Here is a 57671-nt window from a genome sequence, read left to right on the forward strand (position 1 = left end):
GCCTTTATTTTTTGCCTCTTTGACTAAGTCGATATCACTACCTTCTTCTATTTTTAATAGTTCTTTTAATTTTATTTTTCGTCTCTCAATGGCTCCTAATGTAATTGGAATATATTGAGGAATGTCACTTAGCTTAGTTCCTTTAGAAATATGGAATAAAATTTCTTTGTCAAATTGATCGATTTCTATACTATCTTCCTCGGATTGGGCTAACATTTTTAAAACCGACTGACTATAATATATTTCATTTTTTATAACTTTATCAAACGCAAAAAGTAACTCATCAAATGTTAAATCATTTTTTATAACCAATCCATTAGGATTTATAGTTTTGATAATAGTTTTTATTTTTAATAATTCTGTATACATGGTAAGCAAAATAATTTTGCAACCGGGCATGTATTCAGAAATCAATCTTGCCAAATCCTCACCGTTATAAATACCTTTTTCTTCATAAGAAGGCATACTAATATCTAAAAAAGCAATATCAAAAGCTATAGTATCGGGATTTGTAATGATATTATATGCCGATTCACAATCTTTTGCCTGACTAATTAAAAATTCAAATTCTTGAGGATTATACCTTGTAATCGCATTTTTGTAACCCTCAATAATAAAAGGGTGATCATCAACGATTAATATATTATTCTTAATTGTTGTCTTTACATCTGAGGCAATTGTCATTTCTATGTGAGTATTTGTTTGTTTTCAAATGGAACTGCAATCGTAATAATTGTTCCATTTCCTTTTTTTGATTTTATGTCAACCGTTCCATTACATTCTATGGTGCGAGATTGAATACTTTGCAAACCAATGCCCTTTTTTGATTTATTTACATCAAATCCATTACCATCATCACTTATGGTTAAAAATAAATCTTCCTCAATTTTTTTAAGCTCTACTTTAATAGTATCCGCTTCAGCATACTTATTAATGTTTTGAAGTGACTCTTGAATGATTCTGTATAAATTTATTTTAATCGAATTGCTAAGCAACTCCCATTTTATGGTTCTGTCAATACTTGTAAATAATTTAGGCTTGAATGTCTTTTTCTGTTCTTCAAGTAAATTATCTAAAATAGCAACGAAGTTATTAATTAATTCTGATTTTTCTCTATTTAAATCATGGGAAATTTCACGAATATCCTGCTCAATACTTTTCAACTCTTTTAAGTAATTGTTTCTTTTTTCAACAGCAGTTCCGTCGTGAATTTTATTTAAACTATCTAAGTTCATTCGAACACCAAACATTCTCCCCAAAACGCCATCGTGTAATTCCTGAGCCACTCTTTTTTTCTCTTTAATTCTAATCCCCTCGATGGTATTCTGTTGCGAAATCATTAAATTATAGATTTCCTCATTTGCTTTTTGCTGCTGTTGTTTGAACAGTAATTCTCTATTTTTTGCTTTTTGCGTTTTAATTACAAAAATAAACAACCCCAAAATTGCTAATCCACTGAATATATAAACTAAATTCCTGTTTTGAACCTCAAGATTAGTGTTCTCATCTTTTATTTTATCAGTTTCATACTCGATTCGTGAGAATTTCTCCCCCATACTCCGTTCTGCCTTTTGCAGACTGTCGTTGATATGAATATATTCTTTAGAATAAACTGATGCTTTTTCGGGTTCTATTACGGCTAATTGCTTAAGAGAAGCCAAGACATTCTTTAAGTTTTTGGAACTTTGAGCCGTTGCAAATGCTTCTCTGGAATACTGTATCGCTTTTACAGTGTCCTTTTTAGACGCAAAATATTCCGATAAATGGATTTTATTTGTAATAATTCCAGCTGTCAATTGTAAACTATCCCTCAGCTTCAGTGATTGATAAAAAAGCTCGGGCAACCCCTCAAGTTCTTTAAGTTTGAATTTGGAATACGCTAAATTATCCAAAATCATACCATATAACGAAGGCTTATCGACTAATAAGTTTTTCTGCTCTAATCCTTGACGAAAATAAGATATTGCCTGTCTATGTTTCTCCATGTTTTGATAAACAAACCCAAGATTGTTCAATGAAGTGGCTTTCGACTGGAATACGGATGGGATCACTGTTTCATCTATATTAGCTAAAGCCTTATTATGAAATTCTAAAGCTCGCTCATACTCCTCTCGCTCATTGTAAACAACCCCTAAAAGATTATAGGAATCGTATAGGATATCATTTGCTTTTTCTTCTTTTACGGCCCGAAGGGCACTGAACACGGTTATTTCGCTACCTGAAAAATCACCTTCACCATATTGCAACATTCCTTTATTCAATCGTGTTCTTGCCAAATTGTAATTATCATGATCATACATTTTCTCGGCCTTCGAATAGTACATAAAGGCGCTATCCGAAACCGCTTGGGCAGCGTAATAATCCCCTAAATAAGTGTAAGCTTTGGCCATGTTTACACTATCCTTACTTCTTTCTGAGTTTCCCAAAACAAGATGCACTGTTTCCTTATATCCTTTCCAATCACTCATGTTATAATACCGATTGGCTACCCTAAACAAGTTTACTTTATTCATAGAATCATTGGGCTGATTAATGATAATAGCAAACGCTTTTTGGTTGTATTCTTGTTTTTTTTGGAGTGGTAGGCTGTTGTCTTTTGCCAAGGATAGATAAGAAGTGATACTATCTTCAGGAGAACCAATAGTAGCTATTGCTTTGTCTTTCTTGACACAACCAAAAAAAACCAACAGCAGTAGTAGAAATATGTAGTATGTTTTTTTCAATGATCTCTTTTGAATTTCATCAAAAATAGTAAAATAAAACTATTGCCATAAAAAAAGGCTGTCAAATATTTGACAGCCTACTATTTAATTCAAAATAATTGGATTAGTCTACTTTTTTATTCCCTCCTACTGATTGATTTCCCGTCAGGTCCACCTTTTGATTTCCTCCTACTGATTGATTTCCTGTCAAGTCCACCTTTTGATTTCCTCCTACCGATTGATTTCCTGTCAAGTCCACTTTTTGATTTCCACCTACTGATTGATTCCCTGTTAATTCTACAACTGCATTGTTTTCAACTTTAGTATTGTTTCTAGTCTCAGGTGTAGTAAAAGAGGTTAATATCATTACTAAAGAGAATAATCCGATTGTTAAGATTGCTTTTTTCATAATTTGGGTTTTTTATGTTGTTGTTTTGTTTTATCTTATTTTTGAACCCCTTTTCATGGAATTCTTTTGTAAAACTACAGAGACAACTTTAAAAATTCCTACAAAAAAAGGCGTTTATGGTAGAATACAGCCGTTTGATAGTGAATGACCATCAAATTAAAGTGAATGACTGTTTTTTAAATTTCGAGGTAATTCCCATTAGAAAAATCAGAAATAATAAGGTCGATATTTACCTTATATGATTTGGAGAAAGGAAGTTTAACAGTGCTATTTTTAATATAACATACTGAACTTCCACTATGAATCCTAGAAATATAATTACGATTGACTATGTAACTGTTATGAATTCTAATAAAAGGAAATGATAAGGCACCTTCAAAATGCTTCAATGTTTTGAAAGCCGTTATCATCTCACCATTATTGAGGTATATATCCGTAGAATTATTATCGGCTTGAAAATAGCAAATGTCTTTGGCAGCAATATATCTGTAATCTCCATAGGATTTGATACACAGAATAAGAGAGTGATCTTGATTTGGTATTTCTTGTCTGAGAAAAACTGTTGGTTCTGAATCAGCAACTAATGATTGTTCTATAAAAACTTCTTTTGGAACAATTGATTTATTTAATTTTAAAACTGATTTTAAAACTTCGATTCGTGTCAGTGGTTTTATTAAATAATCGAAAACCTCCTGTTTTATAGCATCAAAAGCCAAATCTTTTCTGGCCGTTGTAATGATAATTTTAGGAACCACTTTTAAATACCTATGCAACTCATTAATTAAAGCCAACGATAAATTACTAGCCTTATTGATCGGGTCAATTTCCAGAAAAACGATTTGAGGCGTATGCTCTAAAAGGAGATTTAAACCATCTTCATAATTATTAGCCGATGCAACAAAATCAAGTTCTGAAAAACTATCAGCCATGGCTTTTGTTTTCAAAACACTTTCTTGATCGTCGTCAATAATAATGTACGAATAATTCATCAATGATTTTTCCTGGAATTGTTAGGCAATACATTATACTTCCAAAGCAAAATATACTTCAACTTATTAAGTAACAATGGTAGTTTTGGGAAACTAATTAAATAAAAAAACCCATTTAACATTCTAAAAATAAGCATTTAGCCTTTTTTTCATACATGTTGTTAATATGTTTTCCGCAAATGTTGACATGTTAAGATGAAGTGCAAATAAATCCGACGAAGAGCTGAAATTTATATTCTAAAAGAAACTAATACCTCCGTTTATTCTAATTAATTGCACACCAAAAAATCACTTCAGAGTATCCTAAAAACAAAAAGCTTTCCTAGTCGGAAAGCTTTTCATGAATAAAAAATTTTAATTACATTTTCATCAACCAATTTTTCATTGAAACTTCATTCTCGATAATTGATTTTAAATCCGCTATCGCAACACGATCTTGTTTCATCGTATCTCTGTGACGAATCGTTACGGTTTGGTCCTCTATAGTTTGATGATCTACTGTAATACAAAAAGGGGTTCCTAATGCATCTTGCCTTCTATAACGTCTTCCTACAGCATCTTTTTCATCATAAGCCACGTTGAAATCCCATTTCAAATCTTCAATGATTTTATGTGCAATTTCCGGCAATCCGTCTTTTTTAACCAACGGTAAAACGGCCGCTTTTGTTGGTGCCAGAACTGATGGCAATTTTAGAACAGTTCTTGTGGATCCATCTTCTAAAGTTTCTTCATTTAATGAAGTAGCAAAAACAGCCAAAAACATCCTGTCTAATCCTACTGAAGTTTCCACTACGTAAGGCACATAGTTTTGATTCAATTCAGCATCAAAATACTGTAATTTTCTGCCAGAAAATTGTTCGTGTGCTTTCAAGTCAAAATCAGTACGGGAGTGAATTCCTTCCAATTCTTTGAATCCAAAAGGAAAATTAAATTCAATATCAGCCGCTGCATTGGCATAATGCGCTAATTTTTCGTGATCGTGAAAACGGTAATTTTCTCTTCCTAAACCAAGTGATAAATGCCATTTTAAACGCGCTTCTTTCCAGAATTCATAATGCTTCATTTCTTCGCCTGGACGCACAAAAAATTGCATTTCCATTTGTTCGAACTCCCGCATACGGAAAATAAATTGCCTTGCAACAATTTCATTTCTAAACGCTTTTCCGGTTTGTGCGATTCCAAAAGGAACTTTCATTCGTCCTGATTTTTGTACATTCAGGAAATTCACAAAAATACCTTGAGCCGTTTCCGGACGTAGGTATAAATCCATTGCTGTATCCGCCGATGCTCCAAGTTTTGTGCCAAACATCAAATTAAATTGACGCACTTCGGTCCAATTTCTAGAACCTGATTCCGGACAAGCAATTTCTAATTCTTCAATTAATGCTTTTACATCCTCAAGGTCTTCGTTACCAAGCGAACGGGCCATTCGTTCCAGAATTTCTCTTTCTTTGGCTTTGTACTCCATCACACGGGCATTTGTAGTTACAAATTCCTGTTCATTAAAAGCATCACCAAAACGAGCACGTGCTTTTTCGATTTCTTTGATTGCTTTTTGATTTAGCTTTTCGGCATAATCTTCAATCAAAACATCGGCTCTATATCTTCTTTTTGAATCTTTGTTGTCAATCAATGGATCATTAAAGGCATCTACGTGGCCAGATGCTTTCCAAGTGGTTGGGTGCATCAATATGGACGCGTCAAGACCTACAATGTTATCGTTCATTTGAACCATTGCTTTCCACCAATATTCGCGTATGTTCTTTTTTAATTCTACTCCGTTTTGTGCATAATCATAGACTGCACTTAAACCATCGTATATTTCGCTTGACGGAAAAATAAATCCATATTCTTTTGCGTGCGAAATTACATTCTTAAATAAATCTTCTTGTTTTGCCATAATACTGCAAAAATATAAAAAGTGAACTTAAAAAAAAGAAAATTGTTAAAGATTGAAGCATTCATTTGCCTATTTTTATAAACAAATCCCTGATTACATGTTTGAAAGCATTATTAATCTATTTTTTCCAAAAGTCTGTTCCGGTTGCAACTCTTTTTTATTGTCCAATGAAAATGTGATTTGTACGGTTTGCAGACACGATATTCCACTGACGAATCATCATTTGAATCCAGAAAATGATGCTTTCAAAAAATTTTATGGCCGAATTCCTGTACTTCATACTTCGGCATTATTTTATTTTCATAAAAAGGGAATTGTCCAAGAGCTCATCCATAATTTAAAATACAAAGGGCATGAGGAAATTGGGAAAATTCTTGGCGAATGGTACGCCGAAGATTTGAAAAACATCGAATTATTACACTCCGCAGATGAAATTATTCCGGTTCCATTACACCGAAGAAAATTAAAAGAAAGAGGATACAATCAGGTAACTACTTTTGGAAAAGCACTTTCATCAAGTTTAAATTTAAATTACAATGAGTCACTGTTGATTCGGAATGTGTATTCCAAAACGCAATCCAAGAAAAACTTATTAGGAAGAACGGAAGGAATCGAAATTATTTTTGATGTTTCCTTTACTGAAAAAGATCATAACAAACATTTCCTTTTAATAGATGATGTAATCACAACCGGAGCTACATTAGAAGCCTGTTCAAGAGCTTTATTGAAAATTCCCGGTGCAAAAATCAGTATTGTTTGTATGGCAATGGCGCAATCGTAATTTGAAAATTTTGGTTCTGATTTTGTGATTGCGAGGGACGAAGCAATCACATAACAAGAACAAGCCCTAACAGGATTGATTCATTCCTCGCATTCACAAATTGATGTATTTTATTCCAGTAAAAAGAACCATTAAATGGTCTCATTTTCTATTTAAAATAAAAACAGAATGTAAAACACATTGTTTTTTAGCCCTGATTGAAGTGAAAATCCTTTTTATGCGCCTTTTTGGCGGATAAAAAGATTGCAGCGGAAAGCAGGAAATAGCTGCTGAAAACAAGTTCGTTACAACCCCAAAGAGCACACTATCAATTAATTTAATGAAATTATAACGAAATAGAATTTCCGTTTCCAAAGTTAAATGTTTAAATTTGAATAAAAATATTTATAAATCATTAAACAATCATATTATGGCTTTTGAATTACCACAATTACCTTATGCGTATGACGCATTAGAACCTTATATTGATGCGCGTACAATGGAAATTCACCATTCTAAACATCACAATGCGTACACAACCAATCTTAATGCAGCTATTGCTGGAACGGATATGGAAGGTAAGACTATTGAAAATATTTTAATTAATCTTGACCTTAAAAACGCTGCTGTTCGTAATAATGGTGGTGGGTTTTACAATCATAACTTGTTCTGGACTGTAATGACACCAAACGGTGGCGGACTTCCAACTGGAGATTTACTAGTTGCAATTGAAGCTGCTTTTGGAACTTTTGAAGAATTCAAAGCAAGTTTCAGTAAAGCAGGAGCAACTCAATTTGGTTCAGGATGGGCTTGGCTTTGTGTGCATCAAGGTGGTAAAGTAGACGTTTGCGGTACGCCTAATCAAGACAATCCTTTAATGCCAGGCGTAGGTTGTGGTGGAACTCCAATTTTAGCAATGGATGTTTGGGAACATGCTTACTATTTGCATTACCAAAACAGAAGACCAGATTATATTGAAGCTTTTTTCAATGTAATTAACTGGACTGAAGTAGCGAGAAGATATGCTTTAGAGAAATAAAAAGAGAGACCAGAAGACAGAATCAAGATTTCAAAAATGAATGCTGTCTTCGTTCTTGCTTCTTAAAATAAAAAGCGCCGATTTCTAAATTTAGGAATCGGCGCTTTTTATTTCTCTTGTTTTTTGACTTCATTCCAATAAAAAAGGTGGAATCTCTTCCACCTTTTTTGCCCCAAATCTACCATAAATTTAACCTACTAATGTTATGGTGAGTCAAAATTATACTAGTTCTTCGTTGCTGCCAAATAAATTAGATGAATAACTTAGAAAACCGATTAAAAACCAATCAGTTCCAATTATTAATAGGCTCTTGCGTCTTTCCCTTCATAAAAATTCATGAATGCACGATTTACCACTCGGTTGCCTCCTGGAGTAGGATAATCGCCTGTAAAGTACCAATCTCCTAAATTCTTTGGACAAGCAATATGCAAATCTTCTACTGTTTGAAAAATAATTTTTACTTCAGCTTTTATCTCCGGAGAGCTCAGCATTTGTGCAATTTTATCTGAAACTTCTTGTGGTTGAAAAGGCGCATATATTGCTGTTACATAATTTACAACATCACTGTCCTTGAAGGCTTCCTGTGCTTTACATTTTACATACACTTCGTCAACAATATGGTATAAGTTTCTTTCTTTAAGCAGTTCTAAAGCTGCTTTAAAAGCCACTAAACCTTCCAGTTTAGCCATATCAATTCCGTAACAATCCGGATAGCGTATCTGTGGCGCTGATGAAACAACAACTATTCTCTTTGGATTCAGACGATCCATCATTTTGATAATACTCATTTTCAAAGTTGTACCTCGAACAATACTATCATCAATAATAACTAAATTATCCGTTGGCTTGATAACACCATACGTTACATCATATACGTGAGCTACTAAATCGTCGCGACTGCTGTCCTCTGTAATAAAGGTTCTCAGTTTCGCATCTTTTATAGCTACTTTCTCCGTGCGTATTTTTACCGAAAGCAATTCTTGTAAAGAATCCTTGGTTAAGGTATTTCTATTTTCAAGAATGTAATTGTTCTTTCTTTGATTTAGGAAATCTTGTGCTGCTTCCACTAATCCGTAGAAGGATGTTTCAGCAGTATTAGGAATATAAGAAAAAACAGTATTATCCGTATCTTCCTCAATAGCTTCCAAAACAGCAGGCAAAATCAATTTTCCTAATGTTTTTCTTTCCTGATATATTTCGGCATCGCTTCCTCTGGAGAAATAAATTCGTTCAAAAGAACATGCTTTTTTAACGGTTGGAGGAAGAATCTCTTCCATTGAAATAGTTCCGTTTTTCTTAATTATTAATGCATTTCCTGGATCTATTTCTTGTACTTTTTCGAAAGGTACATTGAAAACGGTTTGTATAACCGGTCTTTCTGAAGCAACAACAACTACTTCATCATCTTGATAAAAATAAGCGGGACGTATCCCGGCAGGATCTCTAAAAACAAATGAATCACCGTGTCCTAAAAGTCCAGCCATAGCATATCCCCCATCTAAATTTTTAGAAGAACGTCTCAAAATTTTAGCAATATCCAAGCGTTCTGCAATTACAGGAGAAGCTTCTCTTTTAGACAAACCTTCTTCCTTGCAATCTTGATACAATTGCATCACTTCTTTGTCCAGAAAATGTCCGATTTTTTCCATAACCGTAACCGTATCCGCCATTTCTTTTGGATGCTGACCCAGTTCTACTAAATTTTGAAAAAGTTCTTTTACATTGGTCATATTGAAATTTCCGGCCAATATCAGATTTCGATGCATCCAATTGCTCTGACGCAAAAACGGATGAACGCTTTCGATACTATTTTTTCCAAAAGTTCCATAGCGCACATGGCCCAAAAACAACTCTCCTAAGTACGGAATATTCTCTTTTTGAAGCGCTACATCATCCGCATACTCCGGATGAGCTGCCATCTCCTCATTTATTCTTTCATTTATTTGTTTAAATACATCTTGAATGGGCTGCGAATGATTGGATCGCACGCGACTTATATACCGCTCCCCAGGTTCAACATCCATTTTAATACTTGCAAAACCAGCTCCGTCTTGTCCGCGATTGTGTTGCTTTTCCATAAGGAGATACATTTTTTGTATTCCGTAGAAAGCCGTTCCGTATTTCTCTTTGTAAAATTCAAGCGGTTTGAGTAGTCTAACTAGTGCTATTCCACATTCATGTTGTAAAGCGTCGCTCATTGTGTTGTTGTTTGTTGTTGTGTTATTCTAAAAATGAATTTGACTAATTTATATGTGTGACAATAATCAAACCAGAAGGTATCCCTTATATTTTTTTTAACAAAAAAAACCCCGTTTCCGAGGTTTTCATGCATTATAATTCTATGTCAAACTGTGTCAATGATTTGAATTGTTGCAATCTGGACACAACTTCCTCTTTATATAAAGTAACCATCCTTTCTGTTCCAAATTTCTCCACACTAAAGGAAGCTAAATTAGAACCGTATATTACCGCATTTTTCATATTCTCAAAAGAAATATTTTCGCTCTGTGTTAAATATCCCGCAAAACCTCCCGCAAAAGTATCTCCCGCTCCTGTTGGATCAAAAACTTCTTCTAATGGTAAGGCTGGCGCAAAGAAAACTTCTTTATTATGAAACAAAAGTGCTCCGTGCTCTCCTTTTTTAATTACTACGTATTTAGGCCCCATATTCTGGATCTTAGCAGCCGCTTTCACTAGTGAATATTCTCCCGAAAGTTGTCTTGCTTCTTCGTCATTGATTGTAATTACGTCAACACGTTTCATCACATCCAATAATTCGGGCAAAGCACAATCCATCCAAAAATTCATAGTGTCGAGCACTACTAATTTTGGTTTCGTTTCCATTTGGTCAATTACACTACTTTGTACTAATGGATGTAAATTTCCTAGCATCACTATATCGGCATTTTTAAAATTCTGAGGGACTTTCGGTTGAAAATCACCCAAAACATTAAGTTCCGTTGCTAATGTATCTCTTGAATTCAAATCATTATGGTAAAGCCCGCTCCAAAAAAACGTTTTCCCACCTTTTACAACTTCAAGTCCAGAGATATCAATGTTTCTTGCTGTTAATAAATCTAAATATTCTTGTGGAAAATCATCGCCAACTACAGAAACTATGGCAGATTGTAAATTAAAAAAAGAAGCCGAAAGTCCTATATAAGGTGCAGCTCCACCTAAAATTTTATCCGTTTTACCAAAAGGCGTTTCTATGGCATCAAAAGCAACGCTTCCAACAATCAATAATTTATTCATTTTCTGAGTTTCGAATTAAGGCGCAAAGATAGTTTATAAGTTGTAAAGTTGCAAAGGGTCTTTATTGTAAAGTTTTACTAATTTAAGCAGTACCTTTTTAATAATGCAGACCATAAATAATCGCATTGTTTGTTTTTTTTAACCTAATGACCTAATCAAAATATCTTTATTTCAACAAGGAAATAATGGCCTCATTTTCTTGGTTCACTGCGTAGTCCAAAGCCGTTTTTCCAAAAATATCTTTTTGATGCGTATTAATTTTATATTTCAACAAAATTTCTACACATTTTTCCTGACCAAAAGTTGCTGCAAAAAATAAAGCATTTGCTTTATTATAATTTATTAAGTTAGCACTCGCTTTGTTTATCAACAATAATTCTGCTAAAGCAGAATACCCTTTGAAACAAGCACCCATTAAAGCTGAATTACCAGAAGGATCCTGAATATCTAAATTTGCTTTTTGCGAAATCAAATACGCTGCAACCTCATAATTATTATTATAAACGGACAAAGTGAGCAAACTATAACCGGAGGAATTTAATACGTTTATATGACTCCCTTCCTTTACAAACTTTTCAATCGTTTTTACATCATTCGTTCTTGCCGCTTCAAAAACAGCTGTGTTTTGCGCATTCAAAAGCCCCGAGATTAAAATCAATAATGTGAAAATTATTTTTTTCATTTTTTTAAAATAATAAATAAAGGAGCGTTAAAAACGCTCCTTTACTAAATCCTGCTTACAATTATTGCATCATTAAAGTTTCTATTTCTTTACGATCCATTTTAAGTTCTTTTGCTAAACGCATTCCGTATTCACTGTCCGCTTGGTAAAAATGAGCAATCATCTTTGCAACAATTACTTTGTTTTTTACTTGTTTTAAAGCACCTGATAAATTAAAAATTAATGCATCTTGATCTTTCTTAGAAAAAGAACGGTACAAATCGCCCGCTTGAGCAAAATCGTTTGGTTTCGAAATTTTTGACTGTGCTGTTGTTGCGTTTGCAAATTCTGATTTTGAATATTTGAATTTTGCATCATCCTTTACCTCTGGTTTATTTGTTGAAGGCTGATAATTTACATCACCTGTTTGAGGGCGCAACGACATATACCCATTTTCATTATAGGTGTTTACTCCATTTTTAGGCATGTTTACTGGAATTTGCTGAAAATTTCCTCCTAAACGATGGCGTTGTGTATCAGAATACGAAAACAATCTCCCCTGTAATAATTTATCTTCCGAAGGCTCAATTCCCGGAACCAAAATTGCTGGCGAAAAAGCGGCTTGCTCTATTTGTTGAAAATAATTGGAAGGATTTTGATTCAAAGTCATCGTCCCTACTTTGATCAGTTTAGCAATTTTTTCAGGCCAAATTTTAGTAGGATCAACGGCATTAAAATCTAAAGCCAGAAAATCTTCTTTTTTCAACATTTGAACATACAAATCCCATTTTGGGAAATTCCCTTTTTCTATTTCATTACGCAAATCCAAAGTGGCATGTTCAATTTGTGTGGATTGAATTGCATTGGCTTCTGCTTGCGATAAATTACGCACTTCTTGTTGCGGAACCCATTTGTATTTTACATAGGTAACTTCACCTCTAGCATTTACCCATTTGTAGGCATGTACTCCATTACCTTCCATTTGGCGAAAATTCGCTGGAATTCCATAATCAGAAAATACCCAAGTCAACATGTGTGTTGATTCTGGAATATTGGAGAAGAAATCGAATACTCGATTCGGATCTGATGCGCCATTTGTTATTGGGGACGGTTTAAACGCATGAACCATATCCGGAAACTTCATCGCATCACGAATAAAGAAAACAGGCAAATTGTTTCCTACTAAATCATAATTCCCTTGTTCAGTGTAAAATTTAACTGCAAAACCTCGAGGATCACGGTACGTTTCTGGAGAACCCGCTTGATGCGTTACAGTTGAAAAGCGAACCAATAAAGGTGTTTTTTTACCCGCTTTGTTAAGGAAATCAGCCATAGTAACATCCGAAAAATCAGAGGCTGCAATAAATTCTCCAAAAGCACCCGTTCCGCGAGCATGAACCACTCTTTCCGGAATACGTTCACGGTCAAAGGCAGCTAATTTTTCAATCAAATGTATATCTTCCAGTAGGACTTGTCCATCTTGCCCTATTGTTTTTGAATTTTGATTGTCTCCTACTGGAGCTCCAGAATTTGTTGTTAATGTTTGACCAAATGTTAGCTGAGTTATCAACATTGCTATTGATAAGACTAATGCGTTTTGTTTCATAAAACTATTTTAAATTTATTTATTAATGCAAAAATATTGACAAAAAACATATTGACATAACTGAAAGTTTATATCTTTGTCATTGACAACATCTATATACATGAATATCCAACAATTAGAATATATAATCGCTGTAGATCGATTGAAAAATTTTACAAAAGCTGCTGAATATTGCAATGTCACACAAGCAACATTAAGCACGATGGTCAAAAAACTAGAGTCAGAGCTTGAAATAATTATTTTTGACCGAAAGAAAAATCCAACGGAGACTACCGAAATTGGCATGGAAACTGTTGAAAATGCAAAAAAAGTAGTTCTTCACAGCCAGCTTTTGAAAGACAATGCCAAAAAGACTAATGGGAAAATCGAGGGAAAAATTAGAGTTGGAATCATCCCGACAATAGCAAACTCTTTACTGCCAAAAATCATAAAACCTATTTTAGAAAACTTTCCTCACTTAAAATTAGAAATTTCAGAACAAACAACTAACTCTATTACAAAACAGCTGAAAGAAGGACAACTTGACATGGGAATTGTTGCAACACCTTTAAACGAGACTGAAATTGAAGATATCGTTTTGTTTTATGAGACTTTAATGGTGTATGGCGACATTGATCCGGTGCAAAACTATATTTTACCCGATGAAATTAGAAATCATAAAATCTGGCTTTTGGAAGAAGGTCATTGCCTCAGAGAACAATTTATTAAATTATGTTCTTTAAAGAAAAAAGAAAAAATGGTTGAAAATTTAAAATTGGAAGCAAGTTCGTTTGATACTTTATTGAATATGATTGACGAATTTGGCGGATTAACTTTAATTCCTGAATTATATTACAACACCCTTTCCTCCGAAAGAAAAAAACATGTCAGTTTTTTTAACGCTCCCATTCCGGTTCGGGAAATGAGCATTATTTATCATCGTCCTTATGCAAAAATTAGAACAATTGAAGCACTCGCCAACATTATCCACAGTACAATAAATAAAGATTTGATCTCAAATAAATACAAAAAAAGCGAATTAGCAATTACTCAAATATAATACTTACTCACTCGTACTCTCATAAAAAGCATCTACAGAAAGTTGCTTTTGCGTCGAAGCCATAACAGCTAAGGCATCGCATCTTTCGTTTTGGACATGGTTGTTGTGTCCTTTGATCCATTTGAAATTGACTTGGTGTTTTCTATAGACTACTAAAAAACGCTTCCACAAGTCGGAATTTTTCCTGTCAACAAACCCTTTTTTCTCCCAACCTAAAACCCACTTTTTCTCCACGGAATCCACCACATATTTAGAGTCCGAAACCACTAAAACTCGGGTATTTGGATTTTTTAATTTTTCAAGACCTACAATTACACCCAGCAATTCCATTCTATTATTAGTCGTTCGACGAAAACCTTCATAAAATTCCTTCTTATAAGGCTTGCCTACCCATTCCATAACAACTCCATAACCACCGGGACCCGGATTTCCTTTGGCAGCACCATCCGTGTATATATGTACTTCGTGATTCATTTTGGACTTCTTAGAATTTTAGATTTTTAGACTTCTTAGGTTTTTGGATGTATCGATTGGTTAAAAAGATAAACTATAATTGATTTAAACTTTTCTTAAATTTTAAGGATTGGACATGTTTTATTTCCATGTCAAACAGAAAATCTAAAAATCTAAATAATCTTATCTTCTAATAACTTTTCAATCACTTCCGGAAAATATTTTTGCTCCAATTCATGAATTTTACCAGCAACTTCCTCTGGAGTTTCATCACCTGATAAAACTACGCTTTTTTGAAAAAGAATATTCCCTTCGTCATAATTTTCATTCACATAATGAATGGTAATTCCCGTTTCTACCTCTTTATTGCCAACAATTGCTCTGTGTATGTGCATACCATACATTCCTTTTCCACCGTATTTTGGCAATAATGCAGGATGAATATTTATTATTTTATTAGGATATGTCTCAATAATGTTATCCGGAAATTTTAATAAAAATCCAGCTAAAACAATCAAATCGGGTTGGATACTATTTATTTTTTGTAGTAATTTACTTTCTTTTAATTCTTCTTTTGAAAAAATACTTGTTAATATCCCATAATTTCCAGCTCTCTCGATCACTTTAGCATTTGGGTTGTTTGTAAAAACTGCCTCCACTCTTGCAATTTCAGTTGCAGCAAAATACTTGATGATATTTTCAGCATTAGTCCCCGATCCAGAGGCGAAAATGACTATTTTTTTCATAACCTGACAAATTTTAATTACGCAAAAAAAGGCATAAAAAATGAAATTAAATAACATTCAGAAGCCTTTGTCAAATATATTTTATAAATTAGATCTCACATTTATTAACTAAATAGTTGTTTTCAAATAAAGTTTTTTATTTTTGCCAACAAATTAAATTCTAAAATTAAAGATTATGTCAGACATTGCATCAAGAGTAAAAGCGATTATCGTAGACAAATTAGGTGTTGACGAAAACGAAGTTGTAACAGAAGCAAGCTTCACTAATGATTTAGGAGCTGACTCATTAGACACTGTTGAGCTTATTATGGAATTCGAAAAAGAATTTGACATTCAAATTCCAGACGATCAAGCAGAAAACATTGCTACTGTAGGTCAAGCAATCTCTTACATAGAGGAAGCTAAAAAATAATAAATTATACACCCGTTTGCAATCTTGTAAACGGGTGTTATTATTTTTTAAAAAATTAAATTCGAGATTGAACTTCAATCAAAATATATTTATTGTAACACCCATAGCTCTTTTATTGGAACAATACAATAAAGAAAGCATGGGTTTTACTTGTTTAAAGATAACAAAATAAAGAATTTATGGTATTAAGACGAGTTGTTGTAACAGGTTTAGGCGCTCTTACTCCTATTGGGAATAATATTGAAGAGTATTGGAACGGTCTTATTAACGGCGTTAGTGGAGCTGCTCCAATCACTTATTTTGACGCTTCAAAATTTAAAACTCAATTTGCATGCGAATTGAAAAATTTTAATGCTGAAGATTTCTTAGACAGAAAAGAGGCTAGAAAAATGGACCGCTATGCTCAATACGCAATGGTATCATCTGACGAAGCAGTAAATGATGCTGGATTCAATCTAGAAACATTAGATAAGGACCGAGCCGGTGTCATTTGGGGTTCAGGGATTGGTGGATTAGAGACTTTTCAAATCGAAATGTTGAATTTTGCAGCAGGAGATGGAACACCTAAATTCAACCCTTTCTTTATACCAAAAATGATTTCAGATATTGCCTGTGGTCATATTTCTATAAAATACGGATTTAGAGGACCAAATTTCGCTACCGTTTCTGCCTGTGCATCTTCCACAAATGCGATCATTGATGCTTTCAATTATATTAGATTGGGTCACGCAGATGTTATGGTAACCGGAGGATCTGAAGCTGCTGTAACTATAGCCGGTATGGGTGGATTTAATGCCATGCATGCTTTATCAACTAGAAATGACGATCCTAAAACGGCTTCCAGACCTATGGATAAAGACCGTGATGGATTTGTTTTAGGAGAAGGAGCCGGCGCTTTAATTCTTGAAGAATACGAACATGCTATTGCTCGTGGCGCAAAAATATATTGCGAAATTGGCGGTGGTGGTATGTCAGCAGACGCGCATCACATAACTGCTCCACATCCTGATGGATTGGGTGCTAAAAACGTAATGTTGAACTGCTTGAGAGACGCTGGTTTAAAACCAACCGATGTTGATGGAGTAAACATGCACGGAACTTCAACACCTCTTGGAGATATGGCAGAATCTAAAGCCATACTTCATGTTTTTGGCGAGCACGCTTATACTATGAATTTAAATTCAACTAAATCCATGACGGGTCATTTACTTGGCGCAGCTGGGGCTATTGAAACGATTTCTTCTATTCTTTCCATGAAATATGGAATTGTACCACCTACAATAAATCATCTTACTAATGATGAAAGCATCGATTCTAAATTAAATTTCACTTTCAACAAAGCTCAGAAAAGAGAAATGAATATTGTGATGAGTAATACTTTTGGTTTTGGAGGTCATAATGCTTGTGTATTGGTGAAAAAATTAGAAATTCAATAATTATATATGCGTATAATTAGAAAAATATTTTCAAAATCCCGTTCTCCAGAAGACGGGATTTTTTTTGATTCTATTCAGAAAATCTTGGGCTTTAATCCAATAAACTTAGATTATTACAAGAAAGCCTTCACGCATCGTTCCTCAAATCGTTTGGATATTTTAGGAAATCCAATTAATTACGAACGATTGGAGTTTTTAGGTGACGCCATGTTAAGTTCAGTAATTGCAGCACATTTATTTAGCAAAGCACCCGCTGGAGACGAAGGTTATCTTACTAAAATGCGTTCCAAGATTGTAAGCAGGGAACATTTGAACGAATTAGGTAAAGACCTCAATTTAGTACAATATATAGAAAGCAAAGTGCCAATACAGCATTTTGGAGAAAATATACATGGCAATATCTTTGAATCACTTGTAGGGGCAATTTATCTTGACAGAGGCTATGTATATTGTGAAAAATTCATTCAAAAAAGAGTTATAATTCCTTATGTAGATATCGCAAGACTCGAAGGAAAAGTAATTAGTTATAAAAGTTTGGTGATAGAATGGTGCCAAAAAGAAAAGAAAATATTTCATTATGATATTTTCGAAGATAACGCAATTGACGGGCAACGTTTATTTGGCGTGAAACTTAGCATTGATGACAAAGTGATTGCAAGAGCAAGAGCAACCTCAAAAAAGAAAGCAGAAGAAAAAGCATCCCAACGTGCTTATTTTGCATTTCAAGAAAAAATGGACCGAAAATAATATCAATTTCCATAAAACTACAACGTTTTCGTTCATAAATTAACTAAAACATCTTATTTTGAGAGGTCTACACTTCAATAGAAATACTATATTTACATCTTATTTTTTCATGAAATGGCAATTCATAAATTGGATCTTGGCGAATTTGACGAAATAGATTACTATCTCATTGCAATTCATACTTCATTAGAGGACTATAGATTGGCTTATTTTATTAATCAAAAGCTGCCTATAAATTTGAGTAAAAGCAAAAATGAAATTCAAATTAATATAAAAGAAGGAGAAACAAATTTTTCTAGATTTTATTATAATGATCCCGAAAAAGAAGTCTCTTGGGATTTGATCCAAAATAAAAATGAGGTAATTCAATATAAAAAAGGGAGTACTCAAAATTTATTTTCGAATGTAATAATGGAAGTTTCAACAAAAGTTTTTTTACTTCCGGAATTTAGAAAAGTAGATTACTTTTTAAAAATAGAAAATAATGACGATACTATGAATGTACCAAAAATACAGATCCTATTAAATACCATAGATACCGTATCAACAGTGTATACGGTAGACACGAATCAAATCAAATCAAAAAACAATTTAATTTTTTAATGCAAATGCTTACAAACAAAAAAACAAAAATTGTAGCCACACTTGGGCCCGCATGTAGTACAAGAGAAATCATAAAAGACATGATTGATGCCGGTGTAAATGTATTCAGAGTGAATTTTTCACATGCTGACTACAATGATGTAAAAGAAAAAATCAATATCATACGCGGTCTTAATGAAGAATTTGGCTATACCACTGCAATCCTAGGTGATTTACAAGGCCCTAAACTTCGTGTAGGAATTATGGAAGAAGGTGTAGTAGTACATGACGGTGATTTAATTACATTTACTACTGCCGAAGACATTCTTGGAACAGCAAAGAAAGTATTTATGAAATACCAAAACTTTCCTAATGATGTAAATCCTGGGGAAAGAATTTTGCTTGATGATGGAAAACTTATCTTTGAAATTGTTGAAACTGATAAAAAAACAGAAGTTATTGCAAGAGTAATACAAGGTGGTGAATTGAAATCTAAAAAAGGAGTAAACCTGCCTAATACAAAAATTTCTCTTCCTGCAATGACTGAGAAAGATATAGCAGATGCTATTTTTGCAATTGGACAAAATGTTGATTGGATTGCATTATCTTTTGTAAAAACACCAAGAGACTTACAAGACCTTCAAGAATTAATTGCTGAACATTCTGACTATAAAATTCCAATTATTGCCAAAATAGAAATGCCGGAAGCATTAGAAAATATTGACAAAATTGTTGCGTATTGTGATGCTCTGATGGTTGCTCGTGGAGATTTAGGAGTTGAACTTCCTGCTCATGAAGTACCATTAGTTCAAAAAGAATTAATTCGCAGAGCAAAAACAGCTCGTATTCCAGTTATTGTTGCTACGCAAATGATGGAAACGATGATCACTTCTCTTACGCCAACTCGTGCTGAAGTAAATGATGTTGCAAACTCAGTTATGGATGGTGCAGATGCAGTAATGCTTTCTGGAGAAACAGCTACTGGAAATTATCCGGTTCAAGTAATTCAAAAAATGACTCAAATCATTGAAGCAGTAGAGGATTCTCCGCTAATTCAAGTGCCACAAAACACGCCACAAATTAAAACAAAACGTTTTATCACTAAAACAATTTGTCATCATGCAGCAACGATGGCTAACGTTATCAAAGCAAAAGCAATCTGTACTTTGACAAATAGTGGCTATACTGCTTTTCAAATTTCAGCTTGGAGACCTAATGCGCATATTTTAGTTTTTACATCCAATAAAAGAATCCTTACACAACTGAATTTATTGTGGGGTGTAAAATCGTTCATGTATACTAAAGATGTAAGTACAGATGATACTGTAACGGACATAAACGAAATTGTAAAACAAAAAGGTTTTGTACAAAAAGGAGATTTCCTTATCAATCTAGCAGCAATGCCTATTAAAGATAAAGGAATGGTTAACACCTTGAGAGTATCAGAAATAGAATAGTTTAAAACCACTTAAATTCTTATCCGTCTTATTTCGTTTTAAAACGAAATAAGACGGATTTTTTTTATGCATCAATCCATGCAATATGATTTTCTCTTGAGAGGAATTTTAAAACTATTTAAACAATTTTCTGCAAAATATAATTTATATTTGAACAACAAATAACCCTACAAATCATGAGTTTGAATTCTAAAAATCCATTTTTAAACAATAAAACTTTTTCTACTGCAGTTTCAAAAAATGACGAAGTGCATCAGGCGACTATCCTTGATTACAACGATGAGATGACTTTGTCAGGCACTATTAATAAAAGTTTAATCTTATTCTTACTTCTTACCGCTTCTGCAACTGTAATCTGGTGGTTGACTTTTAACGGAATGAATCCGATGGTTCCTGCAATTGGCGGTGCTGTTGTTGGATTAGTTTTAGTGCTCATTTCTGCTTTCAAACCACAATATTCTCCTTATTTAGCTCCAGGATATGCACTGTTTCAGGGATTGTTTATTGGTGGGATTTCAGCAATATTTGAAGCTATTTATCCTGGAATCGTAATTAAAGCAGTAGGCGCAACTTTTGTAACTTTTATGGTTTGTTTGGGATTGTATAAATATAAAATCGTAAAAATAACGGAACAATTCAAATCGGTTGTTGTGGCTGCTACACTTGCTATTGCAACGTATTATATTATATCTTGGGTATTTTCAATGTTTACCAGTTTTGTTCCCGTACATTATGGAAATTCAATGATGAGCATTGGAATCAGCATTTTTGTGATTGTAGTCGCCGCTTTAAATTTATTTTTAGATTTCGACCGAATAGAAAAAGGAGCCACACAAAAAATGCCAAAATACATGGAATGGTATGGCGCAATGGGACTAATGATTACATTGGTGTGGTTGTATATCGAATTTTTAAGATTGCTTTCTAAACTGAACAGTAAAAATTAAACGCAGCATAAGATTTATAAAAGATAAAACCTTTCCAGATCGGAAAGGTTTTATCTTTTATGCGGCTTTCTCAAAAGCTATGTAGTGGCTTAATAGCCCTTTAGTATTAAAAACGGGGAATGCTTTTATTAAACAGGCATAGACATCTCCATTTTTTTTATAATTCATTACGGTTTTTTCAAAGGGCTGTTGAAGCGATATAGCGGTACGTATTTCATTAGAAATTGTCAAATCAGTGGACTTTCCTTGAAATATTTTAGGGCTTTTACCCAAAACTTCTGCTTCTTTGTAGCCATTCATTTTTATCATATTGTGCGATGCAAAAACGATATTTAATTTAGTATCTGTCAAAATCACCACCTCTTCTCTCAGTTTTGTTTTTAAATCCCAGTTATTCTGAATCCATTTACTTTGAGAAGCTAGCGAGTTCAACTTGTTTAAATCCAAAAAGATATTTTTTATTAAACCTAAAAAATCATTATGGAAATTCCAAGAAGAAACCGGGACTGTCTTTACACTTAAACTACTGTGATACTTGGCAATAGCATCTTCATATTCTCTAAAATTATTCATACTCCTTGATATTAAAGAACCAAATATAATTTTATTTATAAAAAGAAAACAACATATTCCAGACTTTAACCATTGTTGAACGAGTGAATTAGTTTGTTAAAAATCAAATTTCAACTGTACAACAACAAATTTTTTCTCCTCAGTATTTAAATTACTGAGTGAAATTCCAAGTAATCGAACAGAATCCTTCATGCGTTCTTGATAGAGCAACTCCTTTACAATTTCTAAAATTAATCCTTTATCTGAAATAAAATAAGGCAAGGTTTTACTCCGAGTTTGTTGAGTAAAATCACTGTATTTTATTTTTAAAGTGATTGTTTTACCCGCTACGTTGTATCTTTTTAATCTTTTTTCCAATGCACTGGCAATAATCTCCAATTTCTCAATCATAAAAATTTCTGAAGAGAGATTAACATCAAAAGTATGTTCGGCTGCAACTGATTTTGTAATTCGATCTGATTTCACTTCGCTGTTGTGAATTCCTCTGACCACATTAAAATAAAAATTTCCTGATTTCCCGAAATGTTTCTCCAAGAATTCCAAAGTTTTGCTCTTTAACTCCATACCGGTAAAAATCCCCAGTTGGTACATTTTTTCGGTGGTTACTTTTCCAACACCATGAAATTTCCGAATAGGTAATTCTTCTAAAAACGAAATCACTTGATCCGGATTGACTGTTTTTTGACCATTAGGCTTATTGTAGTCACTGGCAATTTTAGCCACAAACTTATTCACTGATATTCCTGCCGAAGCCGTTAACCCCACTTCGGTAAAAATGCGCTGTCTTATCTCCTGCGCCAATAATGTAGCACTGGGATTCCCTTTTTTATTATTGGTAACATCTAAATACGCTTCATCAAGTGACAAAGGCTCCACTAAGTCCGTATATTCGTAAAAAATCTTCTGAATTTTACTCGAAATTTCTTTGTATCTGTCAAAACGTGGCTTTACAAAAATCAGTTCCGGGCAATTTTTCCTGGCCATGACACCACTAATAGCGCTTCGAACTCCAAATTTTCTAGCTTCATAACTTGCTGCTGCAACAACTCCTCGATTTTCGGAGCCGCCAACAGCAATAGGCTTGCCGCGCAACAATGGATTATCCATTTGCTCCACTGAAGCATAGAAAGCATCCATGTCAACGTGTATGATTTTTCTATTTGGAATTAATTCCTGCATCCAATCGTTTGAATATTCAATACTATTTTTGAATGATTTGTTACCGTACAATTATTTTTGATCTTCCAGATTCAAATAGTTTTCTACAATTACAGATTTGCTTTTCTTTTCCGTTGGAAAAAAGAAGCTAAGTGGTCTCGACTTGAAGTGATTCCAAATGGAAACCGTAACAAATCGCAACTCAAATAAAGAGATGGCTCTTGAACGAAAAGCTAGTCCCAGTGAAAGACTAAAACTCACCATAAAGTTAATCGATCCTATAATACCAATTCCAAAAATCCCCCAAAACAACATAGAGTTGCTTACTTGATAATTTGCTCCATATAAACCTAAGGCAAGATTACCACTTACAAAAGTGATGTGTCTAATATCGAGATTCAACCCTAAAAACAGCCCTACTGTAGCCGTACTTCCCATAAAAACTCCAAACCAAAAATTAGAAATAATTCCTGCACCTCTTTTTTCATACAGTTTGGCTAATTTTAAAGTGCGTACTTTCCCTAAGGTTCTTTTTAACATAGGATGTTCCGTAATCCGGAAAAAAACTTGATTGTGCTTATCTCTATTGGCAACACTTCCAGAAATAATCCCAGATAAAAATAGAAAAAATCCTGCTATTGCCGCATGAAAAATAGCTTGTGAATGAATTGGACTAATATCTGTAAGTAAACCTTCCCATTTAGTAGCGGCAATATTGTAGTCTGCTGTATAATCTATAAGCCAAATTCCAAGTAATGAAATCGGAAAAGCCATGATTACATTCCCCACAAAAGCGATAAACTGAGAACGAAATACGCGTGCAAAAAGAATAGCAAAAGCTTTATACTTTTCAGTATCTTTTCCTTTTTTGATAACACCCTCCTCTAATGCTTTTATTAAAGCCGAAGCTGTCATAGCTGGTTGTTTTGTAGCAAGCGTAAAACCTAAAAGATAAATAGCAATAAATCCAAAAGCATAATTCATACTGTACAGAAAAGCATGCCCAAAAAAACTGGTATCGGCATTCGAAAGTAAAACTTTAATGACGCACAAAATACCTACTATAAACCCTCCTCCTAAAGCTGTTCTGAACATTTTGAAATACTCTTGTCGGCTTTCAGTAATATAATGTTCCCCCGTTTTAGCTGTATGTTGCGTTATTTCATAAGAAATGAGCTGGGTACTTTCGGCAATAAATTTCCTTACATTATTTTTATAGCAATTGTATTTAATTAAGTGCAAAGCCAGTGTAATTCCGTTATTTTTTTTATCCGTTCCTTTTTCTACAATCAATAACGAAATTAAAAATTTAAGGCGTACTAATTGCTGTCGGATTTTTAATAAATTCTGATTTACACGTAGTGAAATTCCGTATTTTGAACTGTTGTGAAATGCCTTTTCCACAAAGTTTTCGCATTGCTTGTGTAAAACCAATAACTGCGCATAGGACAAATCATCGGGTTTAATAAAATGGTTTTCGGAATTTCTAATTCGGAATTCAATCAGGAATAATTCCTTTTCAAAAGCTGTAAAAGGACTTTCGTAATCATCAAATTCCGGCACCATTTTGATAACATCGGTTTCCAAGGCACGACCACTAATTCGTTGCGTAATTAAATCCATTGCAACTAATAGTTCCGACAACACTGAATTAGGTTCTACACTTTGATAAATTGATTTGAATTTAAAAAGTCTGTACAGTTCTTCCAATTGAACGGGTGGGATTTTATTTATCCAAATTGTATCGTTGGCCGAATAGAAAACCTGATTTAGAATATATTCTAAAGTATTTTTTTGAGGCTGGTAGGGTAAGAACTTAGCGAAAATTCTTTTTTTGACTTCAAAAATAAAATCTACGTCTTGCAGAATAGCTGCGTCAGAAAGTATTTTGTTGAATTTTTTATCTTTTACTATCTCTTTAAAATATATTGCGAACTGTTCCCTACAAGAATCATTTTCATTAAAAAATGAAATAATTTCCTGCAGATCCACCGTTTTTAAATGTTTAATTTTCAAAGGTCTAATCAGCCTAATTAATTCGATTAAAGGCTCTAAGTTATCATCTATTTCACGCCATAATTGATTTTCTCCAAAAAACTTGATTAGGAGTGTTGCTGGTGTTGGTTTAGATTTCACTTTAAAAATTGGTAAATTTAAATTCATTCCGTTTTTTGTAAAAATACAAATCGCCGCAATAACTTCCATTAACTTATTCATAAAATAACTATTAAATGAGATGTAAATACCCCTCTATAGGTATTCAACAAACTAAGCCAAACTCTTTTGATAAGTGATTCATTGTAAAATAAGACCACTATTTTTGATTCTGAAATCTGAACAAGAGATATTAAAGTCCGGAAAATAGAAATATTTGATACCTTTGAATTTTTGGATTAGCCCGGATAGAAGTGGAAATCTTCGATTGAAAAAAACTATTTTTTCTTTTTTAAAAAGAGCGATGCTAGGAGCTCCTTTTTTAAAAATAGAAAAAAAGTTTTATGATTGAGAAATTGAAACGAATAGCTGGAAATAGCTATAAATACTTAGACAACATTAAAATGATTGAAATAGAAAGAAAATTTTTGGTTTTAAACGATTCATTCAAAGCTGAAGCTTTCGCACAAAATCCTATTGCACAAGGGTATTTGAGTTCGGTACCGGAACGTACGGTGCGAGTTCGCATAAAAGGCGATAAAGGATATTTGACCATAAAAGGCATGTCAAATGATTCCGGCCTGTCCCGTTTTGAATGGGAAAAAGAAATTCCTGTTGTTGAGGCAAAGGAATTACTGCTGTTATGCGAAAAAGGTGTTATTGACAAAACCCGTTTTGAGATAAAACGAGGCAATCATATTTTTGAGGTTGATGAATTTTATGGCGAAAATGAAGGGTTAATTGTCGCGGAAATTGAACTTGATTCTGAAATGGAAACTTTTGAAAAACCACTTTGGCTGGGAGATGAAGTGACAAATATCAACCGTTATTACAATGCCTACTTAAGTACTAATCCCTATAAAAAATGGTAATTTAGTTATTCAGTATGGCTATTGTTACTTTCATTCCACCACTACTTTTATTGGAAGTAATATCCATAAAGGCTCGTTTTGAAAGATCAATTTCTCTAGATTTAACAAATGGCCCTCTATCTGTAATTTCCACAATTACGGATTTCCCGTTTTTTTCATTAGTCACTTTTACTTTTGTGCCAAAAGGAAGTTTTTTGTGTGCTGCAGTATATTTATTATTATCAAATTTACTACCACTTGTAGTCCGTCTTCCATTAAATTTATCTGCATAGTAGGATGCATGTGCTTCCTTTTTATAGATTTTAAATTTCCCTAATGAAGTTATTAAAGAATCTATTTTGTTTTCTTGCAATTCAATTGATGCCTTACCCTTCTTGAGCGAATCTTTTTGTATTGCTGCTTTTTGTTTTTCTGATATGGAACTTTGGCTACTGACTAAGCTAATAATTGCAAGTAAAAAAAATAATGTTATTGCTTTTTTCATATATATCGTATTAGTTAAAACTATTTTACAAAAACCATACCTAGATAAAAAAAGCTCTATTTCTAGAGCTTTAATTGTTTTTTAAAACCAAATTTTCCATGGAATCCTACTTAAAATAAGGAGTAATCCTAAACCATAAAAAATAGAGAATGTTTTGAATTTTGATTCACTAGCGATCAACTTTTTATGTTTTGACCAACCTATTGTGATTAAAATAATGGCAATGATATTTATTAAAGGATGCTCTACAGCCAACAATCGGCTTTCAGTTGTTAATCCACCCATTCCAACTGCTTTTATCATATTTAATCCATTAGGAGATACAAAGTATAAAATTAAACCAACTAACAATTGTGTATGTATTGCTATTAATGCAAACAATGCAATTTTCTTGTCTTTTGAAGTAAACTCTTTTTTAGAAGACATCCCAATAAAACAATTAACCACTGCAATCACTAATACTAAAAGTGCTAAATACCCCCAACCTGAATGGAATTTTTGAATAAAATCGTACATAAATATTGTTTTTGTTTTAACAAATATAAGAAAAAAAGGCATAAAAAAACCCTCATTTCAATTGAAATGAGGGTTGCAATATTTTAAGCTAAACTAGTTGAATGTATAACGAACCCCCGTTTGCATTTGCCATCTTGATGAGTTTAAACCTACGTCATCTGCTTGGTTAATAGTGTTTGCTACGGCTGGGTTATAACTAAATGTTGGAGTTGTTCCATTAGCTAAAAATCCAACTTGTTGAAGTAATTGTACTTGGTCAAAGCTTGTAAAATACCTTTTTCCCCAATTTTTATTCAAAAGGTTTGTGAAATTAAAAATATCTGCAGTAAATTCAAGCGTATGTTTCTTTTTACCCACATTGATAATGAATTCTTGAGCGAATTTTAAATCCACAACATGACTTGTTTTTAAACGGTCACCATTACGCTCAGCATAACCACCTTTTCTACCTCTTAGGTACTCATTACCTTCGATAAAAGCGCTCAAAGCATCCCATTGTAATTGAGGTGATAATGGATTTGCTGTTGTAGAAACTAAGTTAATTTCACTTTGTGCAGCAGGAACATAAATTAATGCTGAATTAGAGAATGTATCTTGTAACAAACGACCCGAATCATTATAAACATAACTGATTGGAGTTCCTTGAGCACCTTCGTAAAACATACCAATTCTAGATTTAGTGAATTTATTCCATTTGAATGTTGCATTACCATTGGATATAATTCTTCTTCCTTGATCAAAATCAGATCTTGAAAGTGCTAAATAATTAGCACCATTAACCGTTTCAGTATTATTCCATTGAGAACTATTTTGAGAAGAAGTTGCATCAAGTAGGACAGTAGATTTACCGTAAGAATAAGTTCCAGAGATGTTGGCATCAATAAAATCAGATCTGAAATTTTTAGTCAATGTAAAGGCTAGATTGTAAGCTTTACCTTCATCTGTATTAGAAGCTAAATAAATCCCTAAATAAGATTGATCTACTCTAACGTTTCCATTGTAACGGGGTCTTGTATCAGCTCCTGTTAAATTACTTGAAGCTGCTTTAATATTCAAATTTTCATAAGTGATTGCACTAATATTATCATTATAAGTAATTTCAGATGTCAAAACAAAACCTAATGGTAATTTTTGATCCACTGCAAAACTTGCTTTGAAAATTTGAGGTAATTTGAAATTTTTAGCAAACAAATCTACATTTCCTCCTCTGCGTCCTGAACCTGGACGTGGAAATGATGCAGGAAGCGGTGCAATTTGACTAGCAACACTTGGATTTGGGTTGAATAAAGGCATTCCTGTAGGACTTGTTATTGAAATAGCCCCTTGGGAAACACCATTGTTATTATAAGTACCACCTGGCCATACTAAAGGCAATCTAGAGGTAAAGACCCCTAATCCACCTCTAAACTGAGTAGATTTTTTTCCATTAAGATCGTAATTAAATCCGAAACGTGGTGCAAAGTGCGCATAATTTGCAATACCTTGTCCTACTCGTGCTCCTTTTAAATCTTTCCCTGCTTTTTGTAACAAACCAATTGTTCTGTTATTAAAATCATCATTTCCTAATCCATCTTCCCAAACAGGAATGTCTACCCTAACACCGTAAGAAACTTTAAGATTACTGTTCAGTTTCATGTCATTTTGAATGTAGAATCCGAATTGTTTAGTTCCAAATTCAGCTGCACCTTGTGAATCATCACCTTCGCCACCAATTAAAGAATAGTTCATTTGAAATCTATTCGGTTTTGCATTGTTTAAGAAATCATTCAAACTAGCGTACCTGTATGATCCAAAATTGTTTCCAAAGAAAACATTTCTTGATTGTGAAAACTCATTATGAGTACCAATAGTTATTTTACTCATTCCAGCATTAATTTCAAAATTATCTGAAATAGTCAATGTTTTTTGACTTAAGAAATTTGCTGTTGAAAAACCTTCAGCTCCAAAGAAAATACTTTGATTAGCACCATCAAATATTTGCACAGATGGAAATGGATCTCCAGCTGCATCTCTATCATCGATTACACTAGTGTAAGCAACAACTAAATTATTTGAAAATTTATTTCCAAATCTTGAGTTTAATTCTAAAGCAGTTGAATTAGTTGTAGAATTGAATAATTGGCTACCGTTTATAAAACTAATTGAAGTTGCAGAAGATCTGCTTGGCGAAAAGTTTTCCGCTTTCACATAACTGTGTTTCAAAGACAATTTATGATTGTCATTGATGTTCCAATCTATCTTACCAATGATTTTATCACTTACAAGAGTTCTCACATTGTTTTCAAAAGAACCTGGATCATAGCCATAAGAAGCAAGTTTAGTTCTTAATTCTCCCAGTCTATTTAATGACAAACCCGTATAAGTTGACGGATCAAAAGGCTGTGGTGTTTCATTGTCTTGACGCTCATAATTTATAAAATAAAATAATTTATCTTTAACCAGAGCTCCACCTGCACGCACACCATAGGTCTGAGCAGAAAAATCAGCTAATTTTTTTCTTCCATTTGTTCCAGCTAATGAAGGAGGTGTTTTTCCAGCTAAAGATTCATCTCTATTAAAGAAATAAGCTGATCCTTCAAAATTATTAGTTCCTGAACGAGTAATTGCACTAATTGCTCCACCAGCAAAACCAGATAGTTTTACATCATAAGGAGCTACACTTACTTGAAATTGCTCAATTGCATCAATAGAGATAGGACTTACTCCTGTTTGACCTCCATTAGTTCCATTTGCAGCTAATCCAAAAACGTCATTACTTACAGCACCATCAATGTAAATAGCATTGAATCTGTTGTTTTGACCTCCAATAGATAAAACATCATCACCTCTCAATTGAGCTTGTGGTGTTAGTCTAGCAAAATCCGAAATATTCCTAGATAAAGATGGCAGTGCTTTAATTTTATCTGAATTAATTACTGTTTGAGCTCCAGTTCTTTGTGAATTAAAAATATTGTCTCTTGAACTTCTAACGACTACTTCTTGCAGTTCATTTGATTCTTCTTGTAAAACAACTTTAAAATCTTTAGTATCCCCTAATTGAAGATAAACTTCACTATCTTCAAAAGTTTTAAATCCAACAAAAGTAATTACAATTTTGTACGGACCTCCAACTCTCATGTTTGATATTCTAAAGTTACCCGTACCATCAGTTGACGCACTATATCGAGTGCCTGATGGAGTGTGTGTTGCAAGAATTGATGCGCCTGGTAAGGTTTGAGAATCCTTATCATAAACAGTACCACTAATAGAAGAGGTAGTGTTACCCTGTGCGTAAACTTCAGAGTTAGCGAACATTAGTACAACTAGAATTAAAAATAATTTTAATAATTTTTTCATATTGTTTAGTTTATTAATATTTGGCAAAAATATAACATTTTTGTTTTAAAAAGTTAACACAACGTTAAGAAAATCATGTTTTGATGTTGAGTTTTTAACGTAAAATAATTTCAGGGTTTTTGTTATTAAAAAACATTGTAATCATTTAGTATGTTGATTATTTGCTTATTTTTTAACAAATAAAATAAAATAAATTTAATAGCAAAAAAGGGGGTGTTTTTTATAAACAGTACTAAAACATAGTGTTATATAAACAAAAAGCCCTGATTTTACGTAAATCAGGGCTTTTGACTTCTTTTAAAGATTAAAAAAAGTGTAAAAATTTTAAATTATAAAAAATCTTATAAAATTCTAAAAACTAGCAACATAAATTACTTTATTTATTCATCAGGAAATGATTTAATAAAAAAGTGGTAGAGCTGTCATGCGTTTGAACCTTTTTTGCACTAATTTCTTCCAAAATAGAATTAGCCAGTTGTTTTCCTAATTCAACACCCCATTGATCAAAACTAAAAATATTCCAAATAATTCCTTGTACAAAAATCTTGTGCTCATACAAAGCAATCAAAGAACCTAAAGTTTTTGGAGATAACTTCTGAATTAAAATAGTATTGGTAGGCTTATTCCCTGTAAAAACTTTAAAAGGTAAAAGAAATTTAGCTTTGTCTTCTGAAACACCTTGTTTATCAAATTCAGCCTGAACTTCCTCTCCAGATTTTCCGTTCATTAATGCTTCTGTTTGAGCAAAAAAGTTAGACATTAGTTTATCATGATGGTCATTGTCTCCATATAAAGGAGTAACAAACCCTATAAAATCTACAGGAATTAATTTCGTTCCTTGGTGAATTAACTGAAAAAAAGCATGTTGTGCATTAGTTCCCGGCTCTCCCCAAATAATTGTTCCCGTTTGATAATTTATCGACTTCCCATCACGACCTACACTCTTTCCATTACTTTCCATAGTACCTTGTTGTAAATAAGGAGCTAACTTTTGTAAATATTGTGTGTAAGGAATCAAAGCTTCACTTTCGGCACCAAAAAAATTGTTGTACCACACACTCAATAAGGCCAATATTACGGGCATATTTTTGTCAAAATCAGCAGTTTTGAAATGCTCGTCCATTTCGTTTGCTCCTTGCAGTAATTCATCAAAATTATCGTACCCTACGGCTAAACTTATCGTAAGACCCACGGCACTCCACATTGAGAATCGTCCACCAACCCAATCCCACATAGGAAATATGTTGTCTGGATTTATTCCAAACGCTGTTACTTTTTGGATATTGGACGAAACCGCAACAAAATGCTTGGCCACATCTTCTTGAGTAGCCGATTTTAAAAACCATTTTCTGATTGTTTCGGAGTTAGTTAAAGTTTCTTGTGTGGTAAATGTTTTGGAAACTATTACAAAGAGCGTCGTTTCTGGATTTAGTTTCTTAATAATTTCGTTGACATGATCGCCGTCTATATTAGAAACAAAATGAACGTTTAAATGATTTTTATAAAATTGCAAGGCCTCAACAGCCATAACAGGACCTAAATCAGAACCTCCGATACCTATATTGACAACATCCGTGAAAGTTTTTCCCGTGTAACCGGTTCTTTTGCCCGAAGTGACTTCATTGGTAAAAGCTTTAATTTTATTTTTTACTTCGTAAATTTCAGAAATCACATTACTTCCATCAACATCTATTATTGCTGATTCTTTGGCTCGCAATGCGGTGTGAAGTACCGCTCTATTTTCGGTTTGATTAATTATTGCACCATTAAAATAATCAGCAATAGCACTTTTAAGTCCAACTTCATCTGCTAGTTCTACTAACAACTGAAGTGTTTCTTGATTAATAATATTTTTTGAATAATCAATTAAAAAATCATTCCATTTCAAATTGAATTTTTTTGTTCTGGATGCGTCCAATTGAAATAATTCCTGGATTGACGCTTTTTGCATTTCGCTGTAATGCTTTTCAAGTTTTTTCCAAGCAATTGTTTCTGTTGGGTTTGTAGTATTTAAAGCCATTTATTAGGTATTTTGTAGTATTATTTTAATTTGGTAAAAATAGTGAAATTAGTTTTAATGCTAAATGAGTTTTCATTTATATTACAAATGATCAGGAAATACAATGAATAATGACCAACGTATAATCACACTACGTATTTCTATTTTTCAACAGAATAATTGTTTCCAACTAATTTTTAGTTGCTGCATTATAAGTTAGCAACACTATCCAATTGAAATTTTAACGGAGTTATCGTTTTTATGTATCGTTCTTTATTTCTTCCGCTCATCGGTTCTCCGCTGGGCAATTTAAGTCTCAGCGCATCCACTTGTCTACCGTTTTTCCAAAATCGATAACATACATGCGGACCTGTTGCCAAGCCTGTGCTTCCCACCAAACCAATCACCTGTCCTTGACTGACACGTTGCCCTCGTCGCACTAGTATTTTAGACATGTGCAAGTATTGTGTCGAGTAGGTTCCGTTGTGCTTTACTTTTACATAATTCCCGTTTCCCGCAGTAAAACCACTTTGTTCCACAACGCCTCCTGCAGTAACAGTAATGGGAGTTCCACGTGGTGCCGCATAATCTGTTCCTTTGTGCGCTTTCCAGCGGTGTTGCACCGGATGAAATCTACTGGATGAAAATCGAGAGGAAATTCTACTGAATTTTATTGGAGACTTAAGAAAGAAATTTTTTAAGGTTTTTCCTTCTTCGTCGTAATATTCTATTTTGTTGGAGTCTGGATTTTTGACAAAAGGAAATGCGTAAATAATTTTCCCTCTGTATTCAAAAAAGGAAGCTTCCAGTTCTTCGACTCCGTCATAAACAGTATCATTTATGAATCGCTCTGTAAAAGTTATTGCAAACCGATCCCCTTTTTTAAGCTTCATAAAATCGATGGAATAGGCATAAATTTTTGCGATTTTGCTCGCCAAAGCTCCTTCAATCTTAGCATTACCTAAAGTTTCTGATAAGGATTCTTTTAAAACACCGCCAATAGTGCGTCGTTTGATTGTAATGGGTTTGATTTTTTTATAGACAACCACCGCCGTATCGCGCATGTCAATCACGTAATAACTCAGTGCATCCGGTTGATAAATAAAAACCTCCAAGCTATGTTTTTTATCTTTGGACCTCAACAATGTAAAAGGCCTGTGGACTCTAATACTCCTTACATCAAAAGAATCTCTTACTTTCGCAACAATTTCGTATACTTTTCGCTCCCCGATATTCTGATTTTGAATAATGGTCCCAAAAGTATCTCCCCTTTCTATAGTGTCATTAACGACATTAAAATCAGCAAGAACAAACCCAAATTCACTCTTTTTAGGAATAAGCTTCACTATTTTTTCTGGTGCTATTTCCTCCTTTTTATTACATGATCCTAAAGTAAACAGCGCAATTATAATTATAAATATTTGTTTCAAACCTTGTTTTTTTTCAATCTACATTTCTACTCCCCAATTTTCTAATTCACTGCTACTCCATAATTCCGGAAAGAAAATCCTTCTCTGGTATTTTGGATGCATGTATTTTTTCCAATCACTTCCACCAGTAGCTTCTCCATCTCCTTTACCGCTCTGATCAATATATTTCTTTGCTGTATTCAAATGTTGCATTACCCAAGTAATATTCACCGTATGATCATAATGACGCATCGCTAGTACTAACGCTGGATTTTTTTGATCTAAATCTGGCAGTTGTTTGAATTTTTGCCAAATATTTATGGTATTATATTCTTCCATATGACTCAAAAATAGCTTCTTATATTTTCTTTCAAATTCCTCCAGCAGAAAAGATTTTTTACCGGTATGATAATCTTTTCCGGCTGCTTGCCAATACAAATGCTCTAAAGCAAATTCATAAGGCGTATTCCTGTCTATTGAATCTCTATAACGGTGATCGATAAGATTTATTAGGTCCGTTGAAGAAAATTCTATTAAACGGTATTGTGCGCTTTGAAAACCACTGGCAGGAGTTAACGTATTTCTAAATTTCATGTATTGATCTACTTCCATTCCATCTCCCATAATGCTGAAAGAAGTAGTTAACATATCAAAATAACGACTGATTCTCATTAATCTTTCCGTAAAAAAATCTGTTTTGATATTTTTACAATAAGAAATTTGGCGCATCTCCCAAAGTATCATTTTAAAGATCAATTCATTCACTTGATGGTACATAATAAAAACCATTTCATCAGGCAGTGTTGTTCTTTGAATTTGAAGATTTAACAATGCTTCGGTTTGAATATAATCCCAATATGTAATTGGTTTTGACCATAATAATCCTTCCAGCTGCGTTTCTGTCTTTTGATTTATTGCTTGGTATTTAATTTCAATTTCTTTTAAAATCGCTTCTGAACTATCAATATTATTCATTATTTATTTGTTTTAAAAGGATTTTTTAATCCTTTATATGCATCTATATCTGCTTTTATTGAACCTACTGCCAAGCTGGCTTTTATTCTGATTGGTAATTTATTATCGTCATCTGAAATCCAAACGGTAAGACTTTCTTGTTCTTTAAAAACACGTCCTGATTGTACTAAAGGTCTAAAAACCATTGTTGACACCTCTCCAAACTTAGTTGTAATATTTTCACGACCTATAAACTTGAGTTTAAATTTTGTCGTTTCATCATCAAAAAACATATCAATTGCTACGGACTCTCCTATTTTTAACTTATCAATTCCAGGATAGTTTCTTAGATAATAGAAGGTAGACAAAATGTCTTGTGTGTTTTTAGGAACGTAAAGTGTTTTCTCTGTTTTATGTTTGTAATCCTTGACAAGGACTTTATTTGTAGACTGATTAAAAAAGCCTTCTTGGTTTTTAGTATACCCGCCTTCATTAATTTTTCGGACAAACTGGTATGGATTTCTGGTATCCTTATCAATATAACTCTCGTATAAATCGTCTACTTTAAAGAAAAATCGAGACATTCCGGTAGTATATCCTCTGCCTACAACATGAAAAGTTTTTTTATTATTCACTGTAGCGTCTTTTACTTCTAATGTGGCGTAACCGGCATTTACTATTCCGTAATGAATTCGAAATTTAAACCACTCGCCCACATCATAGGCATCCTCTTTTGGAGAATCAAAACTTACGGTCAATATCACTACAAGGAATAGTATTATTTTTTTCATCATTACTTTATTCGTCAATTTATTGACTCTAATAGCAAATTTTGTTCCAAATATATTAAAACAAAAAAACTCAGTCAAATAATGACTGAGTTTTTATGCTATTAACTAACCAAAAAACTATAAACTATGAAATTTATATGAAATCAGGAAGGAAACCACCCCTTCCCTTTTTGCGAGTGCAAAGGTAGCTAACAAATTCAGTTATTTTAGTGAAAAAAAAAGTTTAACACAACATTTACAAAAAAACAGGCTACTCATCGGTAATTTTTTCACAATATGTAAAAATAATGCTTTTTTACAGCGTTCCTCGCAATTGCTGTTCTCTCTCAATTGATTCAAATAGCGCTTTAAAGTTACCCGCACCAAAACCTTTGGCCCCCATTCTTTGTATAATTTCAAAAAACAAGGTTGGCCTGTCTTGAACTGGCTTTGTAAATATTTGCAGTAAATATCCTTCTTCATCGGCATCAACCATGATGGCTAATTTCTCAATTTCATTTAAATCCTCCTTCATCATTTTCATGTGATCGCCCAATCGCTCGGGAATTGCTTGATAATAGGTATGCGGAGGTGCCGATAAGAATTCGATTCCTCTGGCTTTCAATTGCGATACGGTTTTGATAATATCATCCGTTGCAATAGCGATATGTTGAATTCCAGGACCACCATAAAAGTCCAGATATTCCTCAATCTGTGACTTTTTCTTTCCTTCAGCAGGTTCGTTGATTGGAAATTTGATTCTTCCGTTTCCGTTTGACATTACCTTACTCATCAACGCCGAATATTCAGTATTGATTTGTTTGTCATCAAAAGAAAGAAAATTTACAAATCCCATGACGTCTTCATAGAACTTAACCCAAGTGTTCATTTCGTTCCAACCTACATTTCCCACCATGTGATCGATGTATTTTAAACCTGTTGGCTCTGGATTGTAATCGGATTTCCACTCCTTATACCCTGGTAAGAAAACACCAGTATAATTTTTGCGCTCTACAAAAATATGCACGGTTTCCCCGTAGGTATAAATCCCGGAACGTATTACTTCTCCAAATTCATCTTTTTCCACGGTTGGTTCCATAAAAGAACGCGCACCTCGTTTCATTGTTTCTTCGTACGCACTTGTGGCATCTTCTACCCACAGCGCTGCAACTTTAACGCCGTCTCCATGTTTTCTCAAATGTTCGTGTATAGGAGAATCTTGTGTTAAGGGCGTGGTTAATACAATACGAATCTTATCTTGTTTTAGCACATAAGACGTTCGGTCTCTTACCCCGGTTTCTAAGCCGGCATACGCCAAGGATTGGTACCCGAAAGCTGTTTTATAATAATGTGCGGATTGTTTTGCATTTCCTACGTAGAATTCTACATAATCGGTTCCTAATAACGGAAGGAAATCTTGTGCTCCTTCGAATATTTTTTCTAGTCCGTATTCTACTGATTTTACTTCTTTTGACATGGTATTTATTTTTTGATTCGGTACATCTAATTCTGGAACGCCGTTGATGGTGCTACAATAGATTTACGCGGATTTATTAATTTAAAAAAATGTTGTTATTTACTCTAAAATCCTAGCCCTGATGGAAACGGCATCCTTTTTCTGGTCTCGTTTTTTTAACGAGACCAGAAAAAGATAAAGTGCACAGCAGGAAATAGCTCCTTATTATTCTACCCAAGATTTGTAATATTGACCGTCGTCTAATCCCATAGCCTCTTCGGTTACCATTAACGGGCGAAAGGTATCGACCATTACGGCTAATTCGTGAGTTTCTGTATGACCAATGCTACGTTCCATGGCTCCCGGTGCGGGCCCGTGCGGTATGCCTTTTGGATGTAATGTAATGTGTCCTTGCTCGATATTGTTGCGGCTCATGAAATCGCCATCTACATAATACAAAACCTCATCACTATCGATGTTGCTGTGATTGTAAGGAGCCGGAATGGCTTTTGGGTGGTAATCGTACAATCGTGGACAAAACGAACAAACTACAAATGTTGCTGTTTCAAAGGTTTGATGAACTGGTGGTGGCTGGTGCACGCGACCTGTAATAGGTTCAAAATTGTGAATGCTGAATCCGTACGGAAAATTATATCCGTCCCAACCGACTACATCAAAGGGATGCGTGGCGTAAACGAATTCATGGATCATTCCTTCTTTTTTGATTTTGATCAGGAAGTCTCCTTTTTCATCATGCGTTTCTAATTCTGTTGGCAAAATAAAGTCGCGCTCGCAAAATGGGGAATGTTCTAAATGCTGACCTGATTCGTTTTTATATCTTTTTGGCGTGTAGAAAGGCGCAAATGATTCGACGTAAAACAATCGATTTTCCGTTGTTTCGAAATCAATTTGGTAGATAATTCCGCGAGGAATAATCAAGTAATCTCCGTATTCGAAAGGAATATTTCCCATCATGGTGCGCAACTTTCCTTTCCCTTTGTGAATGAAAATCATTTCATCAGCATCGGCATTTTTATAGAAATAGTTGCGCAACGATTGCCTAGGTGCGGCTAATCCTATCGTACAATCTTTATTGACTAACATGGGTTTGCGACTGTCCAGAAAATCATCTTCTGGTTTTAGCTCAAAACCTTTTAGCAATAACGATTTTATGTTTTTTCCAATGGCAATTTTCGGCTCTACCGAATAGGATTTTAGAATTTCTTTTACCTGTGTTGGTCTGTGAACGTGATACAACAAAGCGGAGTGTCCATGAAAACCTTCTGTTCCAAAAAGCTGTTCGTAATTCAAACCGCCATTTGGTTTTTCAAACTGCGTATGTCTTTTTTGCGGGAAATCCCCTAATTTATGATATAAAGGCATGGTTTTTTTACTTAAAAGTTAAAAGTTTTATCGAACTAAACTTATTTAATTAAATTTAAAAAAAATGCAATCTATTCAGGATTCCTCTTGATCAGAAATTGCAGATATCCTAATAAACCGCTCCAAGTTGTTTTCATAATAACAAATATCGGAATTATTATTGACTTAAATTACAATTAAAACATAAACCCAATACTGAACCAAGTAAAGCCTTTGGGTTGCTCCGGCGACCAAGAGTATTTTATTTCTATAGGTCCTATAACCGTTTCTAACCCATAACCTACGGCATAACCTGAATATTTTGGGATTGAAATCCAATCCACTGTTTCGAAAATTCTGTCTCCAATATTAGCGAAGTTTGCCGAAAAATTGAAATGATTGTTCTTATAAAACTCATAATCAACAGTTGCTGTAGATTTTATATAACTATTAGCCGCAATACTCAAATAATCGTATCCATACAAATATTTGAAGTTATTAAGCGGATTATATCCATACCCACCCAAAATAAAATTAAAAAAAGAAACACTTTCCTGACCAAAAGAAAACCCAGCATCCGTTTGAAATTTTACTGTTGCGTTTTTGAACAAGGAAGCTGCTACACCAAAATCAGCTTTAGCAATCGAAAAGGGTTTGAAATCACCGGTATAGTTAGACGAGAGCAAATACGATTGAATATCTCCGGTGAAATACCAACCGTTTTTAGGGAAATATTTATTATCAAAAGAATCAAATTTCATATATCCGAAAAGACTTAGGTAATTACTATTGTCAATCGTTGGGTCAACATTGGACAATGTTTCGGATTTTATCTTTAAATATTTCAACTCAACTCCTCCTCCAATTAAAAATTTTTGAACAAATAAAGATTGAAAATAGGCTTGATTCGTGAGATCCATGAAATCCACATTGATAGAATTAATCCCTAAACCTTCTAAATTCAAACTGCTTATTTCTCTGGCAATATTTCTATTAAATTGATTGTAATTCGATTTAAAACCAAAACTTAAATTAAATCCATTTTCAATATAGTAGTCTAAATTATATCTAATATTATCTCCTAAAACAACATCAAGAGAAGCAATATCGTTTTTAAAAAGTGTTTTTTTTCGGGTCAAATTTACCAAAACACCACTTTTGAATAAATTATCATAATGCAATCCGAATTTCAAATACGTTTTTGTTGTATTTTCTGTTAAACTGATATTCAGATCTACATCCTCTTTATTAGGTTCCAATGAATATGAGATCGCACTAAAATTTTGAGTGGCATTGATATTATTAATTCCCTTTAACAAATCATCATAACAAGTCTTTGTTCCTGGTTTGAATTTTAACTTACTAATGATATACTCTTTTGTATAATTATCTAATTCATTGCTGTTTATAGCTCCTATCTGCAAGCTATCCGAATAAAATTTAAGCTTTGGCTTCCGATACGGATTGGACTCATCAACAATTTTTTTTATTTGTTCATAAACCGCAAAAGTTGCTTCTTCCCCTTTTCTAATTATTTCTTTTCCTTTGTCAAAAGAAATTACACCATATTGTGTTACGTCCGGTCGAATATAAATATCGGTGTCACTCACATTTCTCTTCATTCGCTCTATAGATTGAAGATTAGTAATTTGCACTAAAATCTTAGTCGCATCCTTGAGTTGTGTCCTGTCCAATAAATCATTTTGAACATCAACCCCTATAATAATATCCGCCCCCAATTTTCGTACTTCCTCAATGGGATAATTATTAACAACTCCCCCATCAACTAAGATTTTTCCATCAATTTCAACAGGAGAAAACAAAGAGGGAAATGCAGAGCTCGCGATCATCGCTTGAGCTAAGTTGCCTTTATTCAACAAGACTTCTTCCCCTGTTTCTATGTTGGTACCAATACATAAAAAAGGAATTGGAAGCTTATTAAAATCCTTTACATCTCTTACATTTCTGGTAATCCTACTCAATAAGTTATAATTGTACATTCCTTTTGACAATGCCTCCGGAATTCCAATTTTCATCTTATTAAACGGTAAAACCAACGCATACAATTCGTCGTTTCTTCTTTCGTAGAAATTTTTGGAAGATCTGGGGATAAAATCGTTTATTAATTCATTGAAATTTGTCGCCTGAAAAATAGAATCAATCTGGTTCGCATTGTATCCCGAAGCATACAGACCGCCAATTACTGCTCCCATGCTGGTTCCGCCAATGTAATCGATCTTGACACCCGCTTCTTCCAACACTTTCAAAACACCAATATGCGCAAATCCTTTTGCTCCTCCACCACTTAAAACTAAACCTATTTTTGGTTTTTTTTGCTCTTGCGAAAACACAGTCAAACTAGCAAAAACAATCAGTAACAGCGTGATTTTCTTCATAGATAGCAATTTGGTAATAAGAGAATTTAGCAAGATCAGATATCATTTGCTTAAACATCAATAATCTAAATTAATCATTCATTTGTAGCCTTGTAAAATTCGGTAATTTTTTTGGCTTTAGACATACCTATAACGTCCGAAATTTCTTTTTCTGACGCTAATTTCAATCTTTTAACACTTTTAAAATGTTGAATCAAAGCCAACATTGTTTTTTCGCCAATGCCGGGAATGGATTCTATCGAGGAATTCAGCGCTGCTTTACTCCTTTTGTCCCGGTGATGCGTAATCCCAAAACGGTGTGCTTCGTTTCGCAATTGCTGTATTATCTTCAAGGTTTCTGATTTTTTATCTAAGTACAACGGAATAGAATCGCCAGGATAAAATAGCTCTTCCAGTCTTTTGGCTATTCCAATAATGGCTATTTTTCCTCGTAATCCCAATTCATCAAGACTTTTTAATGCTGCTGATAATTGCCCTTTTCCACCGTCAATAATTATTAAATTAGGTAAAGGTTGTTTTTCGTCCAGCAATCGTTTGTATCTTCTGTAAACCACTTCGGTCATCGAAGCAAAATCATCCGGCCCTTCAACCGTTTTTATATTAAAATGGCGGTAATCCTTTTTGCTTGGTTTTCCATCTTTAAAAACCACACAAGCCGCCACAGGATTTGTTCCTTGAATATTTGAGTTATCAAAACATTCAATGTGTCTTGGTTCCACTGGCAATCGCAAGTCTTTTTGCATTTGTGCCATAATTCTTTTCGTATGGCGATCCGGATCTACAATTTGAAGTTGTTTCAACTGTTCGATTCGGTAAAATTTAGCGTTGCGAATGGACAAATCCAAAATTTGCTTTTTGTCTCCCAATTGCGGAACTGTGATTTTGATATTTTCACCCAAATCAACGGAAAACGGAACGATAACTTCCCGAGACAACAATTGAAAACGTTCTCTCAACTCGACAATCGCCAATTCTAATAATTCTTCATCGGGTTCATCCAATTTCTTTTTAATTTCCATCGTGTGCGAACGAATAATCGAACCATGAGAAATTTGCAGGAAATTCACATACGCTGCACTTTCATCCGAAACTATCGAAAAGACATCGATATTGGTGATTTTTGGATTTACAATCGTAGAACGCGATTGGTAATTTTCAAGAACTTCTATTTTTTCTTTTATTTTTTGGGCTTCTTCAAAATGCATATCGGCGGCCAGATTGGTCATCACCCGTTTGAAATCCTTCATACTCTCTTTGAAATTTCCTTTCAAAATTTCGCGAATCGCATCAACCTGCTTTTGATAATTTTCTAACGTTTCGTGACCTTCACAAGGTCCCATGCAATTTCCAATATGGTATTCGAGACAAACCTTAAATTTCCCGCTTTCGATATTGCTTTTACTCAAATCATAATTGCATGTTCGAAGCGGATACAACTCTTTAATCAAGTCTAAAATAGTACTTACCGTTTTAAAACTGGTATATGGCCCAAAATATTCCGACCCATCTTTGACCATTCTTCGAGTGGCAAATATTCGAGAAAAAGGTTCTTTCTTGATACACAACCACGGATAACTTTTGTCATCTCGCAACAATACATTGTACCGTGGCTGCAAGGTTTTTATCAAATTATTTTCCAATAAAAGCGCATCTGTTTCCGTAGGAACCACAATGTGTTTTATAGTGACGATCTTCTTTACGAGCACATTGGTTTTGGCCGTGTCATGAATTTTGTTGAAATACGAAGCAACTCTTTTTTTTAAATTTTTGGCCTTGCCCACATACAAAATTTTCCCTTCCTTATCGTAATATTGGTATACGCCTGGATTATCCGGTAAGGTTTGGATTTGGAGAGCTAAAGTTGTTGGATTCATATAACAAAGTTAATCTCAATAATCCCGAAATACAAATCAATACTGTTTAAATCTTTCTGGCGAAATTTTTATCAGAATTTTAGTTTCTAATTCGTAATTATCCCTATTTTTATACTTTCAAGAACCCATGATAAAAACGAATACCACACCTATAGTAATTTTCGGCGAAAGCATTGTTCCCGGCGAGAATAAAACTATCAATGTCGAAATCGCCAGGCTACACACCACCACGAAACTAAACATCCCCGTTATTGTAAGACGCTCTAAAATTGATGGTCCCATAGTACTTTTCTCCGCTGGAATTCATGGGGATGAAATTAATGGTGTCGAAATCGTTAGGCAATTGATCAGTAAAAAAATCAACCGACCAAAAAAAGGTACAATCATCTGTATTCCAATTATAAACGTATATGGATTTGTTAATAAATCCAGAGAATTTCCTGATGGCCGGGATTTAAATCGCGTTTTTCCGGGTAGTAAAACCGGATCATTAGCCAGTAGATTTGCCTTTCATATTTTAACGGAGATTATGCCAATTGTACAATATGCTGTAGATTTTCATGCTGGTGGTGCCAGTCGATTCAATGCGCCACAAATTCGTCTTATTCAAAACAATGAACAATTAAAAATATTAGCCGATGTTTTTAATGCGCCATTCACTTTGTATTCTAAAAATATTTCAGGTTCTTTCAGAAGCTCCAGCGAAAAAATGAATGTAAAAATGCTGCTTTTTGAAGGTGGAAAATCATTAGATATTAATAACGCTATAGCCGATGAAGGAGTTAATGGTGCAAAACGACTATTGTCACACCTTGGCATGTTGGACCCAAAACATACCATAATCAAACCAAAATCACCTTCCATCTATATTGAAAAATCAGGCTGGATTAGAGCCAAGTGCTCCGGATTATTGCACGATTATAATACTGTTGGTAATTTTGTACAAAAGGGAACAATTCTAGCCACCATAACTGATCCGTACGGAAAGTTTGAACGAAAAGTGAAAGCGCCAAATGATGGTTACGTAATCAACGCCAATCATTCCCCAATAGTTTACGAAGGCGATGCTATCTACCACCTGTCAAACACCACTGAAGAGGATGAAGAATAAAAAACAATTGCGACTCAAATCCAAAAACTTACGAAATTCACTTTCCGAAAATGAAATTGAGAAAATGAGTTTGGCTGTCGCCAATAAAATACTGACACTTCCTATTTGGGAGAAAACCTATTTCCATATTTTCCTGCCTATTACAGAACAAAAAGAGGTCAATACCGAATTCATTCTTCACTTACTATCCGGAAAAGACAAAGAGATTATTGTTTCCAAAGCTGATTTTGCAACTCGAAACATGACACATTTCTTATTGACGGACAACACTAAAATCAAGAAAAACCAATACAACATTCCAGAACCTGTTGATGGAATTGAAGTTCCTTCTCATAAAATTGATGTGGTTTTTGTACCGCTTTTGGCTTTCGATAAAAAAGGACATCGTGTGGGCTATGGCAAAGGGTTTTATGATAAATTTTTATCCGGATGCAAACCGGAAGTAATCAAAATTGGTCTTTCTTTCTTTGAACCCGAAGAATTGATTACCGATGTTTTTGAAGGTGATATAAAACTGGATTATTGTGTGACTCCAAATGAAGTTCACTCTTTTTAATTTTTAATCCGTACTTTCGCAACAGATAAAATCTAATCAAGTTATGAGAACATTTAAAAAATCAAGATTTGCCGTAAGTATTATGGTTATCCTATTTGTAGTTTCATTTTCAAACTGCAGCATTCACACTGGAACCAGTAGATCTTCCTATAATGCTAAAAAACTTCCACCAGGACAAGCTAAAAAAATATATGGAGGCAAAAGCGCTAAACGTTACGCACCCGGACAAAATAAAAATTAATAAAAAAAGACCTGTTCATATTGGAGGGCACTGAAAAAGTCCCGCTAGAAAAAATTCCTACAAAATCTTGATGGGAAAACGGAATAAACGCTCTGTGAATCGCTTAATCAAGTTTAAAAACTTTTAAGTATGAAAATATAGCAAAGAGAAGGGCTTAAACTGATTTAAAGTTTAAGCCCTTTTATTTATAGGTAGTTTTTCAGTGCCCTCCAATATGAATAGGTCTTTTTTTATATTGTGAATAACTTCGAATCTAATTGTGATGAAATGCTTTTTTGTTGAAAAAAATCAAGATTCCAACTCCTGTAGAAATAGCCATATCGGCAACGTTGAAAATAGCATTGAAAAAAGTAAATTCTCTTCCGCCCCAAATTGGCAACCAACTTGGTAAATTTCCGTGCCAAAAAGGAAAGTAAAACATATCAACCACTTTTCCGTGAAACCAAGTTCCATAAGGTTGATCCGAAAATAAAGTTGCTAATTGTTGTTGACTGTCATCAAAAACAACTCCGTAAAAAACAGAATCGATGATGTTCCCGAAAGCACCAACAAGGATTAATGAAATCGCAATAATTAAATAATCTGAACTCTTCTTTTTAACTGAATCCCACAACCAATATCCAATTCCACCAACAGCGGCGATTCTAAAAAGAGTTAAAAATAATTTTCCATAAGCTCCAGGAATTTGAACTCCCCATGCCATCCCCTCATTTTCAATGAACAGAATTTTGAACCATTTGAATACTTCAACTTCTTCACCTAAAATAAAATTAGTTTTAATGTAAATTTTAGAAACTTGATCAACAAGCAATAAGATAAAAATAAGGAGATACGCTTTTCGTAATGACATTTTATAAATTTTAATGGCGCAAAAATAACAATTTAATCAAAAAAAACGCTCCCTATGGAGCGTTAAATCTTGTTTAACAAGCCGTTTATCGTTGCAAATTCTTTGCTTCGATACTCATTGTTGCATGAGGAACGATTTTCAATCTTTCTTTCCCAATTAATTTTCCTGTAACTTTACAAATTCCGTATGTTTTATTTTCAACACGAAAGAGTGCATTTTTCAAATCACGGATAAACTTCTCCTGACGAATCGCCAGTTGTGAGTTTGCTTCTTTAGACATTGTTTCGCTTCCTTCTTCGAATGCTTTAAATGTTGGCGAAGTGTCGTCAGTTCCATTATTTAAGTCGTTCATATACGCACTTTTTATCAAATCTAAATCTAATTGTGCTTTTTGAATTTTGTTAAGGATTATCTGTTTGAACTCTGCTAAGTCAGCATCAGAGTATTTTGTAGCTTCATCTACCATCTTTATATTATTTTGAAATTAATATCATTGTTTTTATATCATCAAATTCAATTTCTGTCCCGTTTTCTATTTCATCTACAAAAACCAAATCGCTGGTTAATGTTTCTGATTTTATATACGCTTCATTTTTAAGAATCGCCTCTTCTAAAATTCCATTTCTTTTCAATTGAACTTTAATTTTATCCGTAACTTCAAATCCCGAATCTTTACGGATATTCTGGATTCTGTTTACTAATTCTCTGGCAATTCCTTCTTGTTTTAGCACTGGTGAAATTGTAATGTCAAGCGCAACCGTTATTCCGTTTGAGTTGGCAACTAACCAACCTTCAATATCTTGTGATGTAATTTCTACATCTTCTAATGTTAAAATTACGTTATTTCCTCCAATAACAACATTTAGACTTCCTTCTTTATCTAATTGACTGATTTGCTCTTTCGAAAACCCTTGTATTTCCTTAGAAATCAAGCCCATATCCTTTCCAAAACGAGGCCCTAGTGTCTTAAAATTAGGCTTAATCTGTTTCACCAAAACACCGGAAGCATCGTCCAAAAGTGCGATTTCTTTTACGTTTACCTCTGCTTTTATAAGGTCAGAAATAGCCTCAATTTCAGCCCTTTGATTGTCGTCAAGTACTGGAATCATTACCTTTTGCAACGGTTGACGTACCTTTATCATTTCCTTTTTTCGGAGTGATAAAACCAATGATGAAATGGTTTGTGCTTTCTGCATTTTGCTCTCTAACATTTTATTAACATAGTTTTCAACCGAAATTGGAAACTCCGCCAAATGTACACTGTCATATTTTTCTGACTGTGTTGCTAAAGTTAAGTCTCTGTAAAGTTTGTCCATAAAGAATGGAGCGATAGGCGCACCCAGTTTACTTATGGTTAACAAACAGGTATATAAGGTTTGATAAGCCGCGATTTTGTCTTGTGCATATTCCCCTTTCCAGAAGCGTCTCCTGCACAAACGAACGTACCAGTTACTTAAGTTTTCTTGTACAAATTCGGAAATTGCACGAGCAGCTTTCGTTGGTTCATAATCCGCATAAAAACCATCCACTTCTTTTATCAAAGTGTGCAATTCTGACATGATCCATTGATCAATTTCCGGTCTTTCGTTTAACGGAATTTCCGCTTCTTCAAATTTGAAACCATCAATATTGGCATACAAACTAAAAAATGAGTACGTGTTGTACAAGGTTCCAAAGAATTTTCTGCGAACCTCAGCGATTCCTTCTAAGTCAAATTTCAAGTTGTCCCAAGGATTCGCATTCGCTATCATGTACCAACGGGTCGCATCTGGACCGTATTCTTTTAATGTTTCGAACGGATCTGCGGCATTTCCTAAACGTTTGGACATTTTTTGTCCGTTTTTGTCTAAAACCAATCCGTTAGAAACCACATTTTTATACGCTACTTTATCAAAAACTAATGTTCCAATGGCGTGCAACGTATAAAACCAACCGCGTGTTTGATCCACTCCTTCGGCAATGAAATCCGCTGGAAAATCTTTATTCTCATCTATTTTATCTTTGTTTTCAAAAGGATAATGCCATTGCGCATACGGCATGGAACCCGAATCAAACCAAACGTCAATCAAATCTGCTTCACGCATCATTGGTTTTCCAGAAGCCGAAACCAATGTGATTTCATCAACTACATTTTTATGTAAATCAACTAAATCGTAATTTGATTCTGCCATATTCCCTATTTCGAACCCTTTGAAAGGATTTTGTTGTTGGAAACCAGCTGCTATTGATTTTTCGATTTCGTTGTATAATTCTTCAACAGAACCTATTAAGATTTCTTCTTGTTTGTCTTCAGTTCTCCAGATTGGCAATGGAATTCCCCAGAATCTGGATCGCGATAAATTCCAGTCATTGGCGTTTTTCAACCAATTCCCAAAACGTCCTTCTCCGGTAGCTTTTGGCTTCCAGTTGATGGTTTCGTTCAAGTCAAACATTCGGTCTTTAACTTCCGAGATTTTTATAAACCAAGAATCCAGTGGATAATATAAAATTGGCTTGTCCGTTCTCCAGCAATGTGGGTAACTGTGGACGTATTTCTCTACTTTAAACGCTCTATTTTCTTCTTTTAATCGAATGGCTATTTCAACATCTACTGAACGCTCTGGCGCTTCACCGTCATTGTAATATTCATTTTTCACGTATTTACCCGCATATTCTCCAAGATGTGAGGTAAATTTTCCTTGTAAATCCACTAACGGAACCGGAGTTCCATTTTCGTCTAAAACTAACATTGGAGGGATCTCTGGCGTAGCTTCTTTAGCTACCTTAGCATCATCAGCACCAAATGTAGGCGAAGTATGCACAATTCCTGTTCCATCTTCGGTAGTTACAAAATCTCCTGAAATTACTCTAAAAGCATTTTCAGCATTCTGATACGGAAGCACTAATGGCATTAATTGTTCGTATCGAATGTCAACTAAATCAGTTCCCTTGCATTCCGCCAAAACCTGATACGGAATTTTCTTATCGCCTTCCTTGAAGTTTTCAAAATCAGCTGGATCAGCACTTTCGAAGAAGCCTTTCCCAAATTGTTTTCCAACTAAATTCTTAGCCAAAATCAATGTTGCCGGACGAAACGTATATTGATTGAATGTTTTTACTAAAGCATATTCAATTTTTGGCCCTACAGTCAACGCCGTATTACTTGGCAAAGTCCAAGGCGTTGTGGTCCAAGCTAAGATAAAGATTTCCTCTAAATCCAAAGCTTCTAACTTGTAATGCAGTAAATTATTAGAACTTATATAATCGTAAAACTTAGAGAACAACACTTCTTTGTGCGCATCAATCACCTTAAATTGCGCCACAACAGTCGTATCTGTTACATCTCTATAACTTCCCGGTTGGTTTACTTCGTGTGAACTCAATCCGGTTCCTGCTTTTGGAGAATACGGCTGAATGGTGTAGCCTTTGTACATCAAATCCTTATTGTAGATTTGTTTCAAAATCCACCAAACCGTTTCCATATATTTGGATTTGTAGGTCACATACGGATCTTCCATATCTACCCAATAACCCATTTTTTCAGTCAAATCATTCCATACGTCTGTATAACGCATCACGGTTTTTTTACACGCTTCGTTATATTCTTCAATAGAAATGGTCTTTCCAATATCTTCTTTGGTGATTCCTAATTCTTTTTCAGTACCCAATTCCACAGGCAAACCATGCGTATCCCAGCCAGCTTTACGCTTCACTTGAAACCCTTTTTGAGTTTTATATCTGCAAAAAATATCTTTAATCGCACGCGCCATTACGTGGTGAATTCCAGGTAATCCATTTGCCGAAGGCGGGCCTTCAAAAAACACGAATGGTGGGTTCCCTTCACGGGTGGTTACACTTTTCTCAAATATATTTTCTTTCTTCCAAAAATCAAGTACTTCTGACGCTACAGTTGGTAAGTCAAGTCCTTTGTATTCAGTAAATTTTGCGCTCATTTTGTCCTTTTCTAAATCGAGGTGCGAAAGTAATAAATAGTTATGAGTTTTGAGTGATGAGTGATGATTTTTTGCGTTAACGAAAGCATTGGAATGCTTCTATGAGGTATAAAAGGAATAAAAATCAAAATGAACAGCACAAATAAAATGGTAGAAAATACTTTTTTAAACCCATAAAAAAGCAATAAATTTCTATTTTAGTAGCTGGACCTTAAAAAATGGACATAGGATAAATATAAAAAACATCCTAAATTTAGGATTCAGGATGCTTTTATAAAACTTACATTTAGCTATTGTTATAAAATCTAAAGCTATTTAAGTGCATTTTTTAATTCCGCAGCGGCTTGCAACAAAGCTGATTTTGTGCCGGAGACTGTACTTATTGCATTTAGCAAACCCCAATCATGGATCATTCCATTGTAACGAGTTGCGGTGACTTTTACTCCTGCTTCATCTAATTTACGAGCATACGCTTCTCCTTCGTCTCTTAGAATATCATTTTCCGCAGTTTGAACTAATGCGGGTGGCAATCCTTTCAACTGGCTGGTAGTAGCTAACAATGGGGAAGCATAAATTTCTTTACGCTGTTTAGAATCTGTTGTATAATTATCCCACATCCACATCATTAAATTCTTAGTCAGGAATCGGTCTTTAGCAAACAAGTTATATGACTCTGTTTCAAAATTAGCATTGGTCACCGGCCAAAATAAAACTTGTAATTTAATCTCTGGTCCTTTTTTTTCTTTAGCCATTAATGCAACAACAGTAGCCATGTTTCCTCCAACACTATTTCCCGCAACTGCGAGGCGTTTACCGTCAACCCCAATTTTTTTCCCGTGTTCCGCTACCCATTTTGTAGCATTATAAGCTTGAGTGATGGCAACAGGATAATGCGCTTCGGGAGAGGGAGTGTAATTAACAAACACTGCCGCCGCACCAGATGCTACCACTAAGTCTCTAACCATTCGTTGATGAGTAGGGAAATCCCCAAGCACCCAGCCCCCGCCATGAAAAAACATAAATACCGGTAATATGCCTTTTGCATTTTCAGGCTTCACGATATTTATTTTAATGCTTTGTCCGTCCTCGACAATTATCTTATCTGTAACAGTTATACCAGACATATCAACCTTGATAGACGCTTGTGCATCTACAAGTACTTTTCTCGCTTCGACAGGAGACAACTGCTCTAACGGCTTGCCTGTTCCCGAATTTAGCACTTTAAGAAATCCTCTAATATTGCTTTCAATATTAGGATCCTTCGATGCATCCTTTGTTTGTGCGGACACTTCACTGGAGAAAGCAATTGCTAACAATAATGTTCCTACTTTTTTTAATTTTGATTTCATTTGATCTATTTTAAATTTAAAGGTATAATTTAATACTCTGTAAGTGAATTCAAAAAAACTGGGACCTCTGCTGTAACAAATTATCCTTAAGATATGGAGTTTTAAAATGTGCCTAACAATATATTAACCGGCTTACTTAAAAAAGACTTGGATAGTCAAAAAACTGATTTCTAGTAGGTTAAAAATATAATAAATACTTATTACATCAAATATAGCAATTAATTATTATCGAATTTTAAAAAATATAGCTTCTTTTAAAAGAAGCTATATTTTTTAAAATTAAATTTAACAAAAAAATATTTACAACCAATTCAATTGATTTAAATACAGCAAAAATTAAAAATTATTAATCTAAATCAATTTTAGAACACCTTAAGATTTAAACTAAATGTCAAGAAAACACCTCTTTCAAAACCTCCAGCGGTTTTGGTTTTTTAAATTTTTATTTCCTTAAAATTTTCTAAAGCGATTTTGTTTTTAAAAACTTTGCATTTACTGCAATTTCTTATGGATGTGAAGTGTTTAACCCTTATTTGTCATCATCATCCAGCTCAAAAAAATCATTAACTGATTTTCTAAACAACCTTGATAATTTTAATGCCAGAACTGTTGATGGCACAAACCGATTGGTTTCAATTGAATTTATTGTTTGTCTAGAAACGCCTATCTTTTCTGCTAATTCTTCTTGGGTAATATTTAAAATGGCGCGTTCTACTTTTAGTCTATTTTTCATCGTATGCTCTTTTTAACTTCCTGAAAGTTAGAATTTGAATCGCAATTAAAAGTCCTAATACCGAAAGGTCTTTACTACCTTCTATTTTAGGCATTAATAAAAAGATTGACTTAATGGCAAAGTGAATAAATGGTAATGCCAAATAGACTATCACTGTCATTACTACAGCATAATTATAGGATTGCATTCGGATTTTTGCAATTAATTCATCATCTATTTTCTCTCTTGAAATTGAAATTATAAGTAATCCTAAAACGGATCCTGACAAAGCGATTCTTTCAAATAATTCGTGGTACTTAACATCCAGCATATAAAGCTTAAGAGACGTAATAATTGATAAAATCGAAGCAATAAATAACACCAAACCAATAATTTTAAATCTGTTGGGTAATTGATAACTTATATATTTATCAATTTTTTCAATATCTCCTGCTTGTTTTACTTTTGGTTCCGTAAAGTTAAGTAGTTAAAGCTTGTTTTCCATAAAGAACAACAAACTTGATTAAAAGACAAATATACTTTACTTTATAATGCAAAATTATATTTTCACCAGAAAATTAAATTCTAAGAGAAAACTTCCTTTAAAACGTCTAAGGATTTTGGTTTTTTAAAACCGTCCAAATGAAAACTGTAGTAATCAATTAGTATCCTTAAAACAATTTGTCTTTCAATGACATGGAATATTTTTTGATTGTTATCGAATTTTAAATCAATCAGTTTTTTAAATAAATTACTTTCATGTTCCGTGAGCGAACTGATGGCATGAAAAGGGGTAAAAACACCTTCGGTCATTTCGAAAAAAGGCATGTCCATATCAGAAATATCAGGATAAAAACCCAAATATTTTGTGGTTTCTAATAATAAAATGAGATGAAAATTAGCAATTTCATCATGATTGTCCAACCACTGCAAAGCCGTTTCGAGAAAAGTAAAAAGAGGCTCATTTTCTTCCTCCTCGTGAATCGAGTGGTGCAACATTTCAGAAATGAACATCACAATCGTGCTTTTGTAAATATCCGAATGTATCGAATGAAAAGGGGAGGCAATTTTTATTTCCTTAAAGTTTTCTAAAGTGCCTTTGTTTTTATGAACCGCTTCAATTTCGAGAATCGTCAACGGCTGGAAGTAGGCAATTTTCTGATTCGCTTTTCGGCTCGAAAAAGCATCCCGAACAAAATACGATTTCAAACCATGAGACAGCGTAAAGCATTTCACAATCAAGCTTTTCTCTTGAAATTTTAAAGACGAAAGGACTATGGCTTTGGTTTTTACGAGCATTTTTTTTGTTTAAAGTTTAACGTTTAAAGTTTCAGATTGTGACGACAAACCAAACTCAAAACCAAAAACAAATTACCTGATTATCATTACTTTTTTAATTTTAGTCTCCACTCCGTCTTGTGCCGAAATAAAAATCATGTACACACCCGAAGCTACTTTGTATTTTCCAAAAGCTGTCGTGTCCCATTCTATTGTTCCGCCTTCAGAAATGGTTTCATACACCAGATTTCCTTCAATATCCGTAATTTTAATAGTGGCTTTATCCAGTAATCCGGCAATTTTAACCGTTCCTTGATACTCCGGCCGCACTGGATTTGGATACACAAAGGCATTGCTTAAATCATCATTTGGCGCAGTCGCAGTTCCTTTGAAAGAAACCAACCCTTTGGCTGTAGCTATAAAAACCTCGCCCGTAGCACTATTAATATCAATGTCATTGATAACATTGCTGGGCAACGGCGAATTATTTATCGTAAAATGATATTGGGTTTCTTGACCGTTTGGCGAAACAAGAAACAAACCAGAATCGGCAGTTCCAATCCATTTATTATTGGCACCATCAACAGCAATATCCGTAATAAATTGCTCGTATAATAACTCTTGCGCCAGATTATCGTCTAAAATAATTATGGGATTGGCCTTCAGCTGGTCTTCCGCTTGAAAACTACCTACATTGGGTAAAACCCGCAATCCTTTTGTAGTTCCGATCCAAAGTTGGTTTCTGGTGTCCACAGCAAGCGCCCTTACATCTGAAATTGGCAAATTTCCGGTATCTGGCCCTGTTGTTAATTTTTTAAAGACATTATTGATTTCGTTAAAACCAACAACTCCATCACCATTAGTACACAGCCATTTTGTTCCATTTTTATCAATAACCATTCGACCCAAACTAGTATTGATACTGGAATCCAAAATATTATCCATTGAATAGCTTTGCCATTGTCCGTTGGCTCTAAATACTTTCAATCCATTTTTTATCCTGCTGTTATTCACCCAAAGATTTCCTGATTTATCGAATACCGCTCCATTTATTCTGACATCAATGTAACTTGGTCCCAAATAGGTTAACGATTCCAGACCACTATTGGTTTGATTGTATAAAATTGTAGGTTTATCATTTTCTATTTTTAGCAAACCCGAGAAAAAAGAACTCGCATATACTTCGTTTTCACTGCTGGGATTTACCGTAATTCTGGTCATCGATTGTGCTCCTAAAACGTCTACATACGGAATATTCAACCATCCTGTTGCACTAAATTTACTGATACCGTAACTGTCTAACGGATACGGATTATAGTCTGCCGAATAATCCCCGTAAACTGTCCAAAGCGCACTTGTCGTGGCTTGAAGCGCAAATATATTGTTGCGCAAAGGACCAATAGGCGTTATGTTTTCGAAAGTTACTGCCGAAGAAAGCGAAGCCGTAATCAATCCATTTTCTTTTGTTCCAATGAAAATTGCGTCTCCAATTATTGTAGCACACGTAAAACTTGGATTACTGTCCGGGATTTGATTTGTATTTATTTGGCGCACCAAAGCCATTTGATTGTTGTAAATATAAATACTGCTCAAAGTTGTCACTATTATATAATTAGCAGTTGCTCTCATGTCCAATGAAGGCTGAGAAAGAACCATAAATCCAGTAAAGGAATTGGAAACCGAATTAAATTTATGAATGTATCCCGCAGTAGTAATGGCATACAAATCGGTACCAAAAGTCACAATGTTAGACCAATTTCCAGTAGCAATTGTTTCCCATTGATTGTAATCGATTAAATTTTTATTAGCGATATCGGCTCTTCTTATCCCGTTATTTGTAGCGGCATAAATAGATCCATTAAAAAGTGCTGTTTGGTTCACCCTGATTTCGGCTCCAGTGTCACCAATAAAATAAGTATCCCCAAATTGCATGGTAGCCAGATTAAATTGAACAATTCCAAAATCACAAGAGACATAGGCAATACCTTCAAACTCCATGAAGTGATTGACTTTTTTTATAGTTGTAGGAAGTTGTTTATTGATAATGTCGACTACATTCAGCATGCTCCCATCAGCTTCATTAATGACGATTATCAGTCCGTTTTCGTATCCTACAATTGTTTTATTGAATACTGCACTGTAGTACAACGCCGAAATTGTTTGCCCGGAAAGACCGTCAATGGTATTGGTAGTTTTTATTACGTTTGTCGCTACGCTTTTTGAAAACAGGGCATTTTCTGAAGCAGCAAAAACAGCCGTTGCAGATTCTGATACATCTTTAATTTCATTGTAAGAGAAATAACCTTGCCACGACAAGTTGCTTTGGGCAAAACCCATTTGGATAAAAAGTAAAAGCAAAAAATATAAAACGCTCTTTTTCATTATTTGCATCAATATTGGTTTACAAATATAACACAAAGGATTTTAGATTTTAGAGTACCGATTTTAGATTGCAGATTTCGTCTCACAAGAGAATTTAAAGAAACCTAAAAAACCTTCTCCCGAACAAACGGAAGAAGGTTTTTTAAAATGATTTTTAGATTTAAATGAGAAATCTAAAATTCCTATACCACTCCTTGAGCAAGCATAGCATCCGCTACTTTTACAAATCCGGCAATATTTGCCCCTTTTACATAATTGACATAACCTTCCTTGTCAGTCCCATATTTTTTACATTGATTGTGTATCCCAACCATGATTTCTTTTAATCTGGAATCTACTTCTTCACTGGTCCAGTTTAAACGAATAGAGTTTTGTGTCATTTCTAATCCTGAAGCTGCAACACCTCCAGCATTTGCTGCTTTACCGGGAGCAAAAAGTACTTTAGCTTTCAAGAACAATTTGATGGCTTCTAAAGTACATGGCATATTTGCCGCTTCAGTTACACAAATAACTCCGTTTGCAATTAAGTTTTTAGCATCCTCCTCATTCAACTCATTTTGAGTGGCACACGGTATAGCAACATCAACTTTTACTTCCCATACGCTTTTTCCTTTGTGGAAAACTGCCTTTGGATATTTTTCTAAATAAGCTTCTGCTCTATTATCTCCTCTTGCTCTCAATTCCAGCATAAAGTCAATTTTATCTCCAAAAATTCCTTCTTCATCATAAATATAACCATCAGGACCAGAAATAGTAACTACTTTTCCTCCAAGATCATTTACTTTCAAGGCTACTCCCCAAGCAACGTTTCCAAAACCAGAAATAGAGACTCTTTTTCCTTTGATGTTTTGACCAATAGTATTCAGCATTTGCTCCGCAAAATAAACGACTCCGTATCCAGTTGCTTCCGGTCTGATTAAAGAACCTCCATAAGCCAATCCTTTACCCGTTAAAACTCCGGTAAATTCATTTTTTATCCTTTTATATTGACCAAATAAATATCCAATTTCTCTGGCTCCAACTCCAATATCTCCTGCAGGAACGTCCAGTTGCGGTCCGATGTGTCTGCACAATTCAGTCATGAAAGACTGGCAAAAACGCATCACTTCCCCATCAGATTTTCCTTGTGGATCAAAATCAGATCCTCCTTTTCCTCCACCCATTGGCAAAGTCGTCAAACTATTTTTGAATACTTGTTCGAAGGCTAAAAATTTAAGTACTGATAAATTTACAGTATGATGAAAACGAATTCCACCTTTGTACGGCCCGATTGCAGAATTCATTTGAATTCTAAAACCTCTATTAACCTGGATTTCACCGCTATCGTCAACCCACGGAACACGAAATATAATCGACCTTTCAGGCTCCGCTATTCTGAGAAGCAAATTTTTTCCGTCGTATTTTTTCTGTTCTGCAATAAATGGAATTACAGTTTCAGCAAATTCCCTAACAGCTTGAATAAATTCAGGTTCATTTGGATTTTTGGCTTCAACTTGAGCCATAAAATCATTTACTTTTAGTAACATAGGTTATAAATAATTGATTAAGAAAACGATTTCGCTATCATTTACAAAGATACATTTTATAAAAATATTCGGACGCTGTTTTTTTCGATTTCTAAATAGAATTATCTTTTTATTACCCTTTTTTAGACAATTATGTTTATGATATCCTCATTTAAACCAAATGGCTACCACTTTCGTAATTAAATACGAATTTGTCTGCTTATTTTTAATTTCTATTTTATCTTTATATGTATATGATGTTTTTATATATTTGTCATGATTAGAAAACAACCCTAATGGTCAGAAAATTAATCCTGCTTTTATTAATCTGTTTTGGATTTTCACTTGATTCAAATGCGCAATTCGGTGGGTTTTCGCATGAAATAGGTATAATAGCGGGACCCGTTGCTTTTCAATCTGATTATGGAGAACGCCATGATCTTTCTACAAACTCCGGAAATACAGGAATCGGAATCGGGATTATTCACTACCTTAACTTTTCCTATAAAGCAGAATGTAACTGCTACACACCCGAAACTTATTTTAACGACCATTTCAAATTAAGATCCGAACTCTCTTACAATAAAACCGAATTACAACATTTTGGGGAATGGACCGAAGGGAAGCCTTCGCTGGGGAAAGAGCAATTAAAAGCAATGAGTGGTACAACCGCAGTAACTAATATTGGTATGCAACTTGAATTTTTCCCTTTGAGTATTCGTGATTTCACGGCTAGAACAGGAAGCTTTGGACCATTTGTCAGTCTTGGTGGACAATTCAGTTATTACAATGCCGAAGCCACATCAACTCTGGGTCCATTAGGAACTCCATTAACCACATTCCCTAAATATTTAACTCCAACAGACGGTCGCCCTTATGGATTTTCTAATGAAGGAGGAACAGTGTGGTCCGTTGTTTCCAGTGTGGGAACTCGTTATAAATTAAGCCCATTACGGGATTTAATGGTTGATTTAAGATTTCAATATTTCTTCTCCAATTGGGTAGATGGTTTAAATCCTAACCCAGAACTTTACAAAGAAAATAAAGCGAATGACTGGTTGGTTTGGCTCAATGTGGGTTATATTTATTACTTACAATAGCCATTTGAACAACCGTTTAAAAACAACAAAACCCCAATTCTGAAATTTAGAATTGGGGTTTTTGTTATTATTAATTTATGCTAACGCTTGTTTCAAATCTTCAATCAAATCGTCAGCGTCTTCTATACCTACGCTTAATCGAACCAGATCATCTGTAATACCAACTTCCTTTCGTTTGTCTTCCGGAATGGATGCATGCGTC

49 protein-coding genes (2 of these 49 running past the window's edge) are annotated in these 57671 nt (G+C 34.2%); 14 read left to right on the forward strand and 35 right to left on the reverse strand.

Translation table 11 applies throughout. The features are described from left to right. The 5 genes from ACNQGD_RS03625 to ACNQGD_RS03645 all read right to left on the reverse strand — a co-directional run. Positions 1 to 684: the 5' portion of a response regulator gene (locus ACNQGD_RS03625; protein ID WP_417998338.1), read on the reverse strand. The gene continues 12 nt to the left of window position 1, outside the view; the window shows 684 of its 696 coding nt (coding positions 1-684); its start codon is at positions 682 to 684; its stop codon lies beyond the left edge, outside the window. A 2-nt stretch (positions 685 to 686) separates the two neighbouring features. Continuing rightward, positions 687 to 2723 (reverse strand): tetratricopeptide repeat-containing sensor histidine kinase, encoded by a 2037-nt coding sequence (locus ACNQGD_RS03630; RefSeq protein WP_417998339.1) that lies wholly within the window; start codon positions 2721 to 2723, stop codon positions 687 to 689. Positions 2724 to 2826: 103 nt separating this feature from the next. Next, complete coding sequence (locus ACNQGD_RS03635) at positions 2827 to 3111, reverse strand: 3-oxoacyl-ACP reductase (protein ID WP_417996423.1); 285 nt, start codon at positions 3109 to 3111, stop codon at positions 2827 to 2829. Between the two features lie 176 nt (positions 3112 to 3287). Continuing rightward, a complete protein-coding gene (locus ACNQGD_RS03640) occupies positions 3288 to 4100 on the reverse strand; it encodes a LytR/AlgR family response regulator transcription factor (RefSeq protein ID WP_417998340.1) in 813 nt (270 codons plus the stop codon). A gap of 358 nt (positions 4101 to 4458) precedes the next feature. Further along, positions 4459 to 6000, reverse strand: coding sequence for a glycine--tRNA ligase (locus tag ACNQGD_RS03645; protein WP_417998341.1), 1542 nt, complete (start codon positions 5998 to 6000; stop codon positions 4459 to 4461). Between the two features lie 97 nt (positions 6001 to 6097). Between ACNQGD_RS03645 and ACNQGD_RS03650 the strand changes: the two genes are divergently transcribed. Together ACNQGD_RS03650 and ACNQGD_RS03655 are read left to right on the forward strand one after the other, a co-directional pair. After that, positions 6098 to 6781, forward strand: a complete 684-nt coding sequence (locus tag ACNQGD_RS03650; RefSeq protein ID WP_417993660.1) for a ComF family protein — start codon at positions 6098 to 6100, stop codon at positions 6779 to 6781. 409 nt (positions 6782 to 7190) lie between these two features. Further along, entirely contained in the window at positions 7191 to 7799 is a 609-nt protein-coding gene (locus ACNQGD_RS03655) for a superoxide dismutase (protein WP_417998342.1), read from the forward strand. A gap of 299 nt (positions 7800 to 8098) precedes the next feature. Here ACNQGD_RS03655 and ACNQGD_RS03660 read toward each other — a convergent pair whose 3' ends face one another. The 4 genes from ACNQGD_RS03660 to ACNQGD_RS03675 all read right to left on the reverse strand — a co-directional run bounded on the left by ACNQGD_RS03660 (position 8099) and on the right by ACNQGD_RS03675 (position 13321). Next, positions 8099 to 9997: an amidophosphoribosyltransferase gene (locus ACNQGD_RS03660; protein WP_417959190.1), complete on the reverse strand. Its 1899-nt coding sequence runs from the start codon at positions 9995 to 9997 to the stop codon at positions 8099 to 8101. Positions 9998 to 10130: 133 nt separating this feature from the next. Then, positions 10131 to 11054 (reverse strand): PfkB family carbohydrate kinase, encoded by a 924-nt coding sequence (locus ACNQGD_RS03665; protein WP_417959189.1) that lies wholly within the window; start codon positions 11052 to 11054, stop codon positions 10131 to 10133. A gap of 166 nt (positions 11055 to 11220) precedes the next feature. Then, entirely contained in the window at positions 11221 to 11736 is a 516-nt protein-coding gene (locus tag ACNQGD_RS03670; RefSeq protein ID WP_417998343.1) for an ankyrin repeat domain-containing protein, read from the reverse strand. Between the two features lie 61 nt (positions 11737 to 11797). Next, positions 11798 to 13321 (reverse strand): catalase, encoded by a 1524-nt coding sequence (locus ACNQGD_RS03675; protein WP_417998344.1) that lies wholly within the window; start codon positions 13319 to 13321, stop codon positions 11798 to 11800. Positions 13322 to 13421: 100 nt separating this feature from the next. On the opposite strand from ACNQGD_RS03675, the gene ACNQGD_RS03680 reads away from it, so the two are divergent. Beyond that, positions 13422 to 14360, forward strand: coding sequence for a hydrogen peroxide-inducible genes activator (locus ACNQGD_RS03680; protein WP_417998345.1), 939 nt, complete (start codon positions 13422 to 13424; stop codon positions 14358 to 14360). A 3-nt stretch (positions 14361 to 14363) separates the two neighbouring features. Here the strand turns inward: ACNQGD_RS03680 and rnhA are convergent, their stop codons facing one another. Together rnhA and purN are read right to left on the reverse strand one after the other, a co-directional pair. Next, the gene (rnhA, locus tag ACNQGD_RS03685) at positions 14364 to 14834 is read right to left on the reverse strand and encodes a ribonuclease HI (RefSeq protein WP_417998346.1); all 471 of its coding nucleotides are present in this window, start codon (positions 14832 to 14834) and stop codon (positions 14364 to 14366) included. Positions 14835 to 14986: 152 nt separating this feature from the next. Further along, positions 14987 to 15559, reverse strand: a complete 573-nt coding sequence (purN, locus tag ACNQGD_RS03690; protein ID WP_417998347.1) for a phosphoribosylglycinamide formyltransferase — start codon at positions 15557 to 15559, stop codon at positions 14987 to 14989. Between the two features lie 175 nt (positions 15560 to 15734). Here purN and ACNQGD_RS03695 point away from each other — a divergent pair, with 175 nt between their 5' ends. From ACNQGD_RS03695 to ACNQGD_RS03720, 6 genes are all read left to right on the forward strand, one after another. Beyond that, entirely contained in the window at positions 15735 to 15971 is a 237-nt protein-coding gene (locus ACNQGD_RS03695; protein WP_007137004.1) for an acyl carrier protein, read from the forward strand. 179 nt (positions 15972 to 16150) lie between these two features. Continuing rightward, complete coding sequence (gene fabF, locus ACNQGD_RS03700) at positions 16151 to 17407, forward strand: beta-ketoacyl-ACP synthase II (RefSeq protein WP_417998348.1); 1257 nt, start codon at positions 16151 to 16153, stop codon at positions 17405 to 17407. Positions 17408 to 17413: 6 nt separating this feature from the next. After that, entirely contained in the window at positions 17414 to 18154 is a 741-nt protein-coding gene (locus tag ACNQGD_RS03705; protein ID WP_417998349.1) for a ribonuclease III family protein, read from the forward strand. A 114-nt stretch (positions 18155 to 18268) separates the two neighbouring features. After that, positions 18269 to 18757 (forward strand): IPExxxVDY family protein, encoded by a 489-nt coding sequence (locus ACNQGD_RS03710; protein WP_417998350.1) that lies wholly within the window; start codon positions 18269 to 18271, stop codon positions 18755 to 18757. 5 nt (positions 18758 to 18762) lie between these two features. After that, positions 18763 to 20193, forward strand: coding sequence for a pyruvate kinase (gene pyk, locus ACNQGD_RS03715; RefSeq protein ID WP_417993671.1), 1431 nt, complete (start codon positions 18763 to 18765; stop codon positions 20191 to 20193). A gap of 176 nt (positions 20194 to 20369) precedes the next feature. Beyond that, entirely contained in the window at positions 20370 to 21140 is a 771-nt protein-coding gene (locus ACNQGD_RS03720) for a Bax inhibitor-1/YccA family protein (protein ID WP_417998351.1), read from the forward strand. A gap of 57 nt (positions 21141 to 21197) precedes the next feature. Here the strand turns inward: ACNQGD_RS03720 and ACNQGD_RS03725 are convergent, their stop codons facing one another. From ACNQGD_RS03725 to ACNQGD_RS03735, 3 genes are all read right to left on the reverse strand, one after another. Beyond that, positions 21198 to 21713, reverse strand: a complete 516-nt coding sequence (locus ACNQGD_RS03725; RefSeq protein WP_417996407.1) for a PAS domain-containing protein — start codon at positions 21711 to 21713, stop codon at positions 21198 to 21200. A 96-nt stretch (positions 21714 to 21809) separates the two neighbouring features. Next, positions 21810 to 22892, reverse strand: a complete 1083-nt coding sequence (dinB, locus tag ACNQGD_RS03730; protein ID WP_417998632.1) for a DNA polymerase IV — start codon at positions 22890 to 22892, stop codon at positions 21810 to 21812. A 51-nt stretch (positions 22893 to 22943) separates the two neighbouring features. Further along, positions 22944 to 25088, reverse strand: a complete 2145-nt coding sequence (locus ACNQGD_RS03735; protein WP_417998352.1) for a recombinase — start codon at positions 25086 to 25088, stop codon at positions 22944 to 22946. Positions 25089 to 25429: 341 nt separating this feature from the next. Here ACNQGD_RS03735 and ACNQGD_RS03740 point away from each other — a divergent pair, with 341 nt between their 5' ends. Beyond that, complete coding sequence (locus ACNQGD_RS03740; RefSeq protein ID WP_417993676.1) at positions 25430 to 25897, forward strand: CYTH domain-containing protein; 468 nt, start codon at positions 25430 to 25432, stop codon at positions 25895 to 25897. Position 25898: 1 nt separating this feature from the next. Here the strand turns inward: ACNQGD_RS03740 and ACNQGD_RS03745 are convergent, their stop codons facing one another. The 11 genes from ACNQGD_RS03745 to uvrC all read right to left on the reverse strand — a co-directional run bounded on the left by ACNQGD_RS03745 (position 25899) and on the right by uvrC (position 42453). Beyond that, complete coding sequence (locus ACNQGD_RS03745) at positions 25899 to 26381, reverse strand: septal ring lytic transglycosylase RlpA family protein (RefSeq protein WP_417996405.1); 483 nt, start codon at positions 26379 to 26381, stop codon at positions 25899 to 25901. Between the two features lie 81 nt (positions 26382 to 26462). After that, positions 26463 to 26897, reverse strand: a complete 435-nt coding sequence (locus ACNQGD_RS03750) for a hypothetical protein (protein ID WP_417998353.1) — start codon at positions 26895 to 26897, stop codon at positions 26463 to 26465. Positions 26898 to 26990: 93 nt separating this feature from the next. After that, complete coding sequence (locus ACNQGD_RS03755) at positions 26991 to 30233, reverse strand: TonB-dependent receptor (RefSeq protein WP_417996403.1); 3243 nt, start codon at positions 30231 to 30233, stop codon at positions 26991 to 26993. A gap of 376 nt (positions 30234 to 30609) precedes the next feature. After that, a complete protein-coding gene (gene pgi / locus ACNQGD_RS03760) occupies positions 30610 to 32253 on the reverse strand; it encodes a glucose-6-phosphate isomerase (RefSeq protein ID WP_417996402.1) in 1644 nt (547 codons plus the stop codon). A 188-nt stretch (positions 32254 to 32441) separates the two neighbouring features. After that, positions 32442 to 33662, reverse strand: a complete 1221-nt coding sequence (locus tag ACNQGD_RS03765; protein ID WP_417993681.1) for a M23 family metallopeptidase — start codon at positions 33660 to 33662, stop codon at positions 32442 to 32444. 18 nt (positions 33663 to 33680) lie between these two features. Further along, on the reverse strand, positions 33681 to 34616 hold the full coding sequence (locus tag ACNQGD_RS03770) for a tryptophan 2,3-dioxygenase family protein (RefSeq protein WP_417993682.1): 936 nt from the start codon (positions 34614 to 34616) through the stop codon (positions 33681 to 33683). Further along, on the reverse strand, positions 34616 to 35386 hold the full coding sequence (locus ACNQGD_RS03775; protein WP_417993683.1) for a DUF3108 domain-containing protein: 771 nt from the start codon (positions 35384 to 35386) through the stop codon (positions 34616 to 34618). The genes ACNQGD_RS03770 and ACNQGD_RS03775 overlap by 1 nt, the downstream gene beginning before the upstream one ends. A 295-nt stretch (positions 35387 to 35681) precedes the next feature. Beyond that, positions 35682 to 36842 (reverse strand): 4-hydroxyphenylpyruvate dioxygenase, encoded by a 1161-nt coding sequence (gene hppD / locus ACNQGD_RS03780; protein ID WP_417998354.1) that lies wholly within the window; start codon positions 36840 to 36842, stop codon positions 35682 to 35684. A 204-nt stretch (positions 36843 to 37046) separates the two neighbouring features. Then, positions 37047 to 38204 carry a homogentisate 1,2-dioxygenase gene (locus ACNQGD_RS03785; RefSeq protein ID WP_417998355.1) on the reverse strand — a complete coding sequence of 386 codons (1158 nt, stop codon included), beginning with the start codon at positions 38202 to 38204 and terminating at the stop codon, positions 37047 to 37049. 176 nt (positions 38205 to 38380) lie between these two features. Then, positions 38381 to 40579 carry a patatin-like phospholipase family protein gene (locus ACNQGD_RS03790; protein ID WP_417998356.1) on the reverse strand — a complete coding sequence of 733 codons (2199 nt, stop codon included), beginning with the start codon at positions 40577 to 40579 and terminating at the stop codon, positions 38381 to 38383. 74 nt (positions 40580 to 40653) lie between these two features. Continuing rightward, entirely contained in the window at positions 40654 to 42453 is a 1800-nt protein-coding gene (uvrC, locus tag ACNQGD_RS03795; protein ID WP_417998357.1) for an excinuclease ABC subunit UvrC, read from the reverse strand. Between the two features lie 127 nt (positions 42454 to 42580). Between uvrC and ACNQGD_RS03800 the strand changes: the two genes are divergently transcribed. Genes ACNQGD_RS03800 through ACNQGD_RS03810 form a run of 3 tightly spaced genes read left to right on the forward strand, consistent with a single transcriptional unit; the run spans position 42581 to position 44361 of the window. Then, positions 42581 to 43564: a succinylglutamate desuccinylase/aspartoacylase family protein gene (locus tag ACNQGD_RS03800; RefSeq protein WP_417993688.1), complete on the forward strand. Its 984-nt coding sequence runs from the start codon at positions 42581 to 42583 to the stop codon at positions 43562 to 43564. Continuing rightward, on the forward strand, positions 43554 to 44120 hold the full coding sequence (locus ACNQGD_RS03805) for a 5-formyltetrahydrofolate cyclo-ligase (protein WP_417998358.1): 567 nt from the start codon (positions 43554 to 43556) through the stop codon (positions 44118 to 44120). Before ACNQGD_RS03800 ends, ACNQGD_RS03805 begins: the two co-directional genes overlap by 11 nt. A gap of 43 nt (positions 44121 to 44163) precedes the next feature. Beyond that, positions 44164 to 44361: a hypothetical protein gene (locus ACNQGD_RS03810; protein WP_417993690.1), complete on the forward strand. Its 198-nt coding sequence runs from the start codon at positions 44164 to 44166 to the stop codon at positions 44359 to 44361. 253 nt (positions 44362 to 44614) lie between these two features. On the opposite strand, the gene ACNQGD_RS03815 is transcribed toward ACNQGD_RS03810, so the two are convergent. From ACNQGD_RS03815 to gdhA, 9 genes are all read right to left on the reverse strand, one after another. After that, complete coding sequence (locus ACNQGD_RS03815; protein ID WP_417993691.1) at positions 44615 to 45211, reverse strand: lipoprotein signal peptidase; 597 nt, start codon at positions 45209 to 45211, stop codon at positions 44615 to 44617. A gap of 85 nt (positions 45212 to 45296) precedes the next feature. Further along, positions 45297 to 45677 (reverse strand): TraR/DksA family transcriptional regulator, encoded by a 381-nt coding sequence (locus tag ACNQGD_RS03820; RefSeq protein WP_417993692.1) that lies wholly within the window; start codon positions 45675 to 45677, stop codon positions 45297 to 45299. 7 nt (positions 45678 to 45684) lie between these two features. Next, the gene (ileS, locus tag ACNQGD_RS03825; RefSeq protein WP_417998359.1) at positions 45685 to 49143 is read right to left on the reverse strand and encodes an isoleucine--tRNA ligase; all 3459 of its coding nucleotides are present in this window, start codon (positions 49141 to 49143) and stop codon (positions 45685 to 45687) included. A gap of 311 nt (positions 49144 to 49454) precedes the next feature. After that, on the reverse strand, positions 49455 to 50492 hold the full coding sequence (locus ACNQGD_RS03830) for an alpha/beta hydrolase (RefSeq protein ID WP_417998360.1): 1038 nt from the start codon (positions 50490 to 50492) through the stop codon (positions 49455 to 49457). Between the two features lie 529 nt (positions 50493 to 51021). Then, complete coding sequence (locus ACNQGD_RS03835) at positions 51022 to 51225, reverse strand: helix-turn-helix transcriptional regulator (RefSeq protein WP_417995827.1); 204 nt, start codon at positions 51223 to 51225, stop codon at positions 51022 to 51024. Continuing rightward, complete coding sequence (locus ACNQGD_RS03840; protein WP_417998361.1) at positions 51215 to 51589, reverse strand: hypothetical protein; 375 nt, start codon at positions 51587 to 51589, stop codon at positions 51215 to 51217. The genes ACNQGD_RS03835 and ACNQGD_RS03840 overlap by 11 nt, the downstream gene beginning before the upstream one ends. Positions 51590 to 51789: 200 nt before the next feature. Then, positions 51790 to 52503 (reverse strand): DNA repair protein RecO, encoded by a 714-nt coding sequence (gene recO / locus ACNQGD_RS03845; protein WP_417998362.1) that lies wholly within the window; start codon positions 52501 to 52503, stop codon positions 51790 to 51792. Positions 52504 to 52575: 72 nt separating this feature from the next. Beyond that, positions 52576 to 54864 (reverse strand): type IX secretion system anionic LPS delivery protein PorZ, encoded by a 2289-nt coding sequence (porZ, locus tag ACNQGD_RS03850; RefSeq protein WP_417998363.1) that lies wholly within the window; start codon positions 54862 to 54864, stop codon positions 52576 to 52578. A 182-nt stretch (positions 54865 to 55046) separates the two neighbouring features. Then, a complete protein-coding gene (gdhA, locus tag ACNQGD_RS03855; RefSeq protein ID WP_417993697.1) occupies positions 55047 to 56390 on the reverse strand; it encodes an NADP-specific glutamate dehydrogenase in 1344 nt (447 codons plus the stop codon). A 275-nt stretch (positions 56391 to 56665) separates the two neighbouring features. On the opposite strand from gdhA, the gene ACNQGD_RS03860 reads away from it, so the two are divergent. Continuing rightward, positions 56666 to 57469: a THC0290_0291 family protein gene (locus tag ACNQGD_RS03860; protein WP_417995823.1), complete on the forward strand. Its 804-nt coding sequence runs from the start codon at positions 56666 to 56668 to the stop codon at positions 57467 to 57469. 75 nt (positions 57470 to 57544) lie between these two features. Here the strand turns inward: ACNQGD_RS03860 and ACNQGD_RS03865 are convergent, their stop codons facing one another. Then, positions 57545 to 57671: the final stretch of a cystathionine gamma-synthase gene (locus ACNQGD_RS03865; RefSeq protein WP_417998364.1), read on the reverse strand. 1019 nt of this gene lie beyond the right edge of the window; the window shows 127 of its 1146 coding nt (coding positions 1020-1146); the start codon falls outside the window, past its right edge; its stop codon occupies positions 57545 to 57547.

The organism is Flavobacterium glucosi, from assembly GCF_048286535.1.
Lineage (GTDB): Bacteria > Bacteroidota > Bacteroidia > Flavobacteriales > Flavobacteriaceae > Flavobacterium.

What these genes read in the sequence shown, in the direction of transcription:
- ACNQGD_RS03635 (WP_417996423.1), bottom strand. Translation starts at nt 3,111, where the DNA reads ATGAAAAAAGCAATCTTAACAATCGGATTATTCTCTTTAGTAATGATA.
- ACNQGD_RS03640 (WP_417998340.1), bottom strand. Translation starts at nt 4,100, where the DNA reads ATGAATTATTCGTACATTATTATTGACGACGATCAAGAAAGTGTTTTG.
- ACNQGD_RS03645 (WP_417998341.1), bottom strand. Translation starts at nt 6,000, where the DNA reads ATGGCAAAACAAGAAGATTTATTTAAGAATGTAATTTCGCACGCAAAA.
- ACNQGD_RS03650 (WP_417993660.1), top strand. Translation starts at nt 6,098, where the DNA reads ATGTTTGAAAGCATTATTAATCTATTTTTTCCAAAAGTCTGTTCCGGT.
- ACNQGD_RS03655 (WP_417998342.1), top strand. Translation starts at nt 7,191, where the DNA reads ATGGCTTTTGAATTACCACAATTACCTTATGCGTATGACGCATTAGAA.
- ACNQGD_RS03660 (WP_417959190.1), bottom strand. Translation starts at nt 9,997, where the DNA reads ATGAGCGACGCTTTACAACATGAATGTGGAATAGCACTAGTTAGACTA.
- ACNQGD_RS03665 (WP_417959189.1), bottom strand. Translation starts at nt 11,054, where the DNA reads ATGAATAAATTATTGATTGTTGGAAGCGTTGCTTTTGATGCCATAGAA.
- ACNQGD_RS03670 (WP_417998343.1), bottom strand. Translation starts at nt 11,736, where the DNA reads ATGAAAAAAATAATTTTCACATTATTGATTTTAATCTCGGGGCTTTTG.
- ACNQGD_RS03675 (WP_417998344.1), bottom strand. Translation starts at nt 13,321, where the DNA reads ATGAAACAAAACGCATTAGTCTTATCAATAGCAATGTTGATAACTCAG.
- ACNQGD_RS03680 (WP_417998345.1), top strand. Translation starts at nt 13,422, where the DNA reads ATGAATATCCAACAATTAGAATATATAATCGCTGTAGATCGATTGAAA.
- rnhA (WP_417998346.1), bottom strand. Translation starts at nt 14,834, where the DNA reads ATGAATCACGAAGTACATATATACACGGATGGTGCTGCCAAAGGAAAT.
- purN (WP_417998347.1), bottom strand. Translation starts at nt 15,559, where the DNA reads ATGAAAAAAATAGTCATTTTCGCCTCTGGATCGGGGACTAATGCTGAA.
- ACNQGD_RS03695 (WP_007137004.1), top strand. Translation starts at nt 15,735, where the DNA reads ATGTCAGACATTGCATCAAGAGTAAAAGCGATTATCGTAGACAAATTA.
- fabF (WP_417998348.1), top strand. Translation starts at nt 16,151, where the DNA reads ATGGTATTAAGACGAGTTGTTGTAACAGGTTTAGGCGCTCTTACTCCT.
- ACNQGD_RS03705 (WP_417998349.1), top strand. Translation starts at nt 17,414, where the DNA reads ATGCGTATAATTAGAAAAATATTTTCAAAATCCCGTTCTCCAGAAGAC.
- ACNQGD_RS03710 (WP_417998350.1), top strand. Translation starts at nt 18,269, where the DNA reads ATGGCAATTCATAAATTGGATCTTGGCGAATTTGACGAAATAGATTAC.
- pyk (WP_417993671.1), top strand. Translation starts at nt 18,763, where the DNA reads ATGCTTACAAACAAAAAAACAAAAATTGTAGCCACACTTGGGCCCGCA.
- ACNQGD_RS03720 (WP_417998351.1), top strand. Translation starts at nt 20,370, where the DNA reads ATGAGTTTGAATTCTAAAAATCCATTTTTAAACAATAAAACTTTTTCT.
- ACNQGD_RS03725 (WP_417996407.1), bottom strand. Translation starts at nt 21,713, where the DNA reads ATGAATAATTTTAGAGAATATGAAGATGCTATTGCCAAGTATCACAGT.
- dinB (WP_417998632.1), bottom strand. Translation starts at nt 22,892, where the DNA reads ATGCAGGAATTAATTCCAAATAGAAAAATCATACACGTTGACATGGAT.
- ACNQGD_RS03735 (WP_417998352.1), bottom strand. Translation starts at nt 25,088, where the DNA reads ATGAATAAGTTAATGGAAGTTATTGCGGCGATTTGTATTTTTACAAAA.
- ACNQGD_RS03740 (WP_417993676.1), top strand. Translation starts at nt 25,430, where the DNA reads ATGATTGAAATAGAAAGAAAATTTTTGGTTTTAAACGATTCATTCAAA.
- ACNQGD_RS03745 (WP_417996405.1), bottom strand. Translation starts at nt 26,381, where the DNA reads ATGAAAAAAGCAATAACATTATTTTTTTTACTTGCAATTATTAGCTTA.
- ACNQGD_RS03750 (WP_417998353.1), bottom strand. Translation starts at nt 26,897, where the DNA reads ATGTACGATTTTATTCAAAAATTCCATTCAGGTTGGGGGTATTTAGCA.
- ACNQGD_RS03755 (WP_417996403.1), bottom strand. Translation starts at nt 30,233, where the DNA reads ATGAAAAAATTATTAAAATTATTTTTAATTCTAGTTGTACTAATGTTC.
- pgi (WP_417996402.1), bottom strand. Translation starts at nt 32,253, where the DNA reads ATGGCTTTAAATACTACAAACCCAACAGAAACAATTGCTTGGAAAAAA.
- ACNQGD_RS03770 (WP_417993682.1), bottom strand. Translation starts at nt 34,616, where the DNA reads ATGAATAATATTGATAGTTCAGAAGCGATTTTAAAAGAAATTGAAATT.
- ACNQGD_RS03775 (WP_417993683.1), bottom strand. Translation starts at nt 35,386, where the DNA reads ATGAAAAAAATAATACTATTCCTTGTAGTGATATTGACCGTAAGTTTT.
- hppD (WP_417998354.1), bottom strand. Translation starts at nt 36,842, where the DNA reads ATGTCAAAAGAAGTAAAATCAGTAGAATACGGACTAGAAAAAATATTC.
- ACNQGD_RS03785 (WP_417998355.1), bottom strand. Translation starts at nt 38,204, where the DNA reads ATGCCTTTATATCATAAATTAGGGGATTTCCCGCAAAAAAGACATACG.
- ACNQGD_RS03790 (WP_417998356.1), bottom strand. Translation starts at nt 40,579, where the DNA reads ATGAAGAAAATCACGCTGTTACTGATTGTTTTTGCTAGTTTGACTGTG.
- uvrC (WP_417998357.1), bottom strand. Translation starts at nt 42,453, where the DNA reads ATGAATCCAACAACTTTAGCTCTCCAAATCCAAACCTTACCGGATAAT.
- ACNQGD_RS03800 (WP_417993688.1), top strand. Translation starts at nt 42,581, where the DNA reads ATGATAAAAACGAATACCACACCTATAGTAATTTTCGGCGAAAGCATT.
- ACNQGD_RS03805 (WP_417998358.1), top strand. Translation starts at nt 43,554, where the DNA reads ATGAAGAATAAAAAACAATTGCGACTCAAATCCAAAAACTTACGAAAT.
- ACNQGD_RS03810 (WP_417993690.1), top strand. Translation starts at nt 44,164, where the DNA reads ATGAGAACATTTAAAAAATCAAGATTTGCCGTAAGTATTATGGTTATC.
- ACNQGD_RS03815 (WP_417993691.1), bottom strand. Translation starts at nt 45,211, where the DNA reads ATGTCATTACGAAAAGCGTATCTCCTTATTTTTATCTTATTGCTTGTT.
- ACNQGD_RS03820 (WP_417993692.1), bottom strand. Translation starts at nt 45,677, where the DNA reads ATGGTAGATGAAGCTACAAAATACTCTGATGCTGACTTAGCAGAGTTC.
- ileS (WP_417998359.1), bottom strand. Translation starts at nt 49,143, where the DNA reads ATGAGCGCAAAATTTACTGAATACAAAGGACTTGACTTACCAACTGTA.
- ACNQGD_RS03830 (WP_417998360.1), bottom strand. Translation starts at nt 50,492, where the DNA reads ATGAAATCAAAATTAAAAAAAGTAGGAACATTATTGTTAGCAATTGCT.
- ACNQGD_RS03835 (WP_417995827.1), bottom strand. Translation starts at nt 51,225, where the DNA reads ATGAAAAATAGACTAAAAGTAGAACGCGCCATTTTAAATATTACCCAA.
- recO (WP_417998362.1), bottom strand. Translation starts at nt 52,503, where the DNA reads ATGCTCGTAAAAACCAAAGCCATAGTCCTTTCGTCTTTAAAATTTCAA.
- porZ (WP_417998363.1), bottom strand. Translation starts at nt 54,864, where the DNA reads ATGAAAAAGAGCGTTTTATATTTTTTGCTTTTACTTTTTATCCAAATG.
- gdhA (WP_417993697.1), bottom strand. Translation starts at nt 56,390, where the DNA reads ATGTTACTAAAAGTAAATGATTTTATGGCTCAAGTTGAAGCCAAAAAT.
- ACNQGD_RS03860 (WP_417995823.1), top strand. Translation starts at nt 56,666, where the DNA reads ATGGTCAGAAAATTAATCCTGCTTTTATTAATCTGTTTTGGATTTTCA.